The following is a 41628-nucleotide window of genomic DNA, read 5'->3' on the forward strand; positions in this document are numbered from 1 at the left end:
GCGATCGTGCCGTCGGCCACGGTGTAGTTGACCGGCAGCACGGTGAGCCCTTCGGGCATGGACAGGGCGATCCTGCCCACCCCGTGCGTGGACAGCAGCCCCCAGCACTCCTCGCTGCCCAGTTCCATCAGTTCGGCGCGGCCCGCCGCCTGCCCGCGCCCCGGCGGCAGATCGGCCTCACCGCCGCCGAGCGCGGACACGCTCGTGCGAAGGGCCGTGGCCAGGCTCTGCAGCGTCGCGATGCCGGGAGCGGCCGTGGAGTCCTGCTCCACGTACCGCAGGTAGCCCGGGGCGATCCCGGCGCGTTCCGCCGTCTCCTCCCGGGACAGGCCCAGTTCCTCTCGGCGCATCGCGATCCGACGGCCGATGTCCCCGGGAGCGGTGGCCGTGGGGTGCTTCGTCATGACCGGTCACGTCCTTTCCTCGGTGCGCGGTGTGCGGTGCCCGGTGCGGGTTCGGCACGCCGGGCCGGTCGCGGTCCTTCCCCGCGGCGATGCACCGGCGGGGGCGCCGGGCCGCCGGCTCCGGCCACCTCGCCCCTGCGGTGGTCCGCGGCGTGCTCCGGCACCGCGAGCCGCCGCCGGTACTCCTCGTCGTCGATCTCGCCGCGTGCGTACCGCTCGGCGAGCGGCTCCCGCGGGCTCGGAGCCCGCCCGGGGTCCTTGCAGGGGCTCCTGGCGGAGCCCCCTGCAAGGCGCATGCCGCAGCAGGGCCGTCACGGCGAGCGCGACGAGGACCAGGAGCACCAGCCGGCCGAGCGGCATCAAGGTCCAGCCCAGCCGTTCATGTGGTCGTAGAGGTACACGGCCTCCTCCTCACGGGGTGCGCAGCCGTTCGTCGGCGATCCCGCGGATCGCGTGCCCGACCGGCCGCTGCTGCGTGTCATCGAGCCGGTAGGTGAGCCGGTTCACCACGGCGACCACGCCGTCGACCCGCCGGGTCATCGCCTCGGCCAGCGGGATCTCGCTGCGGCGCTCCACGCGGCCCTCGAGGATCACCACGCCGTCGCGGACGCTCACCCCGATGGCCCTCGGGGCCAGCCACAGGGCACGGACGACCACCTCGTCGATGATCTCGGCGCGGATGTCGGTGTCCGTGCGGAGGAAGATCTGGAGCAGGTCGCCGCGGGTGACGATGCCGACGAGGCGGTCCTCGTCGTCGAGCACGGGGAGGCGGTTGACCCGGTGTTCGGCCATGGTGCGGGCCGCGACGGCGATCGAGTCGCCCGCGCGGACGGTGATCGGCGGGGCGGACATGAGCTGTGCGGCGGTGCGGGCGCGGACCCGGACGGCGTTCCTGCGGCCGGCGGGGGACAGCGCCAGGCGCCGGCGTGTGCCGTCCTGCCGTGCCGCCTGGCGCACCATCAGATCGGTCTCGGAGACGACCCCGAGCACCCTTTCGTCGTCGTCCACCACGGGCAGGCCGCTGATCCGGTGCCGTGCCAGCAGCGCGACGACGTGCTTGAACGGCGCGCCCTCGCGGACGCTGACGACGTCCGCCGTCATCACGTGCCCGGTCTTGCGGTGTTTCATCGTGATCTCCTCCTCCGCCGGCCGCGTTCACCTCAGCCGGCGCAGATACGGGTCGTGGGCGTGCCGGGGGAGCACACGGACGCGGACGTCGAGGGCCTCCACCCCGCCGGGGCGCGCGACCACGGGGTTGAGATCGGCCTCGGCGAGCTGTGGCAGGTCGGACGCCATCGCGGACAGCCGCAGCAGCAGCTGCTCCAGCCCTTCCAGGTCGACGGCCGCCCCGCCGCGGTGGCCGAACAGCAGCGGTGCGCACCGGGGGGCGGTGATCAGGTCGTGGACGTCCAGGTCGGTGAGCGGGGCGAGCCGGGCCGCGTGGTCCGCCAGCACCTCGGTGGCGGTGCCGCCGAGCCCGAACAGGACCAGCGGGCCGAACACCTCGTCCTGGACCACGCCGGCGAACAGTTCGGTGCCCCGGGCCGCCATCGGTTGGACGAGCACACCGGTCAGCACCTCACCGAAGCGGCCCCCCAGTTCGCGGTATCCGGCCCGGACCTCGTCCTCGCCCTGGAGGTCGAGCAGGACCGCACCGTGGTCGCTCTTGTGCACCAGGCCCGGCCAGTGGGCCTTGAGGACCACCCGCCCGCGCGGCCCGGCGAGCCGGGTCGCGGCCGCCACGGCGGCCTCCTCGTCGTCGGCCCTGATGTGCGGCACGCGGGGGATGCCGTAGCAGTCGAGCAACTCCGCGCAGGCGTCGGGGTCGAGCCAGCCGCCGCCGGGGTGGGAGGCGAGGTACGCGTCCACCACGGCGCGCGCGGCGGCCGGGTCGACGTCCGTCAGTTCGGGGACCGTTCCCGGCGGCCGGGCCAGCCGGCGGGCCCGCGCGGCCGCGTGGGCCAGGGCCTGCGCCGCGGCGCGCGGGTCGCTGTAGGCGGGCACGGCCGCACCGTCCTGGGCGTGCAGCAGCCGTACGCCCTCGGGCTGGCCGAGCAGGACGGCGGCGACGGTCGCGGGCCCGCGGCCGGGACCGGCGTGGGTGAGGGCCCGCAGCGGGTCGTCACCGGTCGCCGCGGCCAGGGCGGTGGGGACCAGGACCAGCAGGACGGCGTCGACGGCCGGATGCCCGCCGAGCCGGTCCACGCAGGCGCGCAGCGCACTCTCGCTCACCGCGGCGGTCGTGTCGACGGGGTTCGCGGCGCTCGCGCCCGGCGGCAGCAGGTCCAGCAGTTCCCGGGTCAGAGCGTCGGGCAGGACGGGCACCGTCAGGCCGGCCTCCTGGCAGGCGTCGGCCGCCAGCACTCCGGCGCCGCCCGCGTTGGACACCACGGCGACCCGGGTGCCGGCCGGCAGGGGCTGGGAGTGCAGGAGGGCCGCGGTGTCCAGGAGTTCCCCGATCGAGCTGGTCGCGATGACGCCCGCCTGGGTGAACAGCGCCCGGCGGGTCATCGTGGGCGTCGCGGCGGCCGCCGTGTGCGAGGCCGCAGCGCGCCGCCCGGCCTCGGAACGGCCCGCGTCGACGGTCAGCACGGGCATCGCGCGCGCCACCCGGCGGGCGGTGCGGGAGAAGGCCCGCGGATTGCCGAACGACTCCAGATGGAGCAGCGCCATGCGGGTGCGGCCGTCGCCCTCCCACCACTGCAGCAGGTCGTTGCCGCTGACGTCGTACTTGTCGCCGAGCGAGACGAACTCCGAGACCCCGATGCCGAGCCGGGTCAGCCCGCCGAGCAAGGCGATGCCCACGCCGCCGGACTGGACGGCGACGCCGGCCGTGCCGGGCAGCGGCCGGTGCGCGGCGAAGGTGGCCTCGAGGCGCACGTCCTCCTCGGTGTTGGCGATGCCCAGGCAGTTCGGGCCGACCAGCCGCATCCCGTGCCGGCGGCAGGCGCTCAGCAGCGCCACCGCCTGCCCCGAGTCCAGCCCGGAGGCCAGGACGACCAGCGCGCGCACCCCCGAGCTCCCGCACTGCCGGGCCACCTCCGGTACGGCGGCGGCCGGTACGGCGAGCACGGCCAGCTCGGGCACCTGCGGCAGGTCGGTGACGCAGGGGTACGCGGGGACGTCCTCGACGGCGCGGGCGTGCGGGTTGACCGCGTACAGAGGGCCGGTGAAGCCACCGCGCCGCAGGTTGCGCAGTACGGCCCGTCCCACCGACGACGGCTTGGTTCCGGCTCCGACGACGACCACCGAACGCGGACGCAGCAGCGGCCGCAGGCTCGCGGTGTCGGCGGTACGCCCGCGCTCGTCGCAGGCCGCCAGATAGCGCTCGTCGGGGTCGAGCCGGACGGTGCAGTGCACTTCGGGGCCGTCGAAGTGGCGGGCGGTGCGCAGCCCCAGGTCGGCGAAGACCTTGAGCACGGCGTGGTTGTCGGCGAGCGCGTCGGCGTCGAAGACCTTGATGCCCTCGGCGCGGGCCGCGTGCACCAGATGCTCCAGGAGCAGGGTGCCGATGCCGCTGTGGTGGACGTCGTCGGCGACGGCCAGGGCCACGTCGGCCGCCTCGGGGTCCGGGCCGGTGGCGTACTCGGCGACGCCGACCGGCCGGTCGCCGAGGAGCGCGAGCAGGGTCAGGCGTCCGGGCCCGGCCGGTTCACGGAGACGGTCGGCGGCCAGCTGTCCCGAGCGCCGGCCCGTGCAGAAGAACCGCAGTCGCAGATTCTCCGCCGACATGCGCGCATACAGGTCCCGTACCCGGTCGTGGTCGTCGGGCCCGGCGGCCCGGATCCGCACGGTCCTGCCGTCGGCCAGCAGCGCGTGGACCGGCCGCGGGTCGCGCAACGCCGTGTCCGTCATCGTGGTCCCCTCTCCTCGGTTCACCTCCACCATCGGGCGGCTGCCGCGGCGTCCCCAGGGGTCGGCCGGGGCACGGCCCTGGGCCGATGGGCCCTGATCCGCGCCGCCCGGACGAGGCGTCGTCTCAGGACGTGGTGCCGTCCGGTGGTCGCAGGAATACGGCGGGCCGGGACGCACGAGGGCACGGGCGAGATCGAGGCGGTCGCCCATGACGACCACCCGATCCTTCCGCGGGTGCTCACCGCGGCGGGCGGGTCAGCGGTGTGCCGGGGCCGGACGGGTGGTGTCGTCGGTCCTCCAGCCCAGTACAGCCGGGCCTCGGCGTCGCCGACGCCGTCCACGCCGCGGAACAGCTCGGTCACGACCGCCACGAGGCTCCCGCGGTGCGGCACGCCCTCCGGGCAGACGAGACCTTGCCGTCGACGACGTGGACGGTGACGGCGTTGGGCGAGAGTCCGAGCGTCTTGACCAGCAGGTCACCGGTGATCTCCTCGCGGATGGCGCGGTCCCGCGCAGGAAGAGCCGCAGCAGGCCGGCGCGGCTGACCACACTGACCAGCCGTCCGTCCCGTCGACCACGGGCGGGCGCGCTCCACCCCGCGCCGCTTCATGAGCCGGGCCGCCTCGACCACGGACCACTCGGGCCGGGCGACGACCGGCGGGCTGCTCATCAACCCCTCGGCGGTCGTGGCCGCGACGCGGGCGCGGTCCTGGGGACGCGGGTGAGGAGCGGGCAGCACCTCCGCGGTCCACGCGTCCCGCCTGACGCCTCACCGCTGCCCGGGCACCCCGGCGGGCGCCGCGACGGGGACGACCACTACCGGGCAGTGGGCGTGGTGCAGCACGGCGTGCGTGACCGGGTCCAGGCGCGTACCGAGCCTGCTCGCGCGGCGGAGGGCGGGCACCACGACCAGGCCGGCGGTGCGGGTCGCCTCGACCAGGACATCGGCCGGCCCGCCGCGCACCGTCTCGACATCCGCCGCGACCCCCGGGTACACCTCGCGCAGCCGCGCCACCGCGTTCAGCGGTACCGCCTCCTCCTCGCGGGCGGTCCCGGTCAGGCCGCCGCCGCGCCGTACTTCGGACGCTGACGCGGCCGCGGATGCGGGCGTGCGGTGGGCCGTGGTGTGGAGCACGGTCAACGGCACACGGCGGCGGTCCGCCTCGGCGAAGGCGAACGCCGCCGCCTCCACACCGGCGTCACGGTCCAGGGCCAGCAACACGCGGCCCCGCGCGGCGGTTCGCGCGGGCGGTTCACCGCGCACGACGAGCAGCGGACAGGCGGAACGCGCCGCCAGGTGGAGGCTCACCGAGCCGAGCAGCGTCCCGGTGACGCCACCGTGTCCGCGGGTCCCGACCACGACCAGCCCCGCGTCACGGCTGCGGCGCACCAGCACTCCGCGTGCGTGCCGGTCGACCAGTGAGGTGCTGACCCGCAGCCCCGGCCGCAGTTCGGCGGCGCGCGCGGCGGCGGAGGCGAGCAGGGCCTGCGCGACGTGGTAGGGCCGGATGCCGTGACCGGTGGCTGCGTGGTGGCCGCCCCAGGGCTGCGCGTGCACGATCTCCAGCCGCACGTCGCGCCGGCCGGCCTCCGCGACCGCGGCCTCCAGCGCGCGCCCGGAGGCCGCCGAGCCGTCCACCCCGACGACCACGTGGCCGAACAACTCCGGGTCGGGCGGCGGCTCCCACCACGTGGAGCCCAGGTCCCTGTCCATGCCGGCGTCCATCTGACCTCGTCCCCTCCGCTCCCGCGGCACGGCACCGCGCCGGCCGCCACACCCAGCGTGGGGGCGCGCGGCCGGCGGCGCGTGGGGCCGAAGGTCCCGGCCACCGGGCCGAAGCGCCCTGGCGCGGTGCGGTTTCCCCGCCGAGGGCCGAACCCGTGGGCGGGCGGGGCGGATTGCGGCCGCGGGAATGCCACTTGCCTTCCCGGAGGAACCGTCAGCCGGCGGTGCGGGCGGACTTCTGCGATGAGGAGTCCTCGATGACCCCGAGGAGGCGGTGGCGCGCGAGGGCGTGGGCGAAGTCGGGGACGGTGCGGGTTCCCTCCCGGAGATCCCGTGCCAGGTCGGTGTAGAGCGCGGCGACGTTCCTCGCCGGTCCGGTGAGGCCCGCGGGGATGCCCGCGGAGTACTCGGCGGGCACCTCGAGCGGGGAGACCGTCGCGTCCGTGCCGGAACCGGCCTGCAGCGTGAGGTCGATGACCTGGATGTTGCCCCATGGTGAGGTGAGGACGATGTCCCCGTCGGTGCCGTTGATCTCCCAGCGGAAGTTGTCGCCCCGGGAGGTTCCGCCCCGGTAGAAGACGGAGGCCGCGGCGCCGTTGTCCAGGGTGCCAGGATCTGGTCGACGCCACCGGCGTGGGCCGCCGCTCGCTGTACGCGGCCTTCGGCAGCAAGGAAGGCCTGTGCCTGGCGGCCATGGACCGCTACCGCGAGCGGTACGCCATGCCCCTGATCGAGGTGCTGCGCGGAGGCGCGCCGGCCCGTGAGCCGCTGCGCGAGGTGCTGGTCGGGACGGTGGACGAGATCGTGAACGACGGCGGCCGCCGCGCCTGCCTGATCGTCGGCGCGGCCATGGAGCGGGTCGCCCACGACCAGGAGGTCGCCGCTCACGTGCGCTCGACGACCGCCTCGCCGGAGGACGCGCTGGCCCAGGTGATCGCGGAGGCCCAGGCGGACGGGTAGCTGCCCGGCAGGCGCGACGCCCGGGACCTGGCGCGGTATCTCGTCGTGACGATGCACGGCATGCGGGTCATGGGCGCCATCGACCCCGACCGCGATTCGCTGATGGCGGTCGCTGACGCGGCCATGGCCGCCCTCGACTGAACGTCTTTCCCGACCGAACGGTCAAAAGAATGTTCGCTCGGGACGGCTCGGTGCGTGGCGGAAAGGGGGCGCCACGCCGATGGCCTCCGCCCGCGGCCTCGGGCACCTGTGGCTGCCGGCCGATGTCCTGGTTGGGATGTCTCGATGAGGGCGACTGCTAGAACCCCAGACTCCGCAGCAGACTGCCCACGAACCGTCCCGCGGCGGCCCCGAGGGAAGCGGCCAGGGTCTGTGTGAATTTATTCAACCAGGACCGGAACGACGAATCACCGGTTCGGCGAATCTCCAGCAGATCCTCCGCTTGGCGGCGGAGCGCTTCGACGAGCATCGCGGCGACGCGAATGGTCTCCTCGAGCGCCGCCCTCACCTCGGAGGACTTGAATTGATGCCCGCAGGCGCAGTAGAAATTTGTTTTCCACACGCCCCAGGTCGCCCGGCATCCTGTGCAGCGCACCAGTGACTTGTCCGGGTCGACGTCCAGGTCCCCGCCTTCGGCACAGTTCCGATGGCGACTGGTGGCCCAGGACCGGCTGCAGTCCGGGCATTCGGGAAAGGGGAATTCAACCCAGGCCATGGCAGCCCCTATTCCGGACTGAGTCGATTGACCTTGCGGGCTCTTTCCTTCTCCTTGCTGTACGCGTTGCGAAAACTGTCCCTCGCGTTGAGCGCGATGGTTCGTACGTCTTCGAGGAAGGCCTGCACCTTGGCCAATGAGATCCCCAGCGACTCCGCCACCCTGCGTGCCGCCGAGTCCAGCCACTGTCGGAAAGAGATATCGGACAGGCGGACGATGTCGGCGAGGTTCTCGTCGTTCTCCTGGAGGGTGGCTCTCAGGCGTTCCATGATGTCGTCGAAACTGCCGGCGTTGCCTGGTTCCGCTGTCACGAAGCGCCGCCCCTGCCCTCACGCTTGATGAAATCGAGCAGTCGCGCCCTGCTGGCGGTCGCGGCGCGAAGTTCGGCCTCCGACAATTCCTCGATCGCCTTTTCCAGCCGCATGAGGTCGTTGCCGTGCTGCTCGGCGGGCTCGAACCTGGCGGGTTCGGCGTGCGGGCCCGGTGGAGTGCCGCCCGGAGGTTCGGACGCGTGCGCCGGCTGCCTGACTTCGGCCAGCCTGGTCGCCTGCGCCGCCTTGAGCAGCTTGCGGTCCACGAGCTGGGTGAAGTCCGCGAGGTGCATGCGCTGCTCCAGTACCCACCGGCGCTCGTCGGGTACCGCATGCATCATTTCCCTGAACAGCCCGGTGAGATTGAAGCGCTTCAGCGCGGAGTACGAGACCGCCTTGCCGCGCCATCCGGGCAGCACCGCCCGGATCTTCTCGGAGAAGTCCGCTTCACGCTGGCGCAGCGCCTCGGACTGCGCGGCGGAAGGCAGGTTCGCCCGGGGATTCCAGTCGCCGGGGTACATCTCATCGGCCTTGTTCAGACCGAAGACCAGCTGGTTGATCAGGCCGGTGTGGCGGCCGAAGAGGTCTTTGAGCGCGTACTGGATGAGCTGGACCATGCGATCGTCCGCAGCGTGGATCCACACGATCGCGTCGGCCAGTGGCAGCACCCGGAGGTAGAGATCCCGGTACGCGTTGTAATTGCTCAGGTCGTCGCCCAGCCCCGGCATGTCTACGACGATCAATTCGCCCTTGCTCGCGTTGAGCGGCACGGGAATGGCGTAGGCATGGTCCGTGGTGGCCCGGGTGTGGCCGATCTCCTGTCCCGCGTTGAACAGTGCGTTGATGGTGGTCGACTTGCCGACACCGGTCTCGCCGATCAGGACGAGCGTGGGAGGCGGTTCGTTGTCGTGGGCCTCCGATATGCCCCGTGCGATCTTTTCGCGGTCCTCCTTGGACACATCACTGGATCGTTCGACGGCGTGCTTCATTCGCCGTATGAAGTCGTGCGCGGTGCTTGCCACTCGTCCCCCTTGCGTGCTTTCGGTCATCCTGCCACCTCTCCCCGGGGATCGCAGGAAAAACCCTGATTCCTGCTGAGATCACTTCTTAAGGGGTGAGAGCTCCGCTTCCTGCCGGATCACCACCGGCGTGGCCGGTGAACAGGCTGACGGGTGGACGGCGACCGTGCGGCGAACCGGGCATCCGTACGGCGGGAATGGGGCATGCGCTGCCGCCGACGACGAACGGTGCTCTCGTCGCCGGGGCGGGCGGGGCGCACCGTCGCGCATGCTCGCACCCGCCCCTCCCGGGGTGGTTAGGCCGTGCCGGAGCCCTGCCCCGCCTTCTCGCCCCCGGGCCCCACCGCGAACCAGGTGCCGCCGACGCCCTGGCCGTTCAGATCGCCCGGCTTGGTGTCTCCCGCGAAGCGGTACACCGGCATGCCGCCCACCGTCACCTGCACCTGACCGTCCCGGCGGCGGATGGCGCCGACCTGATCGCGCTCCACGCCCGCAAGGTAGACGTTGCCGCCCTGCTGGACGGTGACCGGGGGCCACTGGGCGGCGCAGGCGTCGTTGCAGTGGGACTGCGAGGGGTCGGCGCTGTCCGCGTCGAAGCGGTACAGCGCCGCCTGGTTGATGTTGATCAGGTGCGGGGCGGAGAGCGGCGGCGAGGTGACGGCCGACATCTGCACCCAGCGCGGCGGGCTCTCCTGGACCGCGGCTCCGACGACGGTGCCGCCGTTGCCGGTCAGGCCCGCCTGGGCGGCCGTGCTGTCCACCACCTGCAGTCCCGTGTTGCCCGCGGGCGCCGAGGGAGAGGCAGGGGGCGGCGCTGCCGGTGAGGACGCCGCCGGGGCCGCGGGAGCGGAGGCGTCGCCGATGGAGATCGTCTTGCCGCAGCCGGCCAGGCCCGCCACGCCGCACAGGACCACCGCGGTGGCGACGAAGGCACGGCGTACCGGACCGCGTACGGCGGCACCGGGGGAGAGGTGAAGAGAGGTCACGCCCGACACACGATGCCGCGCCCCGGAGGGTTCACGTCTTCGCGCGGAAAGACGATTGAACTCCGCGGCCCGTCCCTCCCGTGTCACCCGTGAGGCCGGAAGCGGCGGAGCACGAGGGGATCGGCATGGCCCAGGACATCTACATACCCGGGGACGAACTGCGGGAGGCCCAGCGCATGCTGGACTTCGTCCACGACTTCATCGACATCGGGCACCGCACGTTCGACTTCGACGCGGCGTTCGGCCCCGAGCTCTCCCACGGCTCGGCGCAGCACTTCGAGAACAAGTGGGAGGACGGCAAGAAGCAGCTGCAGCGGCAGGTGAAGGGGATCAGGGACGCCATCGGCAACATCCTCGACTCCATCGACAAGACCGACCAGGACGCCGTGAAGAACCTCGACGACGGAAAGAGCCGCCAGTGAGCGCCGGGACCGCGCACCGTTTCCTGCTCGACATCCCCGACCTGTGGGACACGATCGACCTCAGCGGAGAGGAACTGGCCCGGACCCGCGCCAAGGCGCTCGCGACGACCGGCGACCCCCGCGAGAAGGCCCGGATCAACGACATGTTCCGGCAGGGCCGCGAGGTGGCCCGGGCCGCCCGGCGGCACGGTGCGCTGCTGGCGGCCGGCACCGCGACCCTCTACGGCGACGACCTGTTCATGGCCTACGGCATGGTCTTCGCCGTCACGACCCCGGAGGGCTCGGAGCTGACGCTGCCCGTGCTCTCCGCGCAGCTGGGCGTCTCGTCCGCGAACGGCACGGCCCCCAAGGACCGGCGGATCACCTCCGTGAAGGTGCCCCACGTCGGCACGGTGGCCCGGGTCACCGGCACCGAGGTGACCCGGCTGACCGGGGACATCGATGTCGAGCTGCTGACCATGCACACGATGATGCCGGTTCCGGGACGCTCCGAGGACTTCCTCGTCGTCACGCTCGCCAGCCCCAACCTGCCGCTGAGGAGCGAGGTGTACGACCTCTTCGACGCCATCACCGGCACCTTCCGCTTCGTGTCCGAGGACGGCGCTCCGCTGGCCCCCGCCGCCACCGCCTCCTGAGGCCGCGTACGCCGAAGGGCGGCCGGGACGAGATGTCCCGGCCGCCCTTCGTGTCACTGCCGGTGGCTCACACCTCGGTGCCGGACAGCGGCACCTGCACCGTGAGCGGCGTACCGTCGCCCAGGTGCAGCAGGCCGCGGCCGGGCTGCGGCGCCTGGCCGACGACTCCGCGGGTCAGCCTGACCCCGATGACCTCGCCGTCGGCCAGGTTCTGCGGCGACAGCAGCATGCCCGTGCGGTTCCGCTTCACCTGGCCCATCCAGCCGGCCAGGCTCAGCGACAGCGACTCGGCGTTGCCCGCCGCCAGCACGCCCCAGCCGTTGCCCGCGCCGCCCCGGGCGAGCAGCGCCAGGTCGGCGTCGATGTCGGAGCCCATGAGCAGCTCGGCGTCGTCGACGACGATCACGGCGTTGTCCTGCGGGATGTCGCCGAGCACCTGACGGAACGCGTCGACCGTCACCTGGGAGTCGGTGATGACCGCCGCCACTGCGGGTCTGCCCTCCAGCTCGCGCAGCGGCGACCGGCGCGGCGCGAGCACGACCAGGCCCGTGCCCGCCGCCAGCAGCGAGTGCGCGGCGGTGAGCAGCGCGGTGCTCCGGCCGGTGCGCGGCGGGCCGGCGATGACGAAGGTCGGCACGTCGGCGAGATCCGGGCCCAGCGAGGTGAGCGTGTCGCCGCCGATCGCGACCAGCGGGCGCATCGGGCCGCCGCGGGTGTGCAGGGCCAGGGCGTCCCGGTAGGTGATCCGGTCGGGCAGCACGTCCAGGCGCAGCGCCCGGCGCTCCTGGGGCACTTCGGCCTCGCGATCGGCCAGGTCCGTGCCCAGGTCGGTGAGGAACTGCCCCTGGGCGGCGCCTGAGAGATCGCCGGACAGCACCGCGATCTGTGACTCTGCGAGGTCCAGGGTGCGGATGCCGCGTCCGGGGGACGGATCGCTCGGCGCGGACTTGGTCGGGACGCCGACCGACGAGTAGTCCTGGCGGTCGTTGAGCTTCAGCACGATCTTGTCCTCGGTGGTGCCGGAGAACCGGCTTCCACCGAGCACCCGGTCGCCGGCGAGCACGAGGTGGATGCCGACGCCCGCCCCGTCGCGCAGCAGCCTGGTCATGCGCTCCATGAAGCTGCCGTTGTCGTACGAGGTGAACTCGCGCTCGAAGACCTCGAAGCGGTCCACCATCAGCACGATGTGCGGCAGCCGCTCCCGCGGGGCCTGGGCCCGGCGCAGTTCGGCGAGGTCCGCGGCGCCGCGGGCGCCGAGCACACCCTGCCGGGAGGTGAGTTCGGCGTTGAGCCGGTCCAGCAGGCGGCCCAGGCGTTCGACCTGGTTGCGGTCGACGACGGCGCCGCAGTGCGGGAGCCCGGTCAGCGCGTTGAGCGCGCCGTTGCCGCAGTCGATTCCGTACAGATGGACGTCGTCGGCGCCGTGCGCCCGCGCCAGCGCGGCGGCGAGGGTGCGCAGCGACTGGGAGCGGCCGCTGCGGGGCGAACCGATCAGGTGCAGATGACCCGCCCGGTCGATGTCGAACTCCAGCGGGGTGCGGCTCTGCCGCGCGGGCAGGTCGACCATGCCGTAGGCCACGGGCGGCAGTTCGGCCTCCCGCTCACCGGCCGGCTTGGGCGCGGGCGGCGCCGTCCACTCCAGCACTTCCGGCAGCGGCGGCAGCCAGGGGCTGGCCTGTCGCGGCACATCGGCGAGCCGGGCCGCCTGAGCGACGGCCGCGGTGAGGACGGCCAGGTCGGTGACGGGCTCGGCCTGGCCCGCTCCCGCGCCGCCGCTCCGGGAACGGCCGGTGGGCAGCGGCCCGCCGAGCTCCCTCCACGTCACCGCGCGGGCGCGCACCGGCACCTCCGTGCCCTCCGCGACCGCGCCACCCGGCCGCCGGCCGCCGACGCGCCCGGACTGGAACGGCAGCAGCGCCGACGGCCCGAGCCGGGCGTAGGCCCGGCCGGGGTTGGCGGGCGATATGTCACCGGAGTCGGGCGCGTCGATGATGTCGCGGCTCTCGGCGGTGTCGGTGGTGCGCAGCGCGATCCGCAGGTTGGTGTTGGCCCGGATGTCGGGGGTGACCGCGCCACCGGGGCGCTGGGTCGCCAGCACCATGTGGATCCCCAGCGAACGCCCGCGCTGGGCGATGTTGACCAGACCCGAGATGAAGTCGGGCAGTTCGCGCACCATGGACGCGAACTCGTCGACGACCAGCAGCAGCCGGGGCAGCGGCGGCAGCACATCGCCGCCGCGGGAGCGCTTGTCCAGGTAGTCCTCGATGTCCTTCGCGCCGGCCCGGGCCAACTGGGTCTCCCGGCGGCGCAGTTCGGCGCCGAGGGAGACCAGGGCGCGCTCCACGAGGTGGGTGTCCAGGTCGGTGACGAGGCCGACGGTGTGCGGGAGGTCGGCGCACTCCGCGAAGGCGCTGCCGCCCTTGTAGTCGACGAGCACGAAGGTCATCTCGTCGGGCCGGTTGACCACCGCGAGCGTGGCGACCAGGGTCTGCAGCAGCTCCGACTTACCCGAACCCGTGGTGCCCGCGATCAGCGCGTGCGGCCCGTCGCGGACCAGGTCGACGGAGAAGTCCCCGTCGTAGCCGGTGCCCAGGACGGCCCGCGTGCTGCGGCCGCCGAGCGACCAGCCGGCCACCACGGCCTCGGCGGTGGGCGGCTCGATGCCGAGCAGGTCGAGCAGGCGCACCGAACCGGGCAGGGCGCTCTCGTCGCTGTCGCCGACGCCCCGCAGCGGAGCCAGCGCCCGTCCGAGGTGTTCGCACCAGTCGGGCTCCGGCGCGTCGGTGCGCACGTCCTCCAGCGCGGAGCCCGTACCGGTACGGACCCGCGAGGTGCCCGGGGCGCCGGTCCCGGTCACGACGACCGCGCCGCACTCCTCGGGCAGCAGCCGCTCCTCGCGGTCGATGCAGAGGGTGTGCACGCCCACCGACGGCCCGTCGCGCAGCAGGGCGATGACGCCGGGCAGCGAACGGGCGCGGCGTGCCTGCTCCAGGACGACCAGGATGTCGGGGTAGCCGTTGACGCCGCCGCGGATCAGATCGGGGCCGGCGGCGAGGCGGGACGTGACGATCTGGCCCAGTTCGCCGATGCGCCGGGCCAGGGAGTCGGCGGTGCTGCCCACCAGAGCGTAGGCGTCCTCGCCCTGGGCCTGGGCGTGCGGCAGCCAGCGGGTCCACGACCACGCCGCCTCGCCGTCGGGCCCGGCGAGTACGACGATCCGCAGGTCGGCGGGGCTGTGCAGGGCGGCCGCCTGGGCTGTCATCCAGCCGGCGAGCCGGTCGGCGCCGGGTCCGGCCAGCCCGGCCACCCCCGCCCTGCGCAGGGGCACGGCCACCGGCACCTGGTTCAGCAGCGGCACCGTGGTGCGCCGGTGCTCGTCCCTGGTGGGGTCCTCGACACCGAGCGACGAGGGGAGATCGGCCGTTCCCACGCGTACGGAGAGGAAGTCCGGGTCCTGCCAGCGGCGTTCCCACAGCCGCTCGGACGGCTGCGTGGCCATCTGGAGCAGCGACGCCGGGTCGGGGAGCGACAGCCGCAGGCCGCGCTGCTCCTCCAGGACGGCGGTCTCGATGTCCGCCGTGACCCGCTCCAGCGTGCCCTCGTACTCCTCCTGCTTCTCCTGGTACTTCAGCATCGCCTGCTTGCGTCCGCCGAACTGGGTGAACAGCGCGGCCAGCGGCGAGAGGAGGGCGATGAAGACGAAGACCCAGCTCTTGGTGACGAAGATGGCGATCGCCGCGCTGCCGGCCGGCAGGAGCAGGATCGGCAGCAGCGGAATCGGCCGCTTGTCGGGCCTGACCGGGGCGGTCGGCAGCCGGAACTTGCCGCCCGCGGGGGCGGGCAGGAAGCGCGGCGGACGGTTGAACTCCAGGCCCAGGCCGTCGGAGGCCGGGGTCAGCGGAGCCGTCGCCGACTGGCGCGAGGCCAGTTCGAGCAGGGTCTCGCCGACCGCGAGCTGGCTGCCCTCACGCCAAGCCGTGCCGTCCGCGGGCGGCCTGCCGTCGAGCAGCGTCTCGGCGGCGGTGAGCAGTTCCGCGCCGCCGTCGAGCCTGATCCGCACCCGGGCCGCGAACGCGGGGGTGTCGTCGGCCAGACGGATGCGGCAGGTGCGGTCGCTGCCGATGTCGTAGTCGCCGGGCACCAGCCGGAAGACCGTTCCCGCGCCCCGCCCCGAGACCAGCCGGATCTCGGTGCGGCCCTCGGGCTCGGACTCCGCCGGGAGGGCGGAGCCGAGCCCGAGGTCCATGCCGTCCCGTACCCCGGCGGCCTGGAGGGTGGCCTCCGGGCCGATCTCCTCGGCGCCGGCGTACAGGGCCGGCACCCCTGTCGCCGTCCCGTCGGCCCCCACGTGGTCGACGGCTCGGGCGAGTTCCGCCGCGAGGCGGCCCGCCCGCGCGGACGGCTCGGTGTCGACGACGACGGTGGTGGACACCCCCTCGACCCGGGGGTCACGGACGCTGACGTTCAAACGCACGAGGCATCGTCTTTCTCACGAAGGGGCGGTGACGGGGAAGGCGTGGCGCCGGCGTCAGCCGAGGTTGGAACCGAGCTGGTCGTCGGTCTGGGAAAAGGCGTCGCCGACGGACCGGACGTACTGCCCGATGCCCTGGAGGCCCTGGTTGACCTGGTCGAAGCCCTTGGCGAACTCGTCGAAGAACGGCGAGAACTTCTGCTGGGCCGCGGGGGTGCTGTAGCCGTTGGCGAGCAGGTTGGAGATCTTGCCCTTGACCTCGCTCAGCTTGTCCTGGAGCTGGGAGAAGTCGTTGAGCAGCGCCTGCGAAGTGGAAGCGGTCTCGTCGGAGTTGACGCGGTAGTCGGGCATGTCGGTGCTCCTTGCGATGTCAGGTGTTGTCGGGTGAAGAATCCATCCCGCCTGGGATGGAGGCCTGTGACGCGATGCGGGCGGGGCGGGGCTAGCGGCCGTCGGCGCCCGCCGTCCCGTCGTCACCGCCGGGACTCGTCGGCGCGCTGGAGGAGCCGCCGCGGGAGGGGGCCTGCTCCCCGCCCGCGGAGGGGCTGGAGAGCGGCCCCGTGGCGGATCCGCGGCTGCCGGGGTCGGCCGGGGAGCCGCCACCGCCCGGGGGGTTCTGCGGCGGGGTCTCCAGCGGTGTCGGCGACGGATGCCCGGCGGCCGGGGACGACGGCGGGGGTACGTCCGCCGGGGCCGGTGCCGCCCCGCCGGGCCCGGTGGGTGACGCGGGGGCGGTGGGCGTGGTCGGGGGAGTGGGCCCGGTGGGCGACGTCGGGGATGCGGGGGCGGCGGGGGCGGTGGACGTGGTCGGGGGAGTGGGCCCGGTGGGCGACGTCGGGGATGCGGGGGCGGCGGGGGCGGTGGACGTGGTCGGGGAAGTGGGCCCGGTGGGCGCGGTCGGGGACGACGGCGGGGGTACGTCCGCGGGGGCCGGCGTGGGCGCCGCGCCCGTTCCGGACGGAGCCGGGGTGGTGGTGCCCGGACCGGTGGAGCCCTTGACGGGGATGCCGTCGGCGACGCCGTCGATCTTGCGGCCGAGACCCGCGACACCCACCGGTCCCGCACCCAGCTTGGGCGCCGAGTTCGCGATCTCGCCGGCGGCCACCTCGTTGGGATCGCCGCCCTGCGCGACCCCGACGCCGATCTTCGTGCCGAGCGTCGCGCCCTCCTCGATGAAGCCGCCGACCTGGTCCGAGGCCCGCTTGTCGATCGTGTCGCCCAGCGCGGGGTCGGTGGTGTCCCCGAACCGGCCGCCGCCCCCGGACGGAACCGGCGGATTGCCGCGCGCCGAACCGATCCTGCCGATCCCGCCCTTGAACGCGGCTCCGGCCACCGCGCCCGCGGCGGCTCCCGCGAAGACCCCGGCCGCGGTGATCTTGTCATGGTTGGCGGCCTTGGCCCCTGCCTCCAGCGCGGAGTTGGTCAGGAACTTGCCGGTGACGTCCACCGTTGTCCTGCCCACCGGATTGGCCAGCACCGCCCCGACCGCCTTGTTGGCGGCGATGGAGTCGCCGACCCTGGTGATCGTGCCGGTGACCTTGGTGACGGCGGCGGAGTTCTTGATCGCGGCGACCGCCGCGGGGGCGATCGCCTGGACCGCCTTGCTGCCGAGCCGGAACAGGGCGGCACCGGGCACGATGCCGATCAGACCGGCGATGAAGTCGCCCGCCTTGACGCCGCCCGTCTGACTCGCGACGACTTGGTTGAAGACGAACAACGCCCCGCCGAGCAGCGCGCCCACCACGGGGAAGAACACGGCCACGACGGCGATCAGCGCGGCCAGCAGGATCTGGACGAACGGGAAGTCCTTGAAGAAGTCGGCGATCTTCTGGAAGACGTTGCGCTCCGGGATCGCCTCCGAGGCGGCGCGGTCCAGGGTGTCGGCACACGTCCGCTGTGCGGACTCCCGCATCTGCCGGGCCTGCTGGGCCAGGCTCTTGGCGGCACTCATCTCGCTGTTGCCGGCGTCGATCTCGTCCTGGACGGCGCGGGCCTGGGCCCGCTCCTGGTCGGTGGGATTCTCGCCGAGGGTCCTGGGCGTCCGGCCCGCTTTGGCCGCCGCCGACCGGGCCTGGTCCACGGCGCGGTCGAAGGTGTCCTGAGCCTCCTGCAGACGGGGGATGTAGTCGCTGTAGGCCCGGGCGGCGTCGTGGTAGGAGTTCGCCGTCTTGCTCAGCTTGTCGGGGAGGTCGTCACCGATCTTCTGCCTGAGCTGGTCCATGGCCGATCCCCGGCCCCGCGAGACGCTGCCGTCCTTCTTGAGGACGTTCAGCGCCTTCTCGGCCGCGTCACCGACGTCCTGGTACCGCTTGATCACCCCGCGGATCAGTTCGGGGTCGCCGGGCGTCGGATCCCGGTCGAGGCCGACGAGCTCGAAGTCCTCGGCGCTCGCGTGCTGGCGTGCCATCTGTTCCCCTCCGCGATCAGCGTCCCGTTGTCGCATGCCACACGAGACCGGACGCCGTTTGGGTTCAGATCCGCTTCGAACCTTTCCTCAGGGGCGCTTCGTGTAGGGGGTGACGGAGCCGGGGCCCGGCCCGCACCAGGACGACTTGGGTGGAGACGATGACAGACGGCGGCAGCGCCATTTCGCGGCACCGGCCGAGGGCCGAGAGGACCGACCCCGCTCGTAGGGCGGCGGTGCGACGCGCCGCCGCCGCTCTGCTGCTGGCGCTCTGGGCGGTGTTCGGTGCGAGCGCCGCTCCCGCGGGCGCCGACGACGGGGACCGGCTGGTGAAGGTGTTCGTGGTCCAGGACCCCGCGCAGACGGGGAACGTCCCCGCGACCCTGCAGTCGGTGGCCGCGAGCACGCTGGGCGATCCCGCCCGGGCGGCGGAGGTCTTCGACCTCAACCGCGGGCTGGCGCAGTCCGACGGCGCGGCCCTCACCAGCCCCGGTGAGCAGCTGCACCCCGGCTGGATCCTGCGGCTCCCCGGGGACGCCTCGGGCCCGGACGTACGACTCGCCCGGGACACCGCGGAGCAGCAGAACCCCTCGTCCCCGCCCGCCGCCGGGCAGAACGGCGACGGCGCCAACGGTGCGAACGGCACGGTGGCCGCCGGTGACGCCGCCTTCGTCGTCCCGCTGCCCGCCGCGATCGCGGTGGTGGGCGCGGTGCTGCTGGCCCTGGCGACCGCGGGCATCGTCGGCAGGCGCCGGGTGCGCGCGGCGTGGGCGTCCGCGGTCCGCGCGGTGCGCAGGCTCGGCGACCCGATGGCACGGCGGCGCCGGCTGGCGCTCCGTCGCACGCTCGGCAGGCGCTTCGCCGCCGACGCCGGTTCGGTGTGCCGCGCCTACGCCGCCGTCGCCGAACTGTCCGGCACCGCCGACGCTTCGGAGAACCCGGTGCACGCCCTGCGCGTCGACGACGCCGGGGTGACGGCGAGGCTCACGCCGGACGCCGCCCCGGGGACGCCGTGGACCGCGCTCGACGGGCCCGGCGGCACGCGCTGGCGCCGCAGCGGCGGCACCGGGGAGTCCGGGGGACAGGATCCCCGGGCCTGCCTGGTCCGGGTCGGTGTCGACGCCGACGGCGAGGCGATGTTCTACGACCTGAGCCGGCTGGACGGGGTCCTCAGCGTGACGGGTGACCCCGCCGTCGCCCGGGACGTGGTGCACGGACTGCTCGCCGAGGTCGCCCGCAGCCGGCCGAGCACCCCGGTGACCGTCCTGCGCGGCAGCGACGGCACAGCGCCGCTGACCGTGCCGGCCGGCCTGCAGCAGGTCGTCCGGATCGAGGCGGACGAGGAGTTCCCGGCGCCCGCGGCGCGCGGCACGCTGCGCGTCGCCGCCGCCCGGCGGCCGGTCCGGGGCCTGGTCGTCATGGCGGGCACGCCCACCGGCAGCGAGGCCGCCGAACTGGCCGCGCTCTGCGGCCCCGGAGGAGCCGGCTGGACCGGCCTGGTCTGCGGTGACGTCGGCGGCGCCCACTGGCGCTGGCAGGCCGGCGCGGACGGTGACGTGGACATCCCCGTGCTCGGGGTACGGCTCACCGTGCCGGCCTGAGCGGGCCGGTGGGCGCCCGCGGCGGCGTGCTCAGGCCGCCGCGGCCCCAGCCGTGGCCCCGGTCCCGGCCCCGGTCCCGGCCGCGGCCGCGGCCGTGGCGCCGACCCGGGTGCGCAGCTTGCTGAGCGCGTAGTGCTGGCGCGACTTCACCGTGCCGGCCGGAACCCCGAGGATCCGGGCCGTCTCCTGGACGGTCCTGCCGCACAGATAGGTGTGTACGAGCACCTCCCGGTGCTCGTGCGAAAGGTGCCGCAGCAGGGCCCGCGCGTCGACGGAGGCCAGCACCGCGTCGGCGTGGTCGGTCTGGAGCACGTCATGGTGGTCGGCGCCGACCGTCTCGTGGCGGGAGTAGGCGCTGCGGATCCGGTCGATGGCCAGGTTGCGGGCCACGGTCAGCAGCCAGCCGCGCACGGACCCCTCGTTGGCGTACAGCCGGTCGGTGTGGTGCCAGGCGCGTATCAGTGTCTCCTGGACGATGTCCTCCGCCATGTGGCGGTCGCGCAGCAGGTGCTCGGCGTAGGCGAGCAGGGGTTTGGCGTGGTCGGTCACCAGCAGGTGCAGCAGGTGGCCGGAGCGTGCCGCCGGGCGGACGCCCGGTACGTCGGCGAAAGTCATGGTCGATCCCCGTGAAGGCCGTGCAAGGCCGTACTCGTTCCCCGTCGGCGCTCCTTGCTCTCGCACCCCGGCCGCGAGTCGGGCGGCCGGAGTGTGGATCACCGAAGGACGGGGTCGGAACGGGCGCCGGCCGGACGGGCATGGGGCCCGCGGGCCGGCGGGCACGACGGTTCGTGCCTGCTTCGGCGATCTTCCTGGCGGAAGCAGCGCGTGCCGCGAGCGTAGGCAGGCGCCGATGCCGAAAATCTGACGCGATTCTGATCACGGACGGCCGGGCCGGGCGCCGGGCGTCACCTCGTACGGGCGTGCCGCTGCCCGGGCGGCGCGAAGGCGCGGCACCCCGGGCACCCGGGGGAGGGGGGATCAGCCCTTGGCGGCGGGGACCGTCTTGCCGCGGTCGATCGTGATGTCCTGCTTGACGGCGAACCAGACGCCGCCCACGTACTGGCCGTTGGTGTCACCGGGCCGGCTGTCGCCCTTGAAGGTGTAGGCGGGCCAGCAGTTGAACGCCTCCTGCTTCGTGCCGTTCGGCGTGGTGAAGGTGAACAGCGCCTTCGGGTCGATTCCTGCCTTCTCGGCGTCGGCTGCGGTGACGGGGGTGGAGGGGGTCCACTTCTGCAGGCAGGTCGCGTCGCAGGCGGTCCTCATCGGCCACGGCTGGTCCTTGGTGAACAGGTACAGCGTCCGGCCGTCCTCGTCCTGCAGGACCTTCCCCAGCTTCGGGTCGTTCAGCACCCCGAGGGCCGGACGCTTCACGCCGGCCTTCCAGCCGTCGGGCGCCGAGGCGTACCAGGCACCTTTGACGCCCTGGCCGTTGGTGTCACCGGGCTTGGTGTCCTTGGCGTAGTAGTACAGCGGCTTGCCCGCGAGGGTGAGCTGCTCGGTGCCGTCGGTCCGGGTGATGGAGCCGAGCAGGTCCTGGTTGAGGCCCTTGGCGGCCCGGGCGTCGCCGGCCGGGACCGGCGGCCACTGCGCCGCGCAGTCGTCCACGCAGCTGGAGGCGCCCGGGGCGGTGTCCTTGGTGAAGACGTAGACGGTCATGCCCTTGCCGTCGACGACGATCGAGTCGAGCGCGCCGTCGGGGCGCACCGACAGCTGCCCCGCCGATGCCGTCACCGCGGGCGCCGAGGGGCCGGCGGACGCCGAGACCGCCGCCGGCTGCTGAACGGCCGCGGGTGCCCCGGCCCCGCTCTTCTCACCGCAGGCCGTGACCGCCGTCAGCGTCAGCAGCGCCGCACCGGTCAGGAACAGGGCGTTCCGCTGGTTCCTCTTCATCGCACATCCTCAGGTACACCGGACATCCGCTCCGGACAGGAGTTCCGCGCTATACACGGCCCCGTGGCACCAGGGGGTTCAGTCCGATGTCCCGTAGCCTGCCGCGGACGCCCTCCGCGTCCGGATGACCGATGCCCTCCAGGATGGCCAGCGCCTGGCGCAGCGCGTCGGCCGCGCTTCCGGCGCTGTCGGAGTCGAGGTGGGTGTCCGCGATGTGGATCAGGGTGTCTGCCTCCAGGTACGCGTCCCGGATCTCCCGGTACATCCGCAGCGCGCGCCGGAAGCAGTCCAGCGCCTGGTCGTGACGGCGCAGCCGGTGGTAGGCGCAGCCCAGGCTGTCCCAGGCGGCGGCCTCGCCGTTGCGGTCGCCGGTCTCCTGGTGGATCGCCAGGGAGCGGCGGCACTCCTCGACGGCCTTGTCGTACTCGCCGAGCAGCAGATACGTCCAGCCGACCTCGTTGTGCACATGGGCCTCGCCGTTGAGGTGCCCCGCGGAGTGGTACAGCTGGCTGGCGAGCCGGTAGTGGCGGAGCGCGTCGGCGTGCCGGCCGTGCCGGTTGGCCAGGAAGGCCCAGTAGCGGTGGACCCGGCCCTGGCCGCACGGGTCGTCGATCTCCCCGAACAGCTGCAGCGCGCGCGTCAGGTGCTCCTGCGCGCTGTCCCAGCGGTCGAGCCGGCCCAGGGCGAAGCCGAGGGCGCGGTGCGCGTGGGCCTGGCCCAGGACGTCGCCCTGCCGCTGCGCCGCCGTGATCGCCGTGCTCTGCGCGGTCCGCTGCTCCTGCCAGCGGCCGCTGCGATCGAGGTACAGCTCGAGGACCGAGGCCAGGCGCCAGCTGTGCGCCCCGCTCCCGCGCCTGCCGTCGTGGTCGATCGCGGCCAGCAGCACGGGTCGTTCGCGGTCGAGCCAGTCGGCCGCGCCGCGCTGGTCGGGAAACCGCTCGGGGACGGTGTGCGCGCCCGGCCGTCGCAGCGTGATCCGTTCGCGGTGCGGGACGAGGGCGGCCTCGGCGGCGTGCGCGCTGTGCAGGTAGTGGTCGAGCAGCCGGCCGGTGGCCGCGTCCGCCTCGTGCGGGTCGTCGTGTTCGCCGGCCAGCTCCGTGGCGTAGGCGCGGAGCAGCCCGTGCGAGGAGAACCGCCCCGGCACGTTCTCGAAGAGCAGGTGCGCCCTGACCAGCTCCGCCAGCAGCGGGCGCACCTGGCCGGGGCGCCGGGTCGCCAGACTCGCCGCGGCGGCCGTCGAGCAGTCGGGCCCGGGATGCAGGGCGAGCAGACGGAACAGCCTGGCCGCCTCCGGTGTCAGCGCGTGGTACGACCAGGAGAAGACGCTCCGCGCGTCGCCGAGGGGCGGCTCCCCGGTGAAGGCGTCGAGGCTGCCGTGGCTCTCCCGCAGCTCGTCGGCGATGGCGGACAGCGGGAAGCCCGGGTTCAGGGCCGCACGGGCGCTGACGATGGCCAGCGCCAGCGGCAGGCGTCCGCACAGGGTGACGATCTCGGCGGCCGCGCGCGCTTCCGCGGCGACCCGCTCGGCACCCAGCCGGCGGGAGAGGGGCGCGACGGCGTCGGCCTCGCTCAGCAGGTCGAGCGAGACCGAACGCGCGCCCTCGGCGGTGACCAGCCCCTGGAGCTGGTGACGGCTGGTGACGACGGCGAGGCAGCCGGGCGCCGAGGGGAGCAGGAGACGCACCTGCTCCGAGTCCCGGGCGTTGTCCAGGACGACCATGACGCGCCGGCCCGACAGCAGGCTGCGGTACAGCGCGGCCTGCGCCTCCAGCCCCGCGGGGATCCGGCCGACGGGCACGCCGAAGGCGTCGAGGAGGGCGCGTACCGCCTCGGCCACGCTCATGGCCGAGCCCGTGAGGTGGAAGCCCCGCAGGTCGATGTAGAGCTGGCCGTCCGGGAAGTGGCCGGCGATCCGGTGGGCCCAGTGCACGGCGAGGGTGGTCTTGCCGACCCCGGCCATGCCGCTGACGACGACGGCCTGCGCGGGTTCCGCGGGGCCGGGCACCAGTGTGTCCGACAGCGCCAGTTCGACGTCGCGGCCGGTGAAGGCGCCGAGGTCCCTGGGCAGCTGCGCCGGGCGCAGCGGCTCGGGTGCCGGCGCGGGAGCGGTGCTCCCGGGATCAGCGTCGGCCGTCACCACCGCCGCCGGCGGGACCGGGCGCTGGCTCAGCACCTTGCGCTGGGCTTCCCGCAGCTCGGGCCCGGGGTCGAGGCCGAGCTCGTCGGCGATCCGCGCCCGTACGGCCTGGTAGACCTCCAGTGCCTCCGCCTGGTGTCCGGTGACGGCGAGCACCTCGATCAGCCTCGCCTGCAGCACCTCGTCCAGCGGATGGTGAGCGGCCGCCTGGCGGAGGGTGACCAGTACCCGTTCGGTCAGCGCGGCACCCGCCGCCGGGGCCTGCTGGGCCGCCTCCTTCACGGTGAACAGATGCTCGTTGTCGACCGCGGTGAAGACCGGCTGCGCCCGCGTCTCGGGCGCGATCCCCGAGGCCGTGGGGCCCCGCCACAGGTCCAGGGCCTCGACCAGGAGCTCGGTGGCCCGCACCGGCTCGTCCAGCAGTGCCAGCCGTCCCGCCTCCGCGCGCAGCGCCCGGAACCGCAGGAGATCCAGTTCGTCCGGCCCCACCTCCAGGCGGTAGCCGCCGGAGTCACGGACCAGCCGGCTCGAGGCGGTGCCCGACGGCAGTTCGGGTTCGAGCAGCCGGCGCAGGGCGCCGACGTGGCGGTGGACCACGTTGACCGCGGTCGCCGGCGGGTCCTGTCCCCACAGGGCGTCCACGATCCCGTGCAGGGTCACCGGCTGGCCCCCGTGGGCGAGCAGCAACGCGAGGAGGGCCCGCTGCTTGGGAGGGCCCAGTTTCACGTCGGTGCCGTCCCGCCAGGCCCGGACCGGCCCGAGGATCTGAAAACGCATGACCAGCGATTCTATGAGGCCCCGGCCGCCCGGGCGCGCGGCGGTCGCCCGCGGATGACCAGGCGGGGGCCGTCGGGGCCCTCGGCGGCGGTGCCGTGGGAGCCTTCGCGCGGGGCGACGGCCCGCCTGCGCCCCGGGCGGTCCCCGGGCCGGCGGGGCATCGGCCGGGTACGCCGAGGCGGACGTCCGGGACGTTCGGGCAGAAACCCCGGACAGTCGAACATGGCCCGCCCATGGGGCACAGACCTACGGTCGGTCACGGACAGCGTCACACGTCTCCGCCCCTCCCCGCGGCCGGACCGCCGGCCGCCCGGCGGCTTCCCGCCCGTGGGGACGTGTCCCTGCTGTCGCTCTCTTTTTTGGTTGTCCGTCCCGTTTTCCGATCGTGTACCAAAGGCCTCACATGACCACTGCAGAGAACAGCCGTCCCACCGTCCTGCTCGTCCACGGTGCCTGGCACGGCGCCTGGTGCTGGGAGAAGCTCGTCCCCGAGCTCACCGCGCGGGGATGGCGGGTCGACACGGTCGAGCTGCCCAGCGCGTCGCCGGACGCCGGGAACCCCGCCGGGATGTACGACGACGCACGCGTCGTCCGCGAGCGCCTTGACGCCGTCGCGGGCCCGGTGACCGTCCTCGCGCACTCCTACGGGGGCATCCCCGTCACGGAGGCCGCCGCGGGCGCGCCGAACGTGTCCCGCCTCGTCTTCCTCGCCGCCTTCGTGCTCGACACGGGCGAGTCCATCGACAGCCTGAGCGGGGGGAAGATCTCCGGCGCCGACGTCGCGACCCTCTCCGCGCACGGGCACTACGAGGACGCGAAGGCCGCCTTCTACGCGGACGCCGCCCCGCAGGACGCGGAGAGCGCCGCCGCGCGGCTGGTTCTCCAGACGGCCAGATCCTTCTGCGAACCGCTCACCGCCACCGCCTGGCGGACCGCGCCCGCCACCTACATCCTCACCGAGCAGGACACGGCGCTCGCCCCGGAGTTCCAGGAGGCCATGTCGGCCCGCGCGGAGCGTACGTACCGGCTGGCATCGGGGCACTCCCCGTTCCTGTCCATGCCCGCCGAACTGGCCGAGCTGATCACCGCGGACGCCGGCCGGTAGTCCGCGGACTTCCCCGGGACGCCCGGGGCTCCGAGGAGGGCGACGGCGCCGCGGGCCATGACCCGCGGCGCCGTCGCCGTCACACCGCGCGCACCCGCTCGCGACGGGGCGGCTCCGGATCCTCGTGACGGTCTCGCCCTGCCGCGCGGTACCGCCCGGGCGACGAGCCCATGGCGCGTTTGAAGGCGTGGCTGAAGGAGCTCTCGGAGCGGTAGCCCCAGTGCGCGGCGATCGACGCGACGGTGCGGTCGCCGGTCCTCAGCTCCCGCGCGGCGGAGCGGATGCGCCAGCCCGCGAGGTACTCCAGCGGCGGGACGCCCACGGTCTGCGTGAACCTGGCGGCGAACCGGGACCTCGACATCCCGCTCTTCGCGGCGAGCTCGGCGACGGTCCACGGGTGGGCCGGCATGTCGTGCATGAGACCCAGCGCGGCCCCGATGTGGCGATCGGCGAGCGCGGTGAGCCAGGCGCCGCCCTCGGCGCCGTGCCCGGCGACGTGCGCCCTGAGCAGGTGGACCAGCAGAACGTGCGCCAGCCGCTCCGTCACGAACGGTGTGCCCAGCGCGGGCTCGTCCGTCTCCGCACGGAGGAGTTCGAGCGCGGCCCGCACGGCGGTCGCCGCGCCCGACCCCGCACCCGCGTGGACGAGGGGCGGCAGGACGTCGAGGAGCACGGCGGCGTTGGTCTCGTCGAGGTCGAATCCGCAGCCCACGACCACCGCGTCGGGAGCCGAACCGATCCGGACCGTGGACCCCTCGGTGTAGCTCGCGAAGACCTCGGTGCTCGGTACCGCGCGCATCGGGGGGCCGCCGGCCAGCACGTAGGCGCGACCACTGCCGATCAGGTAGCAGTCGCCCTCCGTCAGGGTCACCGGCTCCGGTACCCCGGCCACCACGATCCTGCAGGTGCCGCGCAGCACGGCACCGAACTTGATGTGCCGGTACCCCGAGAAGCCCACGGCCCACGGCTCCTGGGCCTCCAGCCGTGCGAAGTGCGCGCTGCGCAGGTCGAGCAGGCCCAGCACGTCGGTCAGCGGATCCGTCACTCTTCCTCCGGCGCCGGCGGCACACGTACGTCTCCCACGCCCGGGCGCCGACGCAGCCGGCGGGCCGGTGGGAGTTCCCGGGGGCTTCAGGTTACCGACCCGGGAGGACGAGCCGCGCCGCGCCGCCCCCCTGCCGGTCACCGCCGGGGGAGGGGCCGCCCTTGCCCACCCGCAATGTCCGCGCCTAGGGTGAATGCGCTTTCAGGAACATATGCGGTTCGTCCGGCAGGCTCCTGGGAGCGCCGCCGGAACGGAGGGTTCCGGCCGGATCGAAGGAGCTTGGGGTTGCCTCAGTGAGCACTGTCCCCACGGTGTACGACGTCGCCGGGCAGGCGGGCGTCTCCATCGCCACCGTGTCGCGGGTCTACCGCAATCCGGAGTCGGTACGGGCCCAGACCCGGGAACGGGTCCTCGCGGTCGCCCGCGAACTCGGGTACGTCCCGAGCGGGAACGCACGCGGCCTCGCCAGCCGATCCACGGGCGTGCTCGGGCTGTGCTTCCCGGACTACTCCGACCCGGACGCGGAGAGCGAGGCGGGCGACGCCGAGGACGACGCCGCCATGCTCTACTCCGACCAGATCATCCGCGGCATGGAGCGCGCCGCCCGCCGGCACGGCTACGCGCTGCTGATCGCGGCCTCGCTGCAGGGCGGGCCGGAGAGCCTGGTCGCCAAGGTGGCGGGGAGGGTCGACGGCTTCGCCGTCCTGGCCAGGACGGTGCCGACCGAGGAGCTGGAGGCGATCTCCCGGCGGCAGCCCGTGGTGATGCTCGCCGGCCCCCGGGAGGACGACCAGCTGGACCACCTCGACCACATCGAGGTCGCCAACCAGGACGGGCAGCGGGAGCTCACCCGGCATCTGATCGAGGACCACGGGCTGCGTCGGCTCGCCTTCGTCGGCGGGGACAAGGCCTCGCCGGACGCGGAGGCGCGGTTCCGCGGCTACCACGAAGCCTGCCTGGCGTACGGCATCGCCGTGGGCGACGAGCCCGACCTGCGGATCGACCCGATGACCCAGGCCGAGGGCGCGCGAGCGGCCGAGGCGCTGCTCGATCGCGGCGGGGAGCAGCCGCAGGCCATGGTCTTCGCCAACGACCAGATGGCGGTCGGCGCCCTGCACACCCTGGAGCGCCGCGGTGTCCGGGTGCCGCAGGACGTGGTGGTGACCGGCTTCGACGGCATCGCGCTGAGCCGGCTGGTACGGCCCGCCCTGACCACGGTGCGCCAGCCGATGCTGCGCCTGGGCGAGGAGGCCGTGGAACTGCTGGTGCGCCGGCTGGACGGCGGCCGCGCGGACGAGCCCCGTTCCCTGGTGCTGCCGGTCACGGTGGTGCGCCGGGCGAGCTGCGGCTGCGGATAGCCGCGCCCTGTCCGAGAAGGGATGCGCCGGGGACCGACCCGGCGCATCACGCGGGGATGTGCGGACGTCCCGATGGCGGCGTGAGGTCACCGCCCCCTGCCCGCCACCCCGGCGCCGTGTGCCCGCGGATGTCCGCGCCGTTACGTGAGTGTGACCAAGCCTCCCCTTGCGCCGCCCCGGGCGTCTGGACCAGGGTGAATGTATGCGCTTACAGGATGCGCATACATTCACCGCAGTGCTCAAGGAGGAGCCCGCTCATGCGCCGAGCCGTCAGAAACTCAGCGGTCGCCCTCACATTGGCGACGACCGCCTTCGCCGCCGCCGCGTGCGGCAGCTCCAACGGCGGCAAGGAAGTCGCGGCCGACAAGAAGCAGACGCTCACCGTCTGGGCCATGGGTGCCGAGGGCGAGAAGCTGGGTGAGGTCGCCGAGGAGTACCAGAAGGCGCATCCCAACATCACCGTCAAGGTGACCCCGGTCGGCTGGGACGTCGCCCACCAGAAGCTGGTCGCCGCCGCTGCTGCCGGAACGCTGCCCGACGTCGCGCAGATGGGCGGCACGTACCTCGGCGAGTTCGCCGACCTCGGGGTGCTGGAGCCGGTCGACACCAAGGTCTTCAAGAAGGGCGACTTCTTCCCCGCCGGCTGGGACCAGGGCGTGGCCGACGGCACGGCCTACGGTGTGCCGTGGTACGTCGACACCCGCGTCCTCTACTACCGCACCGACCTCGCCGAGAAGGCCGGCATCGCCAAGCCCCCGGCCACCTGGCAGGAGCTGCAGCAGGACGCCGCCGCGTACCAGCACAAGGCCGGAACCAAGTGGGGCCTGTACATCCAGTCCAGCGGCCTGGACACGGTGCAGAGCTTCTACCCGTTCCTGTACTCCGCCGGCGGCACGCTCATCGACGACGGCGGCAAGGCCGCCGTCAACTCCCCGGCGGCCGTCAAGGCGCTCGAGTACTACGGCAGCTTCTTCGACAAGGGCCTGGTCCGCAAGAGCGTTACGCCCGGCTACGACGTCACCAAGGACTTCAACACCGGCGACGTGCCCATGTTCTTCTCCGGCCCCTGGCACCGGGGCATCCTCAACGAGCAGTACCCGGACCTGAAGGGCAAGTGGGCCGTGGCCGCCGTCCCGTCCGACCAGTCGTCCACCTCGATGGCGGGCGGCTCCAGCCTGGTGGTCTCCAAGGACAGCGAGCACAAGGCCGCCGCCACGGAGTTCATCAAGTACCTCACCGACGCCAAGAGCCAGGCCGACTGGTACCGGCTCACGAGCGACCTGCCGGCCAACACCGCCGCATGGGACTCCGGTGAGCTCACCCAGAGCCCCGACCTGCAGGTCTTCCGCAAGCAGATGGAGACCGCCAAGGCGGCGCCCACGCTGGCCAACCTGACCGAGATCACCTCCAAGGTCGACGAGGCCATCGGCGCGGTGACGCAGGGCAGGAGCCCGGCCAAGGACGCGGCGGACAAGGCCCAGTCCCAGGTCGAGAGCCTCCTGAAGTAGGACGCCATGAGCACCACGACAAAGACGGCCGCGAACGCGGCGAGCGGGGCGACCCGGCCGGGGGAGCACCCCTCGGCCGCCGGGCCGGCCCGGGGCCGCAGACGCGGCTCCCTGGGCGTGCAGAACCTGGCGGGCTGGCTGTTCTCCACCCCGTTCCTGGTGCTGTTCGGCGTCTTCATGGCGCTGCCCATCCTCGCCACGCTGGTGATGAGCTTCACCGACTTCAGACTGCGCGACGTCACGCACCCGTTCGACGCGCAGTTCATCGGCCTCGACAACTACGTACGGCTGTTCGGGGACGACAAGTTCCTCACGGCGCTGTTCAACACGGCGTACTTCGTCCTCGTCGGGGTCCCGCTGACCATCGTGATGGGCCTGGCCGCCGCCCTGGCGCTGAACAACGGCATCGACCGGGCTCGGACCTTCTTCCGGGTCGGCTTCTACGCGCCGGTCGTCACCAGCATCGTCGCCGTCGCCGTCGTGTGGCGCTTCGTCCTCGATCCGGCGGACGGCCTGATCGCCGGGCTGTTCGCGGAGGTCGGCCTCACCGCACCCGACTTCCTGGGCTCCGGGTCGCTCGCCATGCCCTCGCTGATCGCCATGGCCGTGTGGCGCAACCTCGGCACGGTCATGGTGCTGCTCATCGCCGGCCTGCAGGCCATCCCCACAGAAGTCCGCGAGGCGGCGCGGCTCGACGGCGCCGGCGCCTGGCAGGAACTGCGCCGCATCACCGTCCCGCTGCTGCGGCCCACGCTGCTGTACGCGACCGTCATCACCACCATCGGCTACCTCAACGTCTTCGAGGAGCCGTTCGTGATGACCCAGGGCGGCCCCTCGGACCGCACGCTGACCGTCTCGCTGGACATGTACCGCGAGGGGTTCAACTTCTTCCACATGGGCTATGCGAGCGCGATGGCGTATGTGCTCTTCGTGGTGATCCTGGGCATCACGGCGCTCCAGCTCCGACTGCTGAAGGACAACACCCGATGACCCCGACCCGCACCGGCACGGCCCGCCCCGTCCCGGGGATCCGCAGGCCGCTGACGTACGTCCTGGTCTCCGCCGCACTGGTGGTCATGGCCGCGCCGTTCCTGTGGATGGCGCTGTCGGCGTTCAAGACCGGCCGCGAGCTGACTGCCTCACCGCCGGTGTGGATCCCGCGCGAGTGGACCCTGGACAACTTCCGCCGGCTGCTCGACCGGCTCGACCTGCCGCTGTACTTCGCCAACTCGCTCGTCGTCGCGGTCCTCACCACCGTGTGCAACCTGGTCTTCTGCTCGATGCTCGGCTACGCCCTGGCCAAGCTGCGGTTCGCCGGGCGCGGCAAGATCTTCGGGCTGGTGCTCGGCGCCCTCATGGTCCCCGGCAACCTGATGCTGCTGCCGATGTTCGTGCTGATGAGCAACCTCGGGCTGCTCGACTCCTACGCGGCCCTGGTGCTGCCGTTCGCGGCCGGGGCGTTCGGGGTCTTCCTGATGCGGCAGTTCATGCAGGCCATCCCCGACGAACTGCTGGAGGCGGCGCGGCTGGACGGCGCGGGCGAGTGGTACATCTTCTGGCGGATCGCCATGCCGCTGGTGAAGCCGGCCCTGGCCACGCTGGCGATCTTCACGTTCCTGGGCTCCTGGAACAACTTCGTGTGGCCGCTGATCGCCACCAACGACCCGGACAAGTACACCCTCCCGGTGGCGCTGGCCACCTTCGCCACCGACCCCAACCGCTCGGCGGGCTCCAACGGCATGCTGATGGCGGGATCCCTCCTGGTCGTCCTGCCCGTCCTGCTCGTCTTCGCCGTACTGCAGCGGCACTTCACCCAGGGCGTCGCGACCGCGGGCATGAAGTAGCCCGCCGGCGCACGCCCCGCGCCCCGTAGCGCCGCGGCCCGCCGCCGCCCCCGGCACACCACCCGGCGGCTCCCCGCGGCCCCGTTTCCCACGCACCAGAAAGACTCAGCGATGACGCACGCCGTGACCCCGTTCCCCGAGGGCTTCCTGTGGGGGGCCTCCACCGCCGCCCACCAGATCGAGGGCAACAACACCAACAGCGACTGGTGGCGCAAGGAGCACGACGAGGCCGCGGGCATCAAGGAGCCGAGCCTGGACGCCTGCGACAGCTACCACCGCTGGCGCGAGGACATGGACGTGCTGGCCGGACTCGGCTTCACGGACTACCGCTTCAGCATCGAGTGGGCCCGGATCGAGCCGGCGCCCGGCCACTTCTCCCGGGCGGAGCTCGCCCACTACCGCCGCATGGTCGAGGGCGCGCTGGAGCGCGGCCTGCGGCCGATGATCACCCTGCACCACTTCACCGTGCCGCAGTGGTTCGAGGACCGCGGCGGCTGGACCGCCGAGGGCGCCGTGGAGCTGTTCGAGCGCTACGTGCGGGCCACCGCGCCGGTCATCGGCGAGGGCGTCGGGCACGTGTGCACCATCAACGAGCCCAACATGATCTCGGTGATCGCCGGGCTCGCCAAGTCCGGTGAGCACGGCTTCCCCCCGGCGGGCCTGCCCACCCCCGACGAGGAGACCACCCGGGCGGTCATCGCCGCGCACCACGCGGCCAGGGATGCCGTCAAGGAGATCAACCCCGGAATCCGGGTCGGCTGGTCCGTCGCCAACCAGGTCTACCAGGCCCTGCCCGGCGCGGAGGACGCCACCGCGGCCTACCGGCACCCGCGCGAGGACGTCTTCATCGAGGCCGCCCGCGGCGACGACTGGATCGGCGTCCAGTCCTACACCCGTACCAAGATCGGCGCCGACGGCCCGATCCCGGCACCCCAGGACGCCGAGCGCACCCTCACCCAGTGGGAGTACTACCCGGCCGCGGTCGGCCACGCCCTGCGCCACACCGCGCGGATCGTCGGGGACGTCCCGCTGATCGTCACCGAGAACGGCATCGCCACCGCCGACGACTCCCGCCGCGTCGACTACTACACCGGAGCGCTCGGCGAGGTCGCCGCCGCCATCGAGGACGGCCTGGACGTCCGGGGCTACCTGGCCTGGAGCGCCCTGGACAACTACGAGTGGGGCTCCTACACCCCCACCTTCGGCCTGATCTCCGTCGACCCCGAGACCTTCGCGCGCACCCCCAAGCCGTCGGCCCGCTGGCTGGGCGGGCTCGGCCGCAGCCGCGAACTCCCGCGCGCCGCCGGCTGAACCTCCCTCGCCCGGCCCGTCGTACGACGGCCGACCGGACCCGGGAGCCGGCGGGCTCCTGACACCCGCCGGCTCCCGCACATCGCCACCCGGCCGTTCGGCCACCCGGCCACGCGACCACCTGGCCGCACCGCTCGCGCCACACCGCTCACGCCGCACCGCTCGCGCCACACCGCTCACGACAGATCCCACCTCACCCACCTCTCCCAGGAGCTGGAGCCGTATGGACCGTCGTACCTTCCTCACCGCCGCCGGAACCGGGGCCGGAGCGCTCGCCCTCGGTCTGGCCTCCGCGCCGCACGCCTTCGCGTCAGCGGCAACGTCCGCGCCCGGCGCCGGCGCGGAGCTGCTGCGCACCTGGTTCCGCGCCACGTACCGCTCGATCGCCGCCATGACGACCGGACTCGGGCTCACCTCCGACAAGATCGACGTCAGCGGTCCCGGGCGCCCGGTCCCCGCGCGCCAGACCTCGCCCACCAACATCGGCAGCGGGCTGTGGTCCACGGTCGCCGCCGCCGGCCTCGGCGTGATCTCCCGGGACGACATGCACCGCGACCTGTCCCGCACCGTCGCCGCCGTAGAGCTGCTGGAGCGGCACCACGGCTTCTGGCTCAACTGGTACGACGCGTACGACGGTTCCGTCCTCACGACCTGGCCGGAGAGCGGCGGCCCGGTCCGCCCGTTCCTCTCCTCCGTCGACAACGCCTGGCTCGTCACGGGACTGCGCATCGCCGCCCACGCCGACCCCGCGCTGCGCCCGCGCATCGCCCGGCTCCTGGCCGACGCCGACTGGTCGTACTACTACACGCCCTACGACCCCGCGGACCCGGCGGGCCATCCCGGCCAGCTGCGCGGCGGCTTCTGGACCGACAACGGAGAGCCCACCGGGCACCACTACGGCGCACTCAACACCGAGCCCCGCATGGCGAGTTACCTCGGCATCGCCGACGGCAGCCTGCCCGCCGAGCACTATTGGCACCTGTACCGCACCATGCTCCCCGAGTGGGAGCAGGAGCAGGCGCCCGGCGGCTGGTACGCCACGATCGACGGCTTCCAGGTCTGGCAGGGCCACTACACCTACCGCGGCCGCAAGCTCGTCCCCACCTGGGGCGGCTCGATGTTCGAGGCCCTCATGGTGCCGCTGTTCGTCCCCGAGCCGGAGTGGGCCCCGCACTCCTGGGGCACCACGCACCGCCGCTACGTGCGCAGTCAGATCGAGCACGGCCTCGTCGAGGAGGAGTACGGCTACTGGGGCTTCTCGCCCGCGAACATCCCCGAAGGCGGCTACCGCGAGTACGGCGTGGACGCCATCGGCCAGCAGACCGACGGCTACTACTCCCTGGGCGTCGTCACCCCGCACGCCTCTTTCCTCGCCCTGCCCTTCGCCCGCGGCGAGGCGATGGCCAACCTCCGGGCCCTGGCGAGCGACTTCGGCGCCTACGACGAGGAGTACGGCTTCCGGGACTCCGTCAATGTCACCACCGGCCGGGTCAGCGACTTCGTGCTCGCCCTCGACCAGGGCATGATCGCGGCCGCCATCGCCCAGCAGCTCCGCCCCGGCCTGCTCCAACAGCCGTTTCGCACGGGCGGATTCGCCTCCCGGGTGCGTCCGCTGCTCTCCCGGGAGCGCTTCAGCATCTGACGCCCGGTTCCTCCGCCCCTCGGTCCTCCGCCCACCGCACCGGCGCGCCCCGTCCGCGGCGCGCCGGTGCCGCTGCCGCCGGAGGGCGGCAGGGGTCAGTGCTCGGCGGCGGCCAGGAGGTCCCGAATGGTGCCGGCGGAGGCCGGGGTGGCCTCGGCGTTCGCGAAGTCCGCGGAACCGCCGGCGTACGGCAGGCCGTAGACGGGGGTGCCGGGCTGGGAGCGCCAGCTGTCGGCGAGGGTGCCGTAGGCGAGGGCGTCGTATCCGAGCAGGTCGAGAAGGTCGGTGGCGTGTGTGACCGCGGCCGGGTCGTCCCCCGCGATCGGCAGCGAGGTCCGGTCGGGCGAGCCCTTCGGGCGGGCCAGCGCGGCGAGGTGACGGAAGAAGATGTTGTTGAACGCCTTCACCACGTGGGCGTCGGGCAGATGGCCCTGGAGCAGCCGGCTGTCCGTGGTGGCGCCGTCCTTGAGCGCGGCGATCTCCCCGTCCCGTTCCGGGTAGTAGTTGCCGGTGTCGATGACCGTCTTCCCGGTCAGCGGGGCGACCGGGACCTGGTCGAACGCCCTGAGCGGGATGGTCACCACGACCCAGTCGCCGGCCGTGGCGGCCTCCTCCGGGGTCGCCGCGCGCGCCCGGGGGCCGAGCTCGGACACCAGGTCGCCGAGTGTCTCCGGGCCGCGCGAGTTGCTGAGCACCACATCCAGGCCCGCGTCCACGGCGAGCCGTGCGAGGGTGCCGCCGATTTTTCCGCTGCCGATGAGTCCAAGAGTTGCCATATACCTCGGAACCCCGGGCTCCGCCGTTCTGTTTCCGCAACCCCGCAAAGCCCGGGCAAAACCGACTTCTGACCCCAGGGCGCGGGGCCGCGCCCTGGGGTCAGAAGTCGGGGGCGGCGGGCTGCCCACGGCAGCCGTGTGGCGCGCGGTCGGCTTGGTCTGCGGTCCCCTGGTGGCGACGGCGGGCTGGGCGGTGCGGCACGCGAGCGGGCCGCGCCGGCACCTGGGGGTGGCGCTCAACGGGGCGTGGTGACGAGCGAGGGCCTGTATCCGGGCGTGGCGCTCCGGCACTGGGGCGAGGCCGCTGTGTTCATCGCGCTCGGTTGCCCGCTGACGGCGGTGCTCCCCCGCTTCCGGGCCCGGAGGCCGGGAACCCCGTTGCGGGGCCACGACGACGGTGGGTTGACGACGGAGGGCCCATGCGTCACCACCCTGGGACGTAAGCGCATGACTATCCGTTGCGGCGCCGGAGCAGCATGGCCCTTCGCGCGTCGCGTGCGCGGGCCGTGGTCGGTGAAGTGCCCGCTGCGCCACCTGGCTCGCCTTGGCTTGGGAACCCCGTCGGGCAGCACGCGGAGCGTGCCATCGCCGCGAGTCGTGCGAACTGCTCGCCCATGCCCCGCGTTCCGCTCAACGGGGTCCGGGCATGCGGCCACACGGCCTTGGCGAGCGCGGCATGACGGGCACCGCCGAGGATCACGACGGGGTCGAGGGCGGCTATCCCGAGGTACTCCGCCTGGCCCAGGAGGACTCGGGCCGTCACCGCGTCGGCGGCGCCGTGCGCTGTGTCGTAGGGCTCGATCTCGTCGTCGAGGTCGAGCAGACCGTAACGGGAGGAGAGGATCACGAGCCGATCCGGCCGGAGTGCCTCGGCGGCCTTTCGGCACGCGCGGTGGTAGGAACCGATGTACATGTCCGCCGCCCGTGCGCGGTGGTCCAGCTTGCGTGCGCCGCAGGGGATGACGATCAGTTCCGGGGGGATGCCGTCGGTGTGGTCGTTCGGAGTCATGCAGGTCCCTTCCAGGTCCGTCTACGGTCGCGTTCGACGCGCACGTGTCCAGCGGCGCCGAGTTGCGGTGTGGGGAAGGACAGCGCCGGCATTGATCCGCGGATCTCCCCGGACCGCTGACGGCACCTGGCCGTCAGGGCCACGTTCGCGGATTCCCGGTCTTGCCCGGGCCGTCCCGTTCGAGGGGACCCGCTGACCGCGACCGGGCGCGGTGTTGTGCTCTCGACCTCCGGAGTCGGCTGCGTCCCTGACGCCACGTAGAACGCGGCTCGGGGAGCGGGCGAAGGCCGTACCGGAGGACATCGGGCCCTCGGATCCGGACATGCCGCGCAGGCGCCCGCGGCCTCCGGACGCCGACGTCCTGATCTGCCGCGATCCTGGCGTGCCGGGGGCCCCGACGTTCCGGGCAGCCCTCGTGACCTCGAAGCCGCCGACGAGGTCCACGGTCCCGGCGCCGCGGTCCGCCTCGGGCCGAGGTGGTGGCCGGGCTGCGCCGTGTGGGCGATGTCGATGTGCTGCGCGAGTCGCGCGGCGGATTCCTCGTGGTCGCCGCAGGTGCCATGACGCGAACGGCGCTCGAGGCGGCGGAGCTGTGTGCTCGGTGGGGCGCGTGGAGACCACGGTGGTGGATCCTCGGTGGGTCAAGCCGCTTCCGCTTGAGCTGCTGCGGCCGGCCGCCCGTCATCCCGTGGTGGTGGCGGTCGAGGACGGACTGCGCACGGGCGGCGTGGGAACCGCCGTGATCCAGGAGCTGCACGATGCGGGAATCGCCGCGGATGTGCGCGTGCTCGGAGTGACCGTGGGCTTCCCCGAGCAGAGCAGCCGCGCCGCGGTGCCGGCCGAGGCGGGGGTGACCGCGCGGTCCATCGCCGAAGCGGTCGTGGCGGGGGCCGGCAGGGCCGAGACCGCGTGAGCTTGCCGCCGCCTGCCGGCCGCCGTCGGCGAGGCGTCGACCTGGCGCAGGCGCGTACCCGGCGCACCCGGCCGCTCCGGTTTCGGCAAATTCTTGATTCAACAAGTAAAAAGCTCTAGGCTTCGTTGAAGCGTCAAGTCAGGAGTGAGGTGCGGGCGGGTCCCGGCCGGAGCACGCAGGGCCGCCCCGTCCATCGCGACGCGCACCAGGCCCGCCGGCGCCCGCCCGCACCGGTCGTTCCCGCGGGATCCGCGCCGTTCGCAGGAAGAAGGAGTACGACCATGGCACAGCCGCAAGGCGAGGAGCTGCAAGCGCTTCTGGAGCGCCAGGCGGAGCTGAGGGACCGGTATCTCGTCCCGACCGCGGAGCGGACTCCGTCCACGGCACAAGGGGTCCACCACGCCGCGTTCATCGCCCGCGACGTCGAGGAGACCATCCTCTTCTACCGGGACGTGGTGGGATTCCCGCTGGTGGATCTCCTCGAGAACCGGGACTACCCCGGATCGACCCACTTCTTCTTCGATCTCGGTGGCGAGAACATGCTCGCCTTCTTCGACTTCCCGGGCCACCCCCACCCCGACTACGCGGAGACGGTCGGAGGCGGTCACCACATCGCGGTGTCCGTCACAGCGGAGGCGTACGACGAAGTGAAGAGCCGCCTCGACGAGCGGGGCATCCCCTACGCGAGCTTCCCGAGCGAGGTCGCGAACAGCATGTTCCTGGCCGACCCCAACGGGTTGCGGATCGAACTGATCACGGAACCGAAGGGGTACGCGCTCGGCGAGTACCTCCTCTGACCCGATCCGGGCCGCGGCCGCACGGTGCCGCCGGGCCGGACGGAGAGGTGAAAGGTCGCCTGTCGGCCGTCCTCTCCGCCCGGCCGGTTCCGGCGGTCGTGCCCCGGCTGAACGAGCCCCGGTGCCGGGCCGCCGATAGAGTGATGGTTGCCATGCAGGCCGAGCGGGGAAGGTGACGACGGCCATGGCCGGACGGTTCAGGTACCGGCGGATCTACCAGGACACCTCGTCGCAGGACGGCAGACGAGTACTCGTGGACCGGCTGTGGCCCCGCGGCGTCAGCAAGGAGCGCGCCCACCTGGACGAGTGGCTCCGCGATGTCGCGCCGTCGCCCGACCTGCGCCACTGGTACCACCACGACCCGGACCTCTTCCCCGAGTTCCGTGAGCGCTACATCGCCGAACTGGGGGACGCCGATCACCGGCCGGCCGTGGAGCACCTGCGTGACCTGGCCGCCCACGATCGGGTCACGTTGCTCACCGCCACCAAGGACGTCGATCGCAGCGAGGCCGCCGTGCTCGCCCAGTGGCTGGACGCCGCCGACACCACGAGCGGTTAACGTGGTGGCATGCGCCACGAGGTGACCGACGCCGACACCGCGGCAACGGTGGGCAGCGGAGATGTGCCGGTGCTGTCCACGCCGCGGCTGATCGCGTGGATGGAGGCGGCGACGGTGCGGTCCGCCGCACGGTTCACCGCGACGGGTCAGACAACGGTGGGGACGGCGCTGCGCATCGAGCACGTCCGTGCCACGCCGGTCGGGGGACGGGTCGATGTGTTCGCCGAAGCTCCGGCCTCCTTCGCCGGCCGGCGCCTCACCTTCCGGGTGCGGGCCGTCGACGGTTCGGGCCGGCTGGTCGCGACAGGTGAGATCGACCGGGCCGTCGTTGATCGGCAGCAGTTCCTCGCGGACGCGCTCGACGCGGAGCAGACCGCCGAACCGACGTGACGACGCGGGCCCGCCGCACTGCGCGAGCCGGTCCGGCTGCCACTGCGGGGCGATACCGGAACCACCCTCGGACTTCACGGCGCGGCCCGGGTCCGCGCGGACGCCCGTCCGGCCCGCGGCCGGGGCGACGGCTGGCCGTCGCCGCCGACCTGAAAGACGCTCCGAGCACGGCCCCGGCCGGACATCGTCGTGGTCCTGACCGGCGGTCAGACACCGTGGCGGGAGAGCCGGCCGGAGTGCCGCACGGTGGTGGGCCTGTTCCCCCGGCTGCGGGCTTTCCGGTCGTGGCGCGAGGACTCTCCCGACTATGTGCCGGACTCACCGCCCGAGTGGGCGCGTGTGGTCGAGATCGGGTCCGGTCCCGCTGATCGCCGCGCGGCGTCGAGCTGAGCGATCATCACCTCACAGTCGATCAGAATCCCTGTGCACAGGCGTTCCCCTGCGTCCCGCGCGGCCCCTAAGATCACCCCGCCAGTCAGGGGACCGCGGCCGCCGGGGAGGCGACGTGAGCGACAGTGCACCTCAAGGGGAACAGCTCGAGAAGTACGGCTACACCCAGCAGTTGGCGCGTTCACTGGGTTTCTGGGACCTGGTGGTCTACGGCCTGGTCTTCATGGTGCCGATCGCGCCCTTCGGAATCTTCGGCGGGGTCTTCCAGGGCTCCGGCGGCATGGTGGCCCTCGCCTACGCCATCGGCATGCTGGCGATGATGTTCACCGCGCACTCGTACGCGCAGATGTCCCGGGCCTTCCCGATGGCCGGGTCGGTCTACTCCTACGCCGGGCGGGGCATCGGCGCGCCGCTCGGCTTCCTGTCCGGCTGGATGATCCTGCTCGACTACATCCTCGTGCCGGCGCTGCTCTACCTGATCGCCGCCGTGGCGATGAACTCGCTCGTGGCCTCGGTGCCGGTCTGGCTCTGGCTGGTCGGCTTCGTGGTGCTCAACACCGCCGTGAACTACCTCGGCATCGAGATGACCGCCAGGATCAACAAGATCATGCTCGCGGCCGAACTGGTCGTCCTCGCGATCTTCCTGGCCGTCGGGGTCGTCGCGCTCGCCCGGGGGAAGGGCAACGGCTTCAGCTTCCACGCCTTCTACAACTCCGGCACCTTCTCCTGGTCCCTGATCTTCGGGGCGGTGTCGATCGCGGTGCTCAGCTTCCTGGGCTTCGACGGCATCTCCACCCTCGCCGAGGAGAACCGCGAGTCGGCCCGGGCGATCGGCCGCTCGATGGCCGCGGCGCTGCTGCTGGCCGGGGTGCTGTTCATCGTGCAGACCTGGCTCGCCGCGATGCTGGTGCCCGAGCCGCAGCAGCTGATCAGCGACGGAGACCCGGACGGCACCGCCTTCTACGACGCCGCGCGGGTCGCCGGAGGCGCCTGGCTGGGGACACTGAGCGCGCTGGCCACCGCCATCGCCTGGGGCTTCGCCAACTCCCTGGTCGCCCAGGCGGCCACCTCCCGCCTGCTCTTCGCGATGGCCCGCGACCGGCAACTGCCCGGTTTCCTCGCCAGGGTCGACGCCCGGCGCCGCGTCCCGGTCAACGCCACCGTCCTCGTCGCGGCGGTCTCGCTCGTACTGGGCCTCTATATGAACTCCCGCTCGGACGGCATCACTCTGCTCAGCTCCCTGGTCAACTTCGGGGCGATGACGGCGTTCCTGGTGCTGCACGTCTCCGTCGTCGTCCACTACGTCGTCCGCCAGGGCAGCCGCGACTGGTGGCGCCACCTGGTCGCTCCGCTGATCGGCTTCGCGATCCTCACCTACGTCGTGATCAACGCCAAGGTCACCGCCCAGCGGCTGGGATTCCTGTGGCTGGCGGTCGGCGCCGTCCTGCTGGTCGGCCTGCTCATCGCGGGCCGGCGTCCGGAACTGCCCACCGAGACCTCCGCGGCCAGGGAGGCCGAGCAGTCATGAACGATCTCGACGTTGTACGACTCCATCCCACCCCCGAGCAGTACGCCTACGCCTTCGGCGGTCGTGAGCCGCTGCTGCGGGTGCGCCCGGGGACCATCGTGGAGCTCTTCACCGAGGACTGCTTCGGCGGCCTGGTCCGGGGGCCGGAGGACCTCCCCAGCAAGGTGTGCGAGTTCCCCTACCTCAACCCGGTCACGGGCCCGATCCACGTCGAGGGGGCCGAGCCCGGTGACACCCTGGCCGTGCACTTCGTCGACATCGCGCCCGCCCGGGACTGGGCGGTGTCCACCACCTTCCCGCACTTCGGCGCGCTGACCGCGACCCACTCCACGGCGATGCTGCACGACCCGCTCCAGGAAGTGGTCTGGACGTACGGGATCGACCGCGACCGCAACAGCTGCCTGTTCCGGGCCCGGTTCTCCGACCACACGGTCGAGCTGCCGCTGGACCCGATGCACGGCACCGTCGGCGTCGCCCCCGCCGCCGGCGAGGTCGTCATGAGCATCACGCCGGGAGCGCACGGCGGGAACATGGACACCCCGGAACTGCGCGCGGGCACCACCCTCTACCTGGGCGTCAACGTACCCGGGGCGCAGCTGGCGATCGGCGACGGCCACTGCCGGCAGGGCGAGGGCGAGGTGTGCGGCACGGCGGTGGAGGCGGCGATGAACACCGTGGTGGTGATCGACCTGATCAAGGGCGGTGCCCCCGCCTGGCCGCGCCTGGAGAACGACCGCTTCCTGATGTCGACCGGCTCGGTACGGCCGCTGGAGGACGCCTACCGGATCAGCCAGCACGACCTCGTCGGCTGGACGGCCTCGCTCACCGGCCTGCACCAGTTGGACGCGTACCAGCTGGTCAGCCAGGCCGGACTGGCCCCGATCGGCAATGTGGTGGACACCAACTACACCGTGGTCGCCAAGCTCCCCAAGAGCGTGCTGGACGGCGCTCCGGCCTACGACGGCCTTCACCGCGCGCTGCGCGAGAAGGGCCTGGAGTACCTCCGCCGACGCTGAACCGCCGTCGACGGGCGCCGGCCTGTCCCTGCCGCCGGGGTCGGCGGCACGGGGACAGGCGGTTTCGGTCAGCCGAACTGGCCGGGCTGGTAGGAGCCGGCGGGCTGCTGGTTGATGACGTTGA

At 73.1% G+C, this 41628-nt stretch carries 37 protein-coding genes and 1 pseudogene; 18 read left to right on the top strand and 20 right to left on the bottom strand.

The annotated features are described in order from the left end of the window. The 7 genes from ACWDAS_RS38065 to ACWDAS_RS38095 form a co-directional block, all read right to left on the bottom strand. Positions 1-404, bottom strand: a 404-nt coding sequence (locus ACWDAS_RS38065; protein ID WP_450400146.1) for a helix-turn-helix domain-containing protein, incomplete at its 3' end; no start/stop codon positions are given. Next, on the bottom strand, positions 401-700 hold the full coding sequence (locus tag ACWDAS_RS38070; RefSeq protein ID WP_450400149.1) for an SHOCT domain-containing protein: 300 nt from the start codon (positions 698-700) through the stop codon (positions 401-403). The genes ACWDAS_RS38065 and ACWDAS_RS38070, both read right to left, overlap by 4 nt. A 115-nt stretch (positions 701-815) precedes the next feature. After that, complete coding sequence (locus ACWDAS_RS38075) at positions 816-1532, bottom strand: CBS domain-containing protein (protein WP_450400151.1); 717 nt, start codon at positions 1530-1532, stop codon at positions 816-818. 27 nt (positions 1533-1559) lie between these two features. Then, positions 1560-4259: a bifunctional acetate--CoA ligase family protein/GNAT family N-acetyltransferase gene (locus ACWDAS_RS38080; protein ID WP_450400154.1), complete on the bottom strand. Its 2700-nt coding sequence runs from the start codon at positions 4257-4259 to the stop codon at positions 1560-1562. A gap of 358 nt (positions 4260-4617) precedes the next feature. Next, positions 4618-4929 (bottom strand): hypothetical protein, encoded by a 312-nt coding sequence (locus ACWDAS_RS38085; protein WP_450400157.1) that lies wholly within the window; start codon positions 4927-4929, stop codon positions 4618-4620. Between the two features lie 99 nt (positions 4930-5028). Further along, positions 5029-5973, bottom strand: coding sequence for a universal stress protein (locus tag ACWDAS_RS38090; protein ID WP_450400159.1), 945 nt, complete (start codon positions 5971-5973; stop codon positions 5029-5031). Between the two features lie 226 nt (positions 5974-6199). Further along, the gene (locus ACWDAS_RS38095; RefSeq protein ID WP_450400160.1) at positions 6200-6403 is read right to left on the bottom strand and encodes a hypothetical protein; all 204 of its coding nucleotides are present in this window, start codon (positions 6401-6403) and stop codon (positions 6200-6202) included. A 215-nt stretch (positions 6404-6618) separates the two neighbouring features. Between ACWDAS_RS38095 and ACWDAS_RS38100 the strand changes: the two genes are divergently transcribed. Continuing rightward, entirely contained in the window at positions 6619-6945 is a 327-nt protein-coding gene (locus tag ACWDAS_RS38100; protein ID WP_450400162.1) for a hypothetical protein, read from the top strand. A gap of 298 nt (positions 6946-7243) precedes the next feature. Here ACWDAS_RS38100 and ACWDAS_RS38105 read toward each other — a convergent pair whose 3' ends face one another. The 4 genes from ACWDAS_RS38105 to ACWDAS_RS38120 form a co-directional block, all read right to left on the bottom strand. Further along, complete coding sequence (locus tag ACWDAS_RS38105; protein WP_450400164.1) at positions 7244-7660, bottom strand: hypothetical protein; 417 nt, start codon at positions 7658-7660, stop codon at positions 7244-7246. Positions 7661-7668: 8 nt separating this feature from the next. After that, positions 7669-7971 carry a hypothetical protein gene (locus ACWDAS_RS38110; protein WP_450400166.1) on the bottom strand — a complete coding sequence of 101 codons (303 nt, stop codon included), beginning with the start codon at positions 7969-7971 and terminating at the stop codon, positions 7669-7671. Next, a complete protein-coding gene (locus ACWDAS_RS38115; protein WP_450400169.1) occupies positions 7968-9020 on the bottom strand; it encodes a GTPase family protein in 1053 nt (350 codons plus the stop codon). The genes ACWDAS_RS38110 and ACWDAS_RS38115 overlap by 4 nt, the downstream gene beginning before the upstream one ends. Before the next feature lie 266 nt (positions 9021-9286). Next, a complete protein-coding gene (locus tag ACWDAS_RS38120; protein WP_450400171.1) occupies positions 9287-9976 on the bottom strand; it encodes a hypothetical protein in 690 nt (229 codons plus the stop codon). Positions 9977-10065: 89 nt separating this feature from the next. On the opposite strand from ACWDAS_RS38120, the gene ACWDAS_RS38125 reads away from it, so the two are divergent. Together ACWDAS_RS38125 and ACWDAS_RS38130 are read left to right on the top strand one after the other, a co-directional pair. Continuing rightward, on the top strand, positions 10066-10398 hold the full coding sequence (locus ACWDAS_RS38125) for a hypothetical protein (RefSeq protein ID WP_450400172.1): 333 nt from the start codon (positions 10066-10068) through the stop codon (positions 10396-10398). Further along, positions 10395-11033 (top strand): hypothetical protein, encoded by a 639-nt coding sequence (locus tag ACWDAS_RS38130; RefSeq protein ID WP_450400173.1) that lies wholly within the window; start codon positions 10395-10397, stop codon positions 11031-11033. The genes ACWDAS_RS38125 and ACWDAS_RS38130 overlap by 4 nt, the downstream gene beginning before the upstream one ends. Positions 11034-11100: 67 nt before the next feature. Here the strand turns inward: ACWDAS_RS38130 and ACWDAS_RS38135 are convergent, their stop codons facing one another. The 3 genes from ACWDAS_RS38135 to ACWDAS_RS38145 form a co-directional block, all read right to left on the bottom strand. Beyond that, positions 11101-15501, bottom strand: coding sequence for an FtsK/SpoIIIE domain-containing protein (locus ACWDAS_RS38135; protein WP_450400208.1), 4401 nt, complete (start codon positions 15499-15501; stop codon positions 11101-11103). A gap of 60 nt (positions 15502-15561) precedes the next feature. Continuing rightward, on the bottom strand, positions 15562-15855 hold the full coding sequence (locus tag ACWDAS_RS38140; RefSeq protein WP_319662927.1) for a WXG100 family type VII secretion target: 294 nt from the start codon (positions 15853-15855) through the stop codon (positions 15562-15564). A 91-nt stretch (positions 15856-15946) separates the two neighbouring features. Continuing rightward, a complete protein-coding gene (locus ACWDAS_RS38145; RefSeq protein ID WP_450400175.1) occupies positions 15947-17911 on the bottom strand; it encodes a putative T7SS-secreted protein in 1965 nt (654 codons plus the stop codon). 233 nt (positions 17912-18144) lie between these two features. On the opposite strand from ACWDAS_RS38145, the gene ACWDAS_RS38150 reads away from it, so the two are divergent. Continuing rightward, positions 18145-19509 (top strand): hypothetical protein, encoded by a 1365-nt coding sequence (locus tag ACWDAS_RS38150; protein ID WP_450400177.1) that lies wholly within the window; start codon positions 18145-18147, stop codon positions 19507-19509. 30 nt (positions 19510-19539) lie between these two features. Here ACWDAS_RS38150 and ACWDAS_RS38155 read toward each other — a convergent pair whose 3' ends face one another. The 3 genes from ACWDAS_RS38155 to ACWDAS_RS38165 all read right to left on the bottom strand — a co-directional run bounded on the left by ACWDAS_RS38155 (position 19540) and on the right by ACWDAS_RS38165 (position 24313). Continuing rightward, the gene (locus ACWDAS_RS38155; RefSeq protein ID WP_450400178.1) at positions 19540-20124 is read right to left on the bottom strand and encodes a sigma-70 family RNA polymerase sigma factor; all 585 of its coding nucleotides are present in this window, start codon (positions 20122-20124) and stop codon (positions 19540-19542) included. A gap of 363 nt (positions 20125-20487) precedes the next feature. Next, entirely contained in the window at positions 20488-21399 is a 912-nt protein-coding gene (locus ACWDAS_RS38160) for an SCO0930 family lipoprotein (protein ID WP_450400179.1), read from the bottom strand. Positions 21400-21448: 49 nt separating this feature from the next. After that, positions 21449-24313, bottom strand: coding sequence for an AfsR/SARP family transcriptional regulator (locus ACWDAS_RS38165; protein ID WP_450400180.1), 2865 nt, complete (start codon positions 24311-24313; stop codon positions 21449-21451). 403 nt (positions 24314-24716) lie between these two features. On the opposite strand from ACWDAS_RS38165, the gene ACWDAS_RS38170 reads away from it, so the two are divergent. Then, entirely contained in the window at positions 24717-25418 is a 702-nt protein-coding gene (locus ACWDAS_RS38170; RefSeq protein ID WP_450400182.1) for an alpha/beta fold hydrolase, read from the top strand. Positions 25419-25497: 79 nt separating this feature from the next. Here ACWDAS_RS38170 and ACWDAS_RS38175 read toward each other — a convergent pair whose 3' ends face one another. Then, complete coding sequence (locus tag ACWDAS_RS38175) at positions 25498-26463, bottom strand: AraC family transcriptional regulator (protein ID WP_450400183.1); 966 nt, start codon at positions 26461-26463, stop codon at positions 25498-25500. 293 nt (positions 26464-26756) lie between these two features. Between ACWDAS_RS38175 and ACWDAS_RS38180 the strand changes: the two genes are divergently transcribed. The 6 genes from ACWDAS_RS38180 (at position 26757) to ACWDAS_RS38205 (ending at position 34126) form a co-directional block, all read left to right on the top strand. Next, the gene (locus ACWDAS_RS38180) at positions 26757-27821 is read left to right on the top strand and encodes a LacI family DNA-binding transcriptional regulator (RefSeq protein WP_450400185.1); all 1065 of its coding nucleotides are present in this window, start codon (positions 26757-26759) and stop codon (positions 27819-27821) included. Between the two features lie 257 nt (positions 27822-28078). Continuing rightward, a complete protein-coding gene (locus ACWDAS_RS38185; RefSeq protein WP_450400187.1) occupies positions 28079-29329 on the top strand; it encodes a sugar ABC transporter substrate-binding protein in 1251 nt (416 codons plus the stop codon). 6 nt (positions 29330-29335) lie between these two features. Continuing rightward, on the top strand, positions 29336-30319 hold the full coding sequence (locus ACWDAS_RS38190) for a carbohydrate ABC transporter permease (RefSeq protein WP_450400189.1): 984 nt from the start codon (positions 29336-29338) through the stop codon (positions 30317-30319). Continuing rightward, positions 30316-31173, top strand: a complete 858-nt coding sequence (locus tag ACWDAS_RS38195; protein WP_450400190.1) for a carbohydrate ABC transporter permease — start codon at positions 30316-30318, stop codon at positions 31171-31173. The genes ACWDAS_RS38190 and ACWDAS_RS38195 overlap by 4 nt, the downstream gene beginning before the upstream one ends. A gap of 111 nt (positions 31174-31284) precedes the next feature. Further along, positions 31285-32484 (top strand): glycoside hydrolase family 1 protein, encoded by a 1200-nt coding sequence (locus ACWDAS_RS38200; protein WP_450400192.1) that lies wholly within the window; start codon positions 31285-31287, stop codon positions 32482-32484. A 223-nt stretch (positions 32485-32707) separates the two neighbouring features. After that, positions 32708-34126: a glucoamylase family protein gene (locus tag ACWDAS_RS38205; RefSeq protein ID WP_450400193.1), complete on the top strand. Its 1419-nt coding sequence runs from the start codon at positions 32708-32710 to the stop codon at positions 34124-34126. Between the two features lie 95 nt (positions 34127-34221). Here the strand turns inward: ACWDAS_RS38205 and ACWDAS_RS38210 are convergent, their stop codons facing one another. Both ACWDAS_RS38210 and ACWDAS_RS38215 read right to left on the bottom strand, forming a co-directional pair. Then, the gene (locus ACWDAS_RS38210; protein WP_450400195.1) at positions 34222-34902 is read right to left on the bottom strand and encodes an NADPH-dependent F420 reductase; all 681 of its coding nucleotides are present in this window, start codon (positions 34900-34902) and stop codon (positions 34222-34224) included. A 451-nt stretch (positions 34903-35353) separates the two neighbouring features. Continuing rightward, positions 35354-35911 (bottom strand): DUF6884 domain-containing protein, encoded by a 558-nt coding sequence (locus tag ACWDAS_RS38215; protein WP_450400196.1) that lies wholly within the window; start codon positions 35909-35911, stop codon positions 35354-35356. A gap of 622 nt (positions 35912-36533) precedes the next feature. On the opposite strand from ACWDAS_RS38215, the gene ACWDAS_RS38220 reads away from it, so the two are divergent. The 7 genes and pseudogenes from ACWDAS_RS38220 (at position 36534) to ACWDAS_RS38250 (ending at position 41504) form a co-directional block, all read left to right on the top strand. Then, positions 36534-36824 (top strand): transketolase C-terminal domain-containing protein, encoded by a 291-nt coding sequence (locus tag ACWDAS_RS38220; protein ID WP_450400198.1) that lies wholly within the window; start codon positions 36534-36536, stop codon positions 36822-36824. 281 nt (positions 36825-37105) lie between these two features. Then, positions 37106-37621: a VOC family protein gene (locus tag ACWDAS_RS38225; protein WP_450400199.1), complete on the top strand. Its 516-nt coding sequence runs from the start codon at positions 37106-37108 to the stop codon at positions 37619-37621. A 184-nt stretch (positions 37622-37805) separates the two neighbouring features. After that, positions 37806-38180: a DUF488 domain-containing protein gene (locus ACWDAS_RS38230; protein ID WP_450400201.1), complete on the top strand. Its 375-nt coding sequence runs from the start codon at positions 37806-37808 to the stop codon at positions 38178-38180. 9 nt (positions 38181-38189) lie between these two features. Further along, positions 38190-38570 (top strand): thioesterase family protein, encoded by a 381-nt coding sequence (locus ACWDAS_RS38235; RefSeq protein WP_450400202.1) that lies wholly within the window; start codon positions 38190-38192, stop codon positions 38568-38570. 153 nt (positions 38571-38723) lie between these two features. Continuing rightward, positions 38724-38960: pseudogene (locus tag ACWDAS_RS38240) on the top strand (DUF2201 family putative metallopeptidase); the annotation flags it as partial. A 115-nt stretch (positions 38961-39075) separates the two neighbouring features. Continuing rightward, on the top strand, positions 39076-40488 hold the full coding sequence (locus ACWDAS_RS38245) for an APC family permease (protein WP_450400204.1): 1413 nt from the start codon (positions 39076-39078) through the stop codon (positions 40486-40488). After that, on the top strand, positions 40485-41504 hold the full coding sequence (locus tag ACWDAS_RS38250; protein ID WP_450400206.1) for an acetamidase/formamidase family protein: 1020 nt from the start codon (positions 40485-40487) through the stop codon (positions 41502-41504). The genes ACWDAS_RS38245 and ACWDAS_RS38250 overlap by 4 nt, the downstream gene beginning before the upstream one ends. Positions 41505-41628 lie beyond the last annotated feature (124 nt).

Source organism: Streptomyces sp. NPDC001070 (assembly GCF_053598835.1).

What these genes read in the sequence shown, in the direction of transcription:
- ACWDAS_RS38200 (WP_450400192.1), top strand. Translation starts at nt 31,285, where the DNA reads ATGACGCACGCCGTGACCCCGTTCCCCGAGGGCTTCCTGTGGGGGGCC.
- ACWDAS_RS38210 (WP_450400195.1), bottom strand. Translation starts at nt 34,902, where the DNA reads ATGGCAACTCTTGGACTCATCGGCAGCGGAAAAATCGGCGGCACCCTC.
- ACWDAS_RS38230 (WP_450400201.1), top strand. Translation starts at nt 37,806, where the DNA reads ATGGCCGGACGGTTCAGGTACCGGCGGATCTACCAGGACACCTCGTCG.
- ACWDAS_RS38195 (WP_450400190.1), top strand. Translation starts at nt 30,316, where the DNA reads ATGACCCCGACCCGCACCGGCACGGCCCGCCCCGTCCCGGGGATCCGC.
- ACWDAS_RS38145 (WP_450400175.1), bottom strand. Translation starts at nt 17,911, where the DNA reads ATGGCACGCCAGCACGCGAGCGCCGAGGACTTCGAGCTCGTCGGCCTC.
- ACWDAS_RS38215 (WP_450400196.1), bottom strand. Translation starts at nt 35,911, where the DNA reads ATGACTCCGAACGACCACACCGACGGCATCCCCCCGGAACTGATCGTC.
- ACWDAS_RS38190 (WP_450400189.1), top strand. Translation starts at nt 29,336, where the DNA reads ATGAGCACCACGACAAAGACGGCCGCGAACGCGGCGAGCGGGGCGACC.
- ACWDAS_RS38160 (WP_450400179.1), bottom strand. Translation starts at nt 21,399, where the DNA reads ATGAAGAGGAACCAGCGGAACGCCCTGTTCCTGACCGGTGCGGCGCTG.
- ACWDAS_RS38140 (WP_319662927.1), bottom strand. Translation starts at nt 15,855, where the DNA reads ATGCCCGACTACCGCGTCAACTCCGACGAGACCGCTTCCACTTCGCAG.
- ACWDAS_RS38070 (WP_450400149.1), bottom strand. Translation starts at nt 700, where the DNA reads ATGCGCCTTGCAGGGGGCTCCGCCAGGAGCCCCTGCAAGGACCCCGGG.
- ACWDAS_RS38170 (WP_450400182.1), top strand. Translation starts at nt 24,717, where the DNA reads ATGACCACTGCAGAGAACAGCCGTCCCACCGTCCTGCTCGTCCACGGT.
- ACWDAS_RS38105 (WP_450400164.1), bottom strand. Translation starts at nt 7,660, where the DNA reads ATGGCCTGGGTTGAATTCCCCTTTCCCGAATGCCCGGACTGCAGCCGG.
- ACWDAS_RS38165 (WP_450400180.1), bottom strand. Translation starts at nt 24,313, where the DNA reads ATGCGTTTTCAGATCCTCGGGCCGGTCCGGGCCTGGCGGGACGGCACC.
- ACWDAS_RS38235 (WP_450400202.1), top strand. Translation starts at nt 38,190, where the DNA reads ATGCGCCACGAGGTGACCGACGCCGACACCGCGGCAACGGTGGGCAGC.
- ACWDAS_RS38075 (WP_450400151.1), bottom strand. Translation starts at nt 1,532, where the DNA reads ATGAAACACCGCAAGACCGGGCACGTGATGACGGCGGACGTCGTCAGC.
- ACWDAS_RS38090 (WP_450400159.1), bottom strand. Translation starts at nt 5,973, where the DNA reads ATGGACAGGGACCTGGGCTCCACGTGGTGGGAGCCGCCGCCCGACCCG.
- ACWDAS_RS38080 (WP_450400154.1), bottom strand. Translation starts at nt 4,259, where the DNA reads ATGACGGACACGGCGTTGCGCGACCCGCGGCCGGTCCACGCGCTGCTG.
- ACWDAS_RS38205 (WP_450400193.1), top strand. Translation starts at nt 32,708, where the DNA reads ATGGACCGTCGTACCTTCCTCACCGCCGCCGGAACCGGGGCCGGAGCG.
- ACWDAS_RS38115 (WP_450400169.1), bottom strand. Translation starts at nt 9,020, where the DNA reads ATGACCGAAAGCACGCAAGGGGGACGAGTGGCAAGCACCGCGCACGAC.
- ACWDAS_RS38185 (WP_450400187.1), top strand. Translation starts at nt 28,079, where the DNA reads ATGCGCCGAGCCGTCAGAAACTCAGCGGTCGCCCTCACATTGGCGACG.
- ACWDAS_RS38085 (WP_450400157.1), bottom strand. Translation starts at nt 4,929, where the DNA reads ATGAGCAGCCCGCCGGTCGTCGCCCGGCCCGAGTGGTCCGTGGTCGAG.
- ACWDAS_RS38250 (WP_450400206.1), top strand. Translation starts at nt 40,485, where the DNA reads ATGAACGATCTCGACGTTGTACGACTCCATCCCACCCCCGAGCAGTAC.
- ACWDAS_RS38155 (WP_450400178.1), bottom strand. Translation starts at nt 20,124, where the DNA reads ATGACTTTCGCCGACGTACCGGGCGTCCGCCCGGCGGCACGCTCCGGC.
- ACWDAS_RS38225 (WP_450400199.1), top strand. Translation starts at nt 37,106, where the DNA reads ATGGCACAGCCGCAAGGCGAGGAGCTGCAAGCGCTTCTGGAGCGCCAG.